The 57671-nt window shown below is 47.6% G+C and carries 56 protein-coding genes, 1 pseudogene and 2 other annotated features (1 of these 59 running past the window's edge); of the genes and pseudogenes, 4 read left to right on the top strand and 53 right to left on the bottom strand.

Features of this window, described 5'->3' with window-relative positions; all coding sequences use genetic code 11:
* The 4 genes from GBH70_RS01065 to safA form a co-directional block, all read right to left on the bottom strand.
* Positions 1–54, bottom strand: partial view of a BofC C-terminal domain-containing protein gene (locus tag GBH70_RS01065; protein ID WP_151679294.1) — the 5' end (the start) only. It extends 399 nt beyond the left edge of the window; only the first 54 of its 453 coding nucleotides appear in the window; its start codon is at positions 52–54; the stop codon falls past the left edge of the window.
* A gap of 132 nt (positions 55–186) precedes the next feature.
* A complete protein-coding gene (locus GBH70_RS01060; protein ID WP_151679293.1) occupies positions 187–909 on the bottom strand; it encodes a YebC/PmpR family DNA-binding transcriptional regulator in 723 nt (240 codons plus the stop codon).
* 94 nt (positions 910–1003) lie between these two features.
* The gene (locus GBH70_RS01055; protein ID WP_151679292.1) at positions 1004–1981 is read right to left on the bottom strand and encodes a phosphotransferase; all 978 of its coding nucleotides are present in this window, start codon (positions 1979–1981) and stop codon (positions 1004–1006) included.
* Positions 1982–3019 carry a SafA/ExsA family spore coat assembly protein gene (gene safA / locus GBH70_RS17575; RefSeq protein ID WP_151679291.1) on the bottom strand — a complete coding sequence of 346 codons (1038 nt, stop codon included), beginning with the start codon at positions 3017–3019 and terminating at the stop codon, positions 1982–1984.
* Positions 3020–3206: 187 nt separating this feature from the next.
* On the opposite strand from safA, the gene GBH70_RS01045 reads away from it, so the two are divergent.
* Positions 3207–3764, top strand: a complete 558-nt coding sequence (locus tag GBH70_RS01045; RefSeq protein WP_151679290.1) for a transcription repressor NadR — start codon at positions 3207–3209, stop codon at positions 3762–3764.
* A gap of 229 nt (positions 3765–3993) precedes the next feature.
* Here GBH70_RS01045 and pheA read toward each other — a convergent pair whose 3' ends face one another.
* From pheA to GBH70_RS00875, 34 genes are all read right to left on the bottom strand, one after another.
* Positions 3994–4836 (bottom strand): prephenate dehydratase, encoded by an 843-nt coding sequence (pheA, locus tag GBH70_RS01040; protein ID WP_151679289.1) that lies wholly within the window; start codon positions 4834–4836, stop codon positions 3994–3996.
* A gap of 27 nt (positions 4837–4863) precedes the next feature.
* Positions 4864–5316 (bottom strand): transcriptional regulator ThrR, encoded by a 453-nt coding sequence (gene thrR, locus GBH70_RS01035; RefSeq protein ID WP_151679288.1) that lies wholly within the window; start codon positions 5314–5316, stop codon positions 4864–4866.
* 71 nt (positions 5317–5387) lie between these two features.
* Positions 5388–6680: a GTPase ObgE gene (obgE, locus tag GBH70_RS01030; protein ID WP_151679287.1), complete on the bottom strand. Its 1293-nt coding sequence runs from the start codon at positions 6678–6680 to the stop codon at positions 5388–5390.
* 40 nt (positions 6681–6720) lie between these two features.
* Positions 6721–7275 (bottom strand): Spo0B C-terminal domain-containing protein, encoded by a 555-nt coding sequence (locus tag GBH70_RS01025; RefSeq protein WP_151679286.1) that lies wholly within the window; start codon positions 7273–7275, stop codon positions 6721–6723.
* A gap of 147 nt (positions 7276–7422) precedes the next feature.
* The gene (rpmA, locus tag GBH70_RS01020; RefSeq protein ID WP_151679285.1) at positions 7423–7713 is read right to left on the bottom strand and encodes a 50S ribosomal protein L27; all 291 of its coding nucleotides are present in this window, start codon (positions 7711–7713) and stop codon (positions 7423–7425) included.
* A 12-nt stretch (positions 7714–7725) separates the two neighbouring features.
* Positions 7726–8055, bottom strand: coding sequence for a ribosomal-processing cysteine protease Prp (locus GBH70_RS01015; protein ID WP_151679284.1), 330 nt, complete (start codon positions 8053–8055; stop codon positions 7726–7728).
* Between the two features lie 12 nt (positions 8056–8067).
* Positions 8068–8376 carry a 50S ribosomal protein L21 gene (rplU, locus tag GBH70_RS01010; protein ID WP_151679283.1) on the bottom strand — a complete coding sequence of 103 codons (309 nt, stop codon included), beginning with the start codon at positions 8374–8376 and terminating at the stop codon, positions 8068–8070.
* An 11-nt stretch (positions 8377–8387) separates the two neighbouring features.
* Positions 8388–8470 (bottom strand) — a sequence feature (ribosomal protein L21 leader region).
* A 46-nt stretch (positions 8471–8516) separates the two neighbouring features.
* Entirely contained in the window at positions 8517–9998 is a 1482-nt protein-coding gene (locus GBH70_RS01005) for an Rne/Rng family ribonuclease (RefSeq protein ID WP_151679282.1), read from the bottom strand.
* 61 nt (positions 9999–10059) lie between these two features.
* A complete protein-coding gene (locus tag GBH70_RS01000; protein WP_151679281.1) occupies positions 10060–10926 on the bottom strand; it encodes a M50 family metallopeptidase in 867 nt (288 codons plus the stop codon).
* Positions 10919–11674 (bottom strand): M23 family metallopeptidase, encoded by a 756-nt coding sequence (locus tag GBH70_RS00995; protein ID WP_151679280.1) that lies wholly within the window; start codon positions 11672–11674, stop codon positions 10919–10921. The genes GBH70_RS01000 and GBH70_RS00995 overlap by 8 nt, the downstream gene beginning before the upstream one ends.
* Before the next feature lie 122 nt (positions 11675–11796).
* Positions 11797–12606: a septum site-determining protein MinD gene (gene minD, locus GBH70_RS00990; RefSeq protein ID WP_151679279.1), complete on the bottom strand. Its 810-nt coding sequence runs from the start codon at positions 12604–12606 to the stop codon at positions 11797–11799.
* 1 nt (position 12607) lies between these two features.
* The gene (minC, locus tag GBH70_RS00985; protein ID WP_151679278.1) at positions 12608–13291 is read right to left on the bottom strand and encodes a septum site-determining protein MinC; all 684 of its coding nucleotides are present in this window, start codon (positions 13289–13291) and stop codon (positions 12608–12610) included.
* A 252-nt stretch (positions 13292–13543) separates the two neighbouring features.
* Positions 13544–14062, bottom strand: coding sequence for a rod shape-determining protein MreD (gene mreD, locus GBH70_RS00980; RefSeq protein ID WP_151679277.1), 519 nt, complete (start codon positions 14060–14062; stop codon positions 13544–13546).
* On the bottom strand, positions 14062–14934 hold the full coding sequence (gene mreC / locus GBH70_RS00975) for a rod shape-determining protein MreC (protein ID WP_151679276.1): 873 nt from the start codon (positions 14932–14934) through the stop codon (positions 14062–14064). Before mreC ends, mreD begins: the two co-directional genes overlap by 1 nt.
* Positions 14935–15324: 390 nt before the next feature.
* Entirely contained in the window at positions 15325–16341 is a 1017-nt protein-coding gene (locus GBH70_RS00970; RefSeq protein WP_151679275.1) for a rod shape-determining protein, read from the bottom strand.
* A 172-nt stretch (positions 16342–16513) separates the two neighbouring features.
* Positions 16514–17197 (bottom strand): RadC family protein, encoded by a 684-nt coding sequence (gene radC, locus GBH70_RS00965; protein WP_151679274.1) that lies wholly within the window; start codon positions 17195–17197, stop codon positions 16514–16516.
* Positions 17198–17218: 21 nt separating this feature from the next.
* The gene (locus GBH70_RS00960) at positions 17219–17806 is read right to left on the bottom strand and encodes a Maf family protein (RefSeq protein WP_151679273.1); all 588 of its coding nucleotides are present in this window, start codon (positions 17804–17806) and stop codon (positions 17219–17221) included.
* 119 nt (positions 17807–17925) lie between these two features.
* Positions 17926–18924, bottom strand: a complete 999-nt coding sequence (locus tag GBH70_RS00955; RefSeq protein WP_253693301.1) for a hypothetical protein — start codon at positions 18922–18924, stop codon at positions 17926–17928.
* Between the two features lie 114 nt (positions 18925–19038).
* Entirely contained in the window at positions 19039–19800 is a 762-nt protein-coding gene (locus GBH70_RS00950; protein ID WP_151679271.1) for a prepilin peptidase, read from the bottom strand.
* 52 nt (positions 19801–19852) lie between these two features.
* Positions 19853–20533: a type 4a pilus biogenesis protein PilO gene (gene pilO / locus GBH70_RS00945; RefSeq protein WP_151679270.1), complete on the bottom strand. Its 681-nt coding sequence runs from the start codon at positions 20531–20533 to the stop codon at positions 19853–19855.
* Entirely contained in the window at positions 20530–21288 is a 759-nt protein-coding gene (locus tag GBH70_RS00940; RefSeq protein WP_151679269.1) for a PilN domain-containing protein, read from the bottom strand. Before GBH70_RS00940 ends, pilO begins: the two co-directional genes overlap by 4 nt.
* Positions 21289–22290 (bottom strand): type IV pilus biogenesis protein PilM, encoded by a 1002-nt coding sequence (pilM, locus tag GBH70_RS00935; RefSeq protein WP_151679268.1) that lies wholly within the window; start codon positions 22288–22290, stop codon positions 21289–21291. It abuts the gene before it with no gap.
* A gap of 141 nt (positions 22291–22431) precedes the next feature.
* Entirely contained in the window at positions 22432–22872 is a 441-nt protein-coding gene (locus GBH70_RS00930; RefSeq protein ID WP_151679267.1) for a type II secretion system protein, read from the bottom strand.
* A gap of 81 nt (positions 22873–22953) precedes the next feature.
* Positions 22954–24159 carry a type II secretion system F family protein gene (locus tag GBH70_RS00925; RefSeq protein ID WP_151679266.1) on the bottom strand — a complete coding sequence of 402 codons (1206 nt, stop codon included), beginning with the start codon at positions 24157–24159 and terminating at the stop codon, positions 22954–22956.
* Positions 24146–25198, bottom strand: coding sequence for a type IV pilus twitching motility protein PilT (locus GBH70_RS00920; RefSeq protein WP_151679265.1), 1053 nt, complete (start codon positions 25196–25198; stop codon positions 24146–24148). The genes GBH70_RS00925 and GBH70_RS00920 overlap by 14 nt, the downstream gene beginning before the upstream one ends.
* 9 nt (positions 25199–25207) lie before the next feature.
* On the bottom strand, positions 25208–26869 hold the full coding sequence (locus tag GBH70_RS00915; protein WP_151679264.1) for a GspE/PulE family protein: 1662 nt from the start codon (positions 26867–26869) through the stop codon (positions 25208–25210).
* Positions 26870–26953: 84 nt separating this feature from the next.
* Positions 26954–28324: a VanW family protein gene (locus GBH70_RS00910; RefSeq protein ID WP_151679263.1), complete on the bottom strand. Its 1371-nt coding sequence runs from the start codon at positions 28322–28324 to the stop codon at positions 26954–26956.
* Positions 28325–28343: 19 nt separating this feature from the next.
* Positions 28344–29075 (bottom strand): PRC-barrel domain-containing protein, encoded by a 732-nt coding sequence (locus GBH70_RS00905; protein ID WP_151679262.1) that lies wholly within the window; start codon positions 29073–29075, stop codon positions 28344–28346.
* A 31-nt stretch (positions 29076–29106) separates the two neighbouring features.
* Entirely contained in the window at positions 29107–30531 is a 1425-nt protein-coding gene (locus GBH70_RS00900) for a hypothetical protein (protein WP_151679261.1), read from the bottom strand.
* A 127-nt stretch (positions 30532–30658) separates the two neighbouring features.
* Entirely contained in the window at positions 30659–32326 is a 1668-nt protein-coding gene (locus tag GBH70_RS00895) for a polymer-forming cytoskeletal protein (protein WP_151679354.1), read from the bottom strand.
* Complete coding sequence (locus tag GBH70_RS00890; protein ID WP_151679260.1) at positions 32326–32835, bottom strand: prepilin-type N-terminal cleavage/methylation domain-containing protein; 510 nt, start codon at positions 32833–32835, stop codon at positions 32326–32328. Before GBH70_RS00890 ends, GBH70_RS00895 begins: the two co-directional genes overlap by 1 nt.
* Positions 32832–33248, bottom strand: coding sequence for a prepilin-type N-terminal cleavage/methylation domain-containing protein (locus GBH70_RS00885; protein WP_151679259.1), 417 nt, complete (start codon positions 33246–33248; stop codon positions 32832–32834). Before GBH70_RS00885 ends, GBH70_RS00890 begins: the two co-directional genes overlap by 4 nt.
* Before the next feature lie 144 nt (positions 33249–33392).
* Positions 33393–34700 carry a bifunctional folylpolyglutamate synthase/dihydrofolate synthase gene (locus GBH70_RS00880; RefSeq protein WP_151679258.1) on the bottom strand — a complete coding sequence of 436 codons (1308 nt, stop codon included), beginning with the start codon at positions 34698–34700 and terminating at the stop codon, positions 33393–33395.
* A gap of 83 nt (positions 34701–34783) precedes the next feature.
* Complete coding sequence (locus GBH70_RS00875) at positions 34784–37429, bottom strand: valine--tRNA ligase (RefSeq protein WP_151679257.1); 2646 nt, start codon at positions 37427–37429, stop codon at positions 34784–34786.
* 122 nt (positions 37430–37551) lie between these two features.
* Positions 37552–37781: a binding site (T-box leader), on the bottom strand.
* Between the two features lie 165 nt (positions 37782–37946).
* Between GBH70_RS00875 and GBH70_RS00870 the strand changes: the two genes are divergently transcribed.
* Positions 37947–38138 (top strand): YszA family small membrane protein, encoded by a 192-nt coding sequence (locus GBH70_RS00870; RefSeq protein ID WP_151679256.1) that lies wholly within the window; start codon positions 37947–37949, stop codon positions 38136–38138.
* Between the two features lie 27 nt (positions 38139–38165).
* On the opposite strand, the gene ysxE is transcribed toward GBH70_RS00870, so the two are convergent.
* The 8 genes from ysxE to hemA all read right to left on the bottom strand — a co-directional run bounded on the left by ysxE (position 38166) and on the right by hemA (position 46927).
* Positions 38166–39179, bottom strand: a complete 1014-nt coding sequence (ysxE, locus tag GBH70_RS00865; RefSeq protein WP_253693317.1) for a spore coat protein YsxE — start codon at positions 39177–39179, stop codon at positions 38166–38168.
* Between the two features lie 56 nt (positions 39180–39235).
* Positions 39236–40585, bottom strand: coding sequence for a LysM peptidoglycan-binding domain-containing protein (locus GBH70_RS00860; protein ID WP_151679255.1), 1350 nt, complete (start codon positions 40583–40585; stop codon positions 39236–39238).
* A gap of 140 nt (positions 40586–40725) precedes the next feature.
* Positions 40726–42015, bottom strand: a complete 1290-nt coding sequence (gene hemL / locus GBH70_RS00855) for a glutamate-1-semialdehyde 2,1-aminomutase (protein ID WP_151679254.1) — start codon at positions 42013–42015, stop codon at positions 40726–40728.
* A gap of 23 nt (positions 42016–42038) precedes the next feature.
* A complete protein-coding gene (hemB, locus tag GBH70_RS00850) occupies positions 42039–43016 on the bottom strand; it encodes a porphobilinogen synthase (protein ID WP_151679253.1) in 978 nt (325 codons plus the stop codon).
* A gap of 11 nt (positions 43017–43027) precedes the next feature.
* The gene (locus GBH70_RS00845; protein ID WP_151679252.1) at positions 43028–43810 is read right to left on the bottom strand and encodes a uroporphyrinogen-III synthase; all 783 of its coding nucleotides are present in this window, start codon (positions 43808–43810) and stop codon (positions 43028–43030) included.
* Positions 43807–44739 (bottom strand): hydroxymethylbilane synthase, encoded by a 933-nt coding sequence (gene hemC, locus GBH70_RS00840; protein WP_151679251.1) that lies wholly within the window; start codon positions 44737–44739, stop codon positions 43807–43809. The genes GBH70_RS00845 and hemC overlap by 4 nt, the downstream gene beginning before the upstream one ends.
* Positions 44740–44752: 13 nt before the next feature.
* Positions 44753–45580: a cytochrome c biogenesis protein gene (locus tag GBH70_RS00835; protein ID WP_151679250.1), complete on the bottom strand. Its 828-nt coding sequence runs from the start codon at positions 45578–45580 to the stop codon at positions 44753–44755.
* 15 nt (positions 45581–45595) lie between these two features.
* Positions 45596–46927 carry a glutamyl-tRNA reductase gene (hemA, locus tag GBH70_RS00830; RefSeq protein WP_151679249.1) on the bottom strand — a complete coding sequence of 444 codons (1332 nt, stop codon included), beginning with the start codon at positions 46925–46927 and terminating at the stop codon, positions 45596–45598.
* Between the two features lie 192 nt (positions 46928–47119).
* On the opposite strand from hemA, the gene GBH70_RS00825 reads away from it, so the two are divergent.
* Positions 47120–47614 (top strand): LiaI-LiaF-like domain-containing protein, encoded by a 495-nt coding sequence (locus tag GBH70_RS00825; RefSeq protein ID WP_151679248.1) that lies wholly within the window; start codon positions 47120–47122, stop codon positions 47612–47614.
* 67 nt (positions 47615–47681) lie between these two features.
* On the opposite strand, the gene yihA is transcribed toward GBH70_RS00825, so the two are convergent.
* The 7 genes from yihA to GBH70_RS00790 form a co-directional block, all read right to left on the bottom strand.
* Positions 47682–48275: a ribosome biogenesis GTP-binding protein YihA/YsxC gene (yihA, locus tag GBH70_RS00820; RefSeq protein ID WP_151679247.1), complete on the bottom strand. Its 594-nt coding sequence runs from the start codon at positions 48273–48275 to the stop codon at positions 47682–47684.
* A complete protein-coding gene (lon, locus tag GBH70_RS00815) occupies positions 48272–50596 on the bottom strand; it encodes an endopeptidase La (protein WP_151679246.1) in 2325 nt (774 codons plus the stop codon). Before lon ends, yihA begins: the two co-directional genes overlap by 4 nt.
* Positions 50597–50637: 41 nt before the next feature.
* Positions 50638–52275 (bottom strand): ATP-dependent protease LonB, encoded by a 1638-nt coding sequence (gene lonB, locus GBH70_RS00810; RefSeq protein WP_151679245.1) that lies wholly within the window; start codon positions 52273–52275, stop codon positions 50638–50640.
* Between the two features lie 343 nt (positions 52276–52618).
* The gene (clpX, locus tag GBH70_RS00805) at positions 52619–53887 is read right to left on the bottom strand and encodes an ATP-dependent protease ATP-binding subunit ClpX (RefSeq protein WP_151679244.1); all 1269 of its coding nucleotides are present in this window, start codon (positions 53885–53887) and stop codon (positions 52619–52621) included.
* A 312-nt stretch (positions 53888–54199) separates the two neighbouring features.
* Entirely contained in the window at positions 54200–55486 is a 1287-nt protein-coding gene (gene tig, locus GBH70_RS00800) for a trigger factor (RefSeq protein ID WP_151679243.1), read from the bottom strand.
* 162 nt (positions 55487–55648) lie between these two features.
* Positions 55649–56641 (bottom strand): tetratricopeptide repeat protein, encoded by a 993-nt coding sequence (locus GBH70_RS00795; protein ID WP_151679242.1) that lies wholly within the window; start codon positions 56639–56641, stop codon positions 55649–55651.
* A gap of 158 nt (positions 56642–56799) precedes the next feature.
* On the bottom strand, positions 56800–57246 hold the full coding sequence (locus GBH70_RS00790; RefSeq protein ID WP_151679241.1) for a YndM family protein: 447 nt from the start codon (positions 57244–57246) through the stop codon (positions 56800–56802).
* A 166-nt stretch (positions 57247–57412) separates the two neighbouring features.
* On the opposite strand from GBH70_RS00790, the pseudogene GBH70_RS00785 reads away from it, so the two are divergent.
* Positions 57413–57671: pseudogene (locus tag GBH70_RS00785) on the top strand (hypothetical protein); the annotation flags it as partial.

Raw genomic sequence — 57671 nt, 5'->3', positions numbered from 1 at the left:
ACCCGCCAATAAAAACGCGGCAATGGGCACGGCGCGCATCACCAAGGTATACATATTGATCACCTCCCGCCCAGATTTAAAACGTTACTGATAGTGTAGCCAGTTTTTGCACGCATATCCCGTCCTTCCGCAAAAAAAGCACTTTCCAGACCGGATAATTCCGGTCCGGAAAGTGCTTCATACCGATTACAATTCAGCATTATGATAGATTTCCTGGACGTCGTCATCGTCTTCCAGCCTGTCCAGCAATCTTTCCATCTTTGCTTTTTGCTCTTCATCCAAAGCAATCGTATTTTGCGGCACCATCGTGATCTCAGCCTGTGCAAACGTAAACCCGTTCTCCTCCAGGTTTTTCTTTACATCCATAAATTGCTCGGGATCCGTATAAATCTCAAACACTTCATCACTTGTTTCCATTTCCTCTGCCCCAGCTTCAATGACCTGAAGCAGCATTTCGTCTTCATCAATATCAAGCCCTTCACGCTCAATGGCAAGATACCCTTTCCGGTCAAAGAGGAATGAAACGCAGCCATTTTCGCCGAGGTTCCCTCCGTTCCGCGAAAAAGCAACGCGGACGTTCGAAGCGGTCCGGTTTTTGTTATCCGTTAACGCCGTTACCATGACCGCGACACCGCCCGGGCCGTACCCTTCATAAATCATTTCTTCGTAATGTTCGGCATTTTGGTTGCCGCTCGCTTTATCGATGGCACGCTTAATATTATCATTTGGCATATTGGCAGCCTTTGCCTTTTCTATGACTAGGCGGAGGGCTGAATTTGCATCTGGGTCAGGACCATTCTTTGCCGCAACATAAATCTCTTTTGCCAGTTTTTGAAATATTTTTCCGCGCTTTGCATCTTGCGCGCTTTTTCTGCCTTGGATATTTTTCCACTTGGAATGGCCAGACATGATCAATCTCTCCTTTCATTCGCGCTGATACAGTCCTATATTACTATACCATATCCGGAAGAAAGGGGGATGCAAAAAGAACAGCCGCGCCACACTATGCCCTTAATTGTTTCTCAACCTCTAACACAAACCGACCTCTTTCCTCAAATTGCCCGAATGTGATGGAAGACAAATGGGGCCAGAGCTGTTCTTTTTCATTTTCTCCGCACGTGATAAATTGGTTCCATTCCCGCAGCACATCCGCCGGGTAAAGGAGCGCTTCAAGAATTGTTTCGCGGTCGGGCGCATCCATCATTATCCCCAAATTGCACAGTTTAGAAAGCGACCAGGAGATGGAAGGCAAAATGCGGTTGCAAAACTGCAGGTCGTCCGTCCAGGCAGGGGCAAGACGGGCGAGGTCAAAATCGATCAAATACAGCTTTCCGTCTTTTCCACGCAAAAAATTATGGTGGGCGACATCGCCATGGGTAATGCAGTATGGGGGCCTGGTAAAAATGGGCTCCTTTTCCCCGAGCCTTTTTAACGACGCATGAGTCCAGGACTCGTAAGTTTTAAAATAAAACGCGGGCATATAATGCATAATTTCACCTTTGTTTTCCAAAAATTCACGGTAACGATTCCGCCATTTTCGCAGCTGGAAAAAACGGGGAAATTCAATTTTAGCAGAAAGTGGAAACCGCCCGGTTGCTCGGTGGTATGCTTTTAACAGGCGGAAAGCAGATAAAATGTCTTGTTCGGTATGATAGGCAAAAGCATCCGGATGCGGTTCAATATATTCCATGATTCCGAAACATGTTTGTTCAAATATGCAATCACCATCATCATCGGCCGGCAAAAACCGGCAAATATGCGAAAATCCAGATTCCAAAAGCGTTGTGGTCAGCAACATTTGCCGTTTCAGCCGCTCAATGCCGGGATATTCTTTCAAAATCCATTTCTTCGTTTTTGTTTCTACGAGCCATACTTTTCCGCGGAGCTTTGTAATCTTTTGAACCGGTTCTCCCAGCCGTTTTTCAGCATAAAGAAGGAGACGCTTGTTGCCGTCCCCTTCTTTGTCCCAGCCCCCGCCCATTTAATCCTCTTCACCGGAAGCATCCGGATTCCGGTCGTACTGCTGCGGCGCCGGCATGCCGTAGCTGTACGGCTGCGGCATCGCATAAGGCTGATACGGATACTGCGCATATCCCGGGAAGTTTTGTGGCTGCGGCGCATACTGCGGCATATATGCCGAGCTTTCAGGATTTGCGCCGTATACAGGACCCTGCATGCCCCAATACGGCTGGGCGGAAGGATTTTGCATCGTACTGCCCTGCATATGGTGGCCGTATGGATAAGATGACGATGAAGATTCTTCCTCCCATTCATGGCTCGGCGCAAGTGTTTGCGGCTGCTGCCAAACCGGTGCCTGCTGTGTTGGGTATCCCGGCATCGGGGCCATCACCGGCATTTGGTACGGAACCCCCTGGAAAGGCGCGGCATAACTGTACGGATAAGGGGCAAACCCATGTTGCATCACCGGCCCCCCGCAACCGCAATCCTGAATCGGCATCGGGCAAGGATAAATTGGTGCATACATTTCGTAACACTCCTCTTGTACCGGCATGGTATAATGTCCGCTTGAAGACGAAGATTCGCTTTCATGATGGTGATACACCGGCTGCGGCTGTGGCGGCGCCTGCGTATGGGTTTCAATTTCAGCCATATTCGTCACATAATAATTATGGATATCAATTTCCGGTACAACAGGCTGCGGCATGATAGGCTTATAGATGGTTTCCTTTTTTTCTACCACTTTCTCTTTTACCGGCATTTCTTTGTGCGGTACCGCTTTCGGCGCTTCTTTTTGGATCGGCATTTCTTTCTGCACCGGCAATTTCGGCTGCGGTATTTGCTGGTACGGGTGTACTGCAATCGGTGCTTCCTTCATACCCGTATGCATCTCTTTTTTTACCGTGCCCCCTGTTGTCGGAATTTTAATTTTCATTCCGGGCATGATCATTTCCGGATTGGATAATTGCGCGTTCATTTTTTTCAATTCGTCAAAATCGACGCCGTATTTTTTGGCAATTTTCCAGAGCGTATCGCCTTTTTGAACGATATGGATTTTCACACATTTTCCCTCCTCAAGCATAAGTCCATACATTCTATGTTGTTTTGGGCAAAATGCGAACGATTTACATAAAAATTTATGACCTTCAGCTCCGCATTATGCCATTTCCGGCAGGCGCGTTTCTTTCATTTGGCCGCCCCCGTATGGTAAAATCCGAAATAGGCAGAAACGAATGGAGGAAACGATGTTGGCAGTAAAGAAGAAAATTCCCGGGGATGAAAGGCGGAAATTGATCGTGAAGTGGCTGCAGGCAAGCCGGTCCCCGATTACAGGCGGGGAACTGGCAAAAAGGGCGAATGTGAGCCGCCAGATTATCGTGAATGACATTACGCTACTGAAGGCAAAAAACGAACCGATCCTTGCCACAAGCCAAGGTTATTTATATATGCACCCCGTCCGTCCGGAAACAACCGTTGAAAAAACGATCGCATGCTCCCATACCCCCGGTCAGGTGGAAGAAGAACTGAACGTGCTGGTCGATAACTGCGTGACCGTAAAGGACGTAAAGGTGGAACATCCTGTATACGGCGACTTAACCGCATCCATCATGGTGTCAACCCGTGAAGAAGTGGCGCAGTTTATCCGCCGCATTAAAGAAACGAATGCCAGCTACTTGTCTGAATTGACGGGCGGCATCCACCTGCATACGGTTGAAGCCGCAAACCACCAGCAGTTGGAAGCCGCAGAACGCGCATTGAAAGCATTAGGGATTCTGTTTACTGAAAATGAAAAAGAGCTGCCCTGAATGTGTTTGAGCAGCCGGTTTATGAAGGACATTTTTGAGAACGTTATGGCTTAAAGTGCCCCATGCCGCTTTTGAAGGGCAATTCGGGGATGAAAATTGCGAAAGTGTCGTTTATCCCTCCTTTGAAAGACATTTCATGGCGAAAAAATGTCTGAAGTGTCTTTCATGCATTAAAAAAGGCTGAACCAAAAGCAACAGCTTAAGCTTTAGGTTCAGCCTTTTCCCAATCCTATTCCGCCATATACCTGCAGTAGCTCCCAAGCTCCTTAACCGTGCAGCCGAGGGCGCGGATTTCCTCCAACGAAAAGCGGACAAGTTTCTCATCTAGGGAATGGTTCAAATCAATCATAAAAAAGTAGTTTCCGAGCCCCGTCTTTAACGGGCGCGACTCCAGTTTGCTCAAGTTAATTTCGCGCCATGCAAAAGCGGAAAGCACCTGATGCAGCGACCCGGCCTTGTCCGTAGGCAGCGTGATCATGATCGTCGATTTTTGGAACGACGGCGCTTTTTGGATTTCCAGTTTGTTATAAGCCAGGACAATAAACCTTGTATGGTTGAAAGGATAGTCATGGATACTCCGTTTTACAATTTCCAAACCGTACAGTTCCGCCGCCATTTCGTTGGCGATCGCCGCCCATTTCAGCTCCGGATGCTCGCTCACGTATTTCGCAGCGGCGGCGGTGGAACCCATTTGCTCCACGGCCGCATGTTTAAATTCCCGGTGCAAAAACTTGTGGCATTGCGCCAATGCATGCGAATGCGACACAATTTTCTCGGTTTTCCGCCATTCGGCAACATTCTCCGGATGGACCATAAAATGCTGCTCGATCGGTACAACGATTTCTGCCCGGATCGGCGGAAGATCCTCATGATATAAATAATCGACAGTTAAATTGACAGAGCCTTCAAGGGCGTTTTCCAAAGGGACAACCGCCATATCCACCTGTTTTTCCTTGACGGCTTCCAGGCATTCCGGAATCGTCCGGTAAGCAATCCGGCGGGCATCGGGAAAAACCGACTGAACCGCAATATCGGTAAAGGTTGCTTCCGGGCCAAAAAATGCTGCTCTCATTCGTTTCCTCTCCCGGCAGCCGGAGTATTACGCTCCGGACCCCAATATTTCTACTTTGTTGACAAACTCAAATGCATTCAGTTCTTCCAACAGATCATTTAAACTCGCCCGGATATCCGAAACATTCAAGGAAATGGTCACGTTCGCCCGCCCCTGGATCGGGATTGTCTGGTGGATCGTTAAAATATTGCACGAATATGAGGCGATGATCCTTAAAATTTCGGATAATGTCCCGGACCGGTCTTCAAGATAAAAAAACAACGTCACGATTTTTTCTTTTACAACCGAATGGAACGGAAATACGGTATCACGGTATTTATAAAAGGCGCTGCGGCTGAGGTCGACTTTTTGCGCCGCATCCCCGACCGACACCGCACTTCCCCTTTCGAGCAGTTCTTTCGCCTGAAGCGTCTTTTTCATCGCTTCCGGCAAAACATCTTCACGGACCAATATAAATTTATGTTCTGCTTTCTTTTCCAAAGTGCCCTTCCTCCACTAGATTCACCGTATCCGTGCCGGGGCCGGTTTTCCTTCTCTCCCGTCCCACACGGCTAGTCTACAAATTCAAATTCATAATCCAAGAGGCGGACCGTGTCGCCGTTTTTCGCCCCGCGTTCACGGAGCGCATCATCAATGCCCATCCCGCGGAGCTGGCGGGCAAACCGCCTGACCGACTCATCATGGTTAAAATTCGTCATTTTAAACAGCTTCTCGACTTTTTCCCCGTGTATCACAAAACTACCATCCGGATCCCTTGTAATCGTAAAATCCGCTTTTTCTTTTTCGTGCTTATACACGACCCGGCTTGACCCAGCACCCATTTCTTCGTCCATATACAGCGAAAAAGCGGGCGTTTTGTCAAGCAGATCGGCGATGGCAAAAAGCAAATCTCTTAAGCCTTTCCGCGTCAGCGCAGAAATCGGGAAAATCGGCGTGCCGCTTCCAATCTGTTCTTTGAAGTGCGCTAAATTCTCTTCCGCGCCCGGCATATCCATTTTATTCGCAACAATGATTTGCGGGCGTTCGGTAAGGTGCAGGTTATAGGCCTTCAATTCTTCGTTAATGGTTAAGTAATCCCCGTACGGGTCACGTCCTTCCACTGCCGCCATATCAATGACATGGACGATGACCCTTGTCCGCTCGATGTGACGCAAAAACTGGTGTCCGAGTCCGACGCCTTCGTGGGCGCCTTCAATCAGCCCCGGCAGATCGGCCATGACAAAACTTCTTCCGTCATCCGTCTCGACCACGCCTAAATTTGGCACGAGCGTCGTAAAATGATATTCCGCAATTTTCGGGCGCGCCGAAGAAACTACGGAAAGCAGTGTCGATTTCCCTACGCTCGGAAACCCGACAAGGCCGACATCGGCAAGCAGTTTTAATTCAAGGACAATATAGCGTTCCTGGCCCGGTTCCCCGTTTTCGGCGATTTCCGGCGCCGGATTGGCCGGCGTGGCAAAACGGATATTGCCCCTTCCGCCGCGACCACCTTTTGCGATCACCGCCCGTTCGCCATGGCGCGTCAAATCGGCAATCACCTGCTTCGTGTCATCATCAATGACAACCGTTCCCGGCGGTACCTTTACGACCAAATCTTCCGCCCCGCGGCCGTGTTTCCCTTTGCTCATGCCGTTTTCGCCACGGTTTGCCTTGAAATGCCGCTTGTAACGGAAATCCATCAGCGTTCTCAATCCTTCGTCCACTTCAAAGATAACATCGCCGCCGCGACCGCCGTCGCCGCCGGCAGGCCCGCCCATCGGCACATATTTTTCACGGCGGAATGCGACCATGCCGTTGCCGCCGTCCCCGCCTTTCACATAAATTTTTACTTGGTCGACAAACATAAAATATAGAACCACCTTTACAACATTTGTTGCTTAAGTTTTATGATAAAAGCTTTCCTCCGGCCGGAACTTCCGGAAATACAACTTCGACTGAGAAAACGGTTTCTGATTGTGCGTGCACAACATGACGCCCCCGGCATTCCGCTTCGAGCCAACCTGTTAAAAGCCCCGGCGTTTTTATTGTACCGCTAAATTCAAAAAAGAAACGGGCGGCTGATTGGGGAGTGCCAAACGTTAATGATAAAAGATTGTCGCCGTACGGATCCGCCATTTCCTCCACGCACGCCAAAAAGCTTTTCATCCAGCCATAAAGCCGTCCGTCTTCCGGCAGTAAACGCTTATCGGCGTCCAAAATTTCGTACTCCAGCCGGAAAGGGTGCCCTTCCCAATTATATGTAAGCAATAACTCGGCAAATTTCGGCAGATGCAAATTAGACAGTTTCGACTCCTGCTGTGCTTCCAGGATGATATCCTCTACGATGTCTTTGACTTTTTCCATATTATTTAAACTGGCATACCCATTAATTAATTGAAGTTTGTTCAGCCAATCGTGCCTTGCATGGCGGAGCACTTCAACAGTCGTCCAATTTTCCATCTTAAATAGCTCCCATTTGCAGAAATATGTTAGTTTTAAGTATAACAAAAATCTTTGCCATATGCACCGTTCTTTAAACGAAAAGCTCCACCGGCAATATGTAAAAAAAGCCCCGGGCCGCTTCATACGGCCGGGGCTCGTTTAAGCTTAGGCTTCTTTTGCCACCGGATATACGCTCACTTTTTTCTTGTCGCGGCCGAAACGTTCGAAACGCACGATGCCGTCAACTTTCGCAAACAAAGTGTCGTCGCCGCCGCGGCCGACATTCTCACCCGGAAAGATTTTCGTTCCGCGTTGGCGGTAGAGGATCGATCCGCCGGTTACGAATTGGCCGTCCGCGCGTTTTGCGCCAAGGCGTTTTGCGATCGAGTCACGGCCGTTTTTCGTGGAACCAACACCTTTTTTGGATGCGAAAAACTGAAGATCTAATTTTAACATAAGTTTCACCTCCTATTGAAAGGTAATATGGATAAATTCCCCGTATTCCCGTTCAATGGTCTGCAGGGATACAACCATGCCCTCAAGCAGAATCTGTGCTTTTTCGCTTGCCTCTTCAGGGAGACCCGCGGGAATTTTGCATTGCAGCAAGCCGCTTTTGGATTGGCGGATTTCGGGTTCAACCCCAGCCACTTCCATCATCGCGTTCACTGTCCCGAAAGAAACAGCCGATGCGCCGGCGCAGACAATGTCCTGTCCGTATTCCGCAAAGTTCGCATGGCCCTTCATTTGAAAAGACGAAATTCTTCCGTCTTCCGTGCGCTTGATACAGACCTCGATCATATCGCGGCCGCCTTACGCATTGATTTTTTCAATGACCACTTTCGTATATGGCTGACGGTGGCCTTGTTTTTTGTGGTAGTTTTTCTTCGCTTTATATTTGAACACAACGATTTTTTTCGCACGGCCGTGTTTTTCAACTTTTCCCGTAACCGTAGCGCCTTCAACAACAGGGCTGCCGACTTTCACGGAATCGCCGCCGACAAAAAGAACGCGGTCAAATGTAACGGTTTCGCCTTCAGCAGCATTCAGTTTTTCAACGTAAATGGCTTGGCCTTCTTCCACCTTGATTTGTTTTCCGCCGGTTTCAATAATTGCGTACATCACTGCACCTCCTTAAGACTAAGACTCGCCAAAGACAGGCGTTTTACATGACGTAAAAACTTGCATGCCTGTTCCTGAGCGGTTGTAGCACAGGCGCTACAAACATAACATATTGATCATACCACAGGACTGCTGCTTTGTCAACGGGAAGAACTGCTTTTCTCCCCGAGTTCCCGCACCGTCCCAAATTGGCGGATCGCATAATACGGATGGGCATCCCTAATGATACGGAAAAAAAGTTTGACGTGGAGGAGATGCTCCAGCCTGCCAAGATGCACAAGATTATCCCCGCAGAAACAGTCTTTTACATCTTCTGTACATTCGATCAGCACAGCCTCATGAAGTCCGGAAGGCATTTCCAACAGTTCCCGTTCCAAGCGGAAAGCAACGGTTTCCGGGCTTTCAATTTTTCCTTTCCCTTTGCAGACCGGGCATACTTTAAGCAATGTTTCCGGCAGCGATTTGCGCGTTTTTTTCCGCGTCATTTGCAAAATGCCGAGCTCGGTAAAACCGGTGATCCTTGTTTGCTTACCGTCGTTTGCCAGCTCTTTCTCCAGGGCCAGCCTGACTTTTTCACGCTCCTTTTCATCTTGCATGTCAATGAAATCAATCAGGATCATCCCGCCGTAATCACGCAGTTTCAATTGCCTTGCGATTTCTTTTGCCGCAAGCATATTCGTTTGCAGCACGGTTTCGTCCTGGTCCTGCCTGCCCGTGTATTTTCCGGTATTGACATCAATGCTGATCAACGCCTCTGTTTCATCGATCACAATATACGCGCCGTTTTCCAGCCAGACAATCCGTTTCAATGCATCTTCAAGTGCCCCATCAATCTTGTAGTATGTAAAAATATTCACCTGCCCGCTGTAAAACTCAAGCGACCAGTCCAGCTCCGGATGGTTTTCCAGCAATTTTTTCAGTCGCTTTAGTATCTCCGGATCATCCGAAATGACCGTTCCACTTTTCAGACGGACAAGTTCACGGTAAATCTCGGTTTCGACGTTATTTTTTTCATATAAAACCGCAGGGGCTTTTTCACGTGAGGCCTTGTCAACCATTGCCCGGTACTTCTTCCTCATTGTCTTGAGCTCATCAAGCCATTTTCCGTCCCCCGTCAAGGCGGCCGTTCGGAGGATGATCCCTTCACGCGGTTCGAGATGCGCACGCACCCTGCTCCGCCACAGCTTTCTTTCGGCTTCATCCGCTTTCTTGGATACGGCCGTATATTTTCCCTCCGGGAGATAGACAATTTGCTCACCAGCAAGCTCGATGATACCGGTTAAAAGCGGCCCTTTCAATGCGGTTCCGTCTTTTTTGACCTGGACGATGATCGGCTGCCCGGCCGCCAAAAATGACGAAATCGGGCGCTCTCTTATTTCATCGTTTCCGTGCAAAAAAGCGGGGAGCCGGCCGATGTGCAAATATCCGTGCCGGCCCCCGCCGATATCGATAAATGCAGCATTGATACCGGGTTTGACGGCCGCCACTTTTCCAAGATAAATATTCCCGACTTTTGTAACATCACCGGGCTGCCGGATCCGGATGGCGGCTACTTCCCCGTTTTCCAAGACCGCATACCGTTTTTCCCTCGTTTTAAAATTGATTACAATCGACTGGGACAACATGCATACACCACACAATTTTTTCTGCTGATGCCGCGTGAAGTCAAAAGCGCAGCTTCCATCAATAACTATACATGATATCTTTTACTTTCGCATGCGTTTGCTTTTCAGAAAAGAAGGCATGCAGCAGTTCATTTTCATCCAGTTTCCCGATTTCCACCCCGCCTTGCAAGACAATCAGCGGATGTTTGCGGCCCCGTTTAAAAGATTCCAATACTTCATATAAATAAGCACCTGCGTCTACACGGAGCGTTTCCAAATCATGAAGCGGATCCCTGTTTCCGTAATACCGTTCAAGCAGAAAACGGATGAAAACAAAATACAGCTGTTTCCATTCTTTCCAAAGCGAGGCATATAAATAAACAGCAACTGCCCAAATATTCAGATTCGCCGGTGTATTGAAAAGCGCCGTTGCATGGAAGATGAGAAGAACGGCGAGCGAACTGAAAATCGTTATGCGGAAAGCGCGCAAAAACGGGAAAAACCTTGAAAACGCCATATTGGCGATTTTACCGCCGTCAAGCGGCCAGATCGGGAGCAAATTGAAAAAAAGAATGGCCCGGTTCCATTCCTGGACTTGTATATACAATGATTCCGGCAAAATGTGAAAGTAAAACAGGGCGTACGCGCAAATGGCGATCCAGACGTGCTGGACGGGCCCGGCAAGCGTGACGGCCATTTCTTCTTTTAAAGGCCGATTTCCGTGCTCTTCCGTTTCGGCAACACCGCCAAACGGCAAAATCATAATTTTTTTGATCCGCCACGAAAAAAATTGCGCCGCACCCGCGTGGCCCATTTCATGGATCAAGATGATGGCAAACAGCAGAACAAGTTCCTGGAAGCGTGCGGTGGCAACGGCGATCGCCGCAACAATCCAAAAAAGGGGATGGATTTTGATTTTTTTCAGCACAAGAAACAGATCACTCAAATTTTATCACCTGAATCGGGTCAATAAAATCGCCACCTTTTTTGATCGCAAAGTAAAATTCCCCTTTTTCGCCGCTATTGGCTGCAGTGCCGACTTTTTCGCCGGCTTTGATCCGGTCGTACTCCCGGACATTCACTTTTCCGAGGTTGGCATACCAAGTTTCCGTTGAATCGACATGCTGGATAATGACGGTATTACCAAGCGATTTTTTCTTGCCGGCAAAAATAACGGTGCCGCTGCTCATCGCTTTCACGTTTGCGCCCGGTTTTGTTTCAATCATAACCCCTCTTCCGTCTGCTGAAAAATTGGTCAGGATTTTTCCTGATACCGGCATGGCATACTGCTGCTCCCCGTCCGAAGCCGCCGTCTCTGTATTTGACGCTTTGTCCGGAAACAGCGCGATCGGTTTTCCAAAATTGTCTTCGTACCATTTGGCCGCTTTCGCAAATTGGAATTCGGTTTCCATGACCCGTTCCACGGCTGTTTTTGGTTTGTCAAACACCGGATTGGCTGATTTGAACAGGATGGCTACGGCGAGCACAAGGCAGGCGGAAGCCAAAATTTTAAACAGGATGGCTTCTTTTTTAAATAGCGGATGGATGGGCCTCACGGATGGTTCATAAACATGCGTGCCTTCATCACGGATCAGGCTGGAATAAATCAAGTCTTTGCCTGGCCTGCGCGCTTGTTTCACCACTTTTCTCCGCTTTGCCATTTGCTTTCTGATTTCGTCTGCGCGGTTTCCCAAACAAACTCCCCCTCTTGTCCAGGCTTTCGTTTGTTATCAATGTATGACCTGTCCAACAGGGATAGAACCCGAATCAAAATAATCCGGTCCGAAAGCCATAAGGCTTTCCGGGCCGGCCCATCTCAAGATGTTTTTGAACTGAATAATCTTTTAAATCTTGCAAACATGCCGGTTTTCGGGTCTTCCAAAGGCATGAGCGGCACGGTTTCGCCTAATATTCTGCGGGCTATATTGCGGTATGCAAGCGATGCGCGGTTATTCGGGTGAAGGGCAATCGGCTCCCCCTGGTTTGATGCGCGGATGACTTCTTCATCATCCGCCACGATCCCGATCAGGTCGATCGATAAATGGCTTGTCACTTCATCAATATCCATCATGTCCCCGTTTTTCATCATATGGCTGCGGATCCGGTTAATGATGAGTTTCGGCGACTCAATATGGTCTTCTTTTTCAAGCAGCCCGATGATCCGGTCCGCATCCCGCACCGCGGAAATTTCAGGCGTTGTCACGACAATGGCCTGGTCAGCGCCCGCCACCGCATTTTTATACCCCTGTTCAATACCGGCCGGGCAATCGATCAGGATATAGTCATAATCTTGCTTTAATTCATGGATTAATTGTTTCATTTGCTCAGGCGTTACAGCCGATTTGTCGCTTGTCTGCGCCGCCGGCAGCAAAAAAAGCTTATCGTCGAAGCGTTTATCTTTTACGATTGCCTGATGCATTTTGCAGCGACCTTCTACGACATCCACCAAATCATAGATAATCCGGTTTTCAAGCCCCAATACCACATCAAGATTTCGAAGCCCGATGTCCGTATCTACAAGGCAGACTTTTTTCCCTTGAAGCGCCAGCGCCGTGCCGAGGTTTGCCGAAGTAGTCGTTTTGCCGACTCCGCCTTTTCCGGATGTAATGACAATCGCTTCACCCATGTTAGAACCCTCCTCGTAATCTCGTAATATTCGGCCGCAGATGTTTTAAAACTTGCAATCGATCAATGATAATATGGTTGGAAGAATCTATGTAAGCACATTCCATTTCGTGCCGGTCTTGTTTCGCATAATGGTCCGGCGCCCGATTTAAGCAGTCGGCAATCCGGATCTGAGAAGGGACCATGTTGGAAGCCACGACGACCGCATCCCTTCTCCCATTGTAGCCCGCATGCGCAATCCCACGCAAATTCCCCATGACAAAAATATTGCCGTTTGCAATGACGGTACCGCCCGGATTCACATCCCCGACAAGCAATAGGTCGCCTTCCACCTTCAATACTTGCCCGGATCTGACAATGACTGTGGCGGATACAATTTCATTTTCCAGTTTTGCCTTTGCTGCCGCTTCTTTCGTTATCACATTGCTAATGATTTCGTCTACAACCAGATTCCGCTGGGCGCGGACAAGGCTTTTGATTTCTTCCTCCTGTTCGGGTGTCAAATAACGGTTTCCAAGCTGGATCTTTACGGCAATAATCGGGCTCTCTTCATCTTCAAGGGAAGAATGCGCCAATAATTTATGTTTTAACTCCGCTTTTAAAGCATGGTAGGAGCATTGGTCGTTTAAATGCAGGACAATTCCTTCTTTTGTACCTTTAATCGTTACATTTTGCATTTTCTTCATTTCAAACTGCTCACCTCAACGGCTGATAAAAATGGGACAGCACCCGTCCGCCGGCGCTTTCTTTTCCGGGCGGGCTTTTTTGGGAAGCTGTTTTTAAACGACATCGTAAAACACCTGCGGGATAAGTGGATTTTCGCGGGAACGAATCGTAAAACCTTGAACTAATCGTAAAACCTTGAACTATGCGGATATATTCGACAAAAGGTTATGAAATTCCTCTTTTCCCATTTTAACAGTTTTGCGGTGCCGCGTTTACTCCTGCTCTTCTTCCCTCGCCCGCCGCACGAGAAAATTGCGCATCGGATACCAGGCCAAAATAAAAAAAGCGGCATTAAAAATAAGGGTGGGCCATAACCTTAAATTGAGAAAATCGCTGAAACCCATTAACTGCGAATTAATCAACGAATTGACGCCATAAACCAAAAACTCGACGACTGCCATATTAAAAGCTGCAACAACCGTTCCGGTAAAAATATTGGATTGGAGAATCCTCATCAGTTTGATCGTCAAGTAAACCGCAAGCGGATAAAAAAACAGGTAAATGCCCAAAACCCCTGTGTAAAAGGCATCAAAGAGCATACCAAACACAAAAGCGTAAATGATGGCACTCCTTTTCCGGTAGTACATCCCCATTAATATCAGCATCACCAATAAAAAATGGGGGACGATGATATATTTTCCGCCAAAATTCTGGGCGGAGAAAAACTGCGCAAATAAGCTCTCGGCGATATAGCAAACACTTAAAATGAGAGGGAGCACCGCACGTTTCATCACTGCCCCCCTCCCAGCACACTCGAGTTTAGTTTTTGCGCTTTCCGGTTGATGACCAAAACTTCCCTCACATCATAAAAATTGGCTTCCGGTTTGACATAAGCTGTTTGCGTCAGCCCGTTTTCATCCGGAACAATTTTTTCAACATCCCCGATCACCAGGCCGCTCGGGAACATGCCGCTTAAGCCGGATGTTACCACGTGGTCGCCTTTTTTGATTTTGATGTTGAAATCAAGCTGTTTCAACAGCAGCATTTTTGTTTTTTTGTCGTATCCTTCGATCAAACCGTAAGCATCTTTTTTCGCACTTTGCACCTTGGCAGAGATGCGGTTTGTTTCGTCAGGCGAGCTCAGCAGTTCAACAGTCGAATAAAATTTATCCACTTGCGTCACTTTTCCGATAAATCCCCCACTCGTCACCACCGCCATATTTTTTTCAACACCGTTCACTTCGCCTTTATCGATGACAACTTGTTCATACCAGCTGTCGGGATTGCGTGCGATGACCTGCGCCTGGATCGACTCGGAATCTCCAAGACTATTTTTTTCCTTAATAATGGATTTCAGTTCTTCGTTTTCTTTTTTCAATTCATGGTTTTGTGCTTCCAGGCTTGTCAGCTGTTCCAAATGAGATTTCAATTTTTTATTTTCGGTATATGTATTTTTCAAATCATTTATATTATCAAAAAAAACGGCCATAGCATTTGCAGGTTTTGCAATGATGGTCTGGCCGAAGCCGACAATATCACGCACAAATTGCTCGGGTTTTGAAATGCGGTCGCGCTCCCTTATGGAAAATCCGATCATGGCGACGAGCAGGATTACGCTGATGAGAAGTACAATCAATCGTTTATTAAGAAAAAACTGTGGCATGGAATCCACTCCTATAAAAAAACTCTGTTCCGGTAATTGCCGACTTGAATGCATTCTCCCGCCGGCATGATACCGGCAGGAGAATTTTGCCCGCAGAAGCGCCTATCCGGCCGGTAATCTTCTTAGCCCCTTCCTCTGGCATAAGCCAACACACGGCTCGTCCCTCGCCGTGTTTCCTTTATCTTAGACAGTGCCTAGAAAAATCCGTACGCTGATGAGCAAGGCGCCTCCGCTTTTCGTATTGTCCAGCTGCAGGCGTTATCGGCTGGTGAACTTCATGCCCCACCCTGCGATAAGTCCACATCGATTCGCCTTTTCGGCTCATCTTGTTTCCAGTTTGGGAGCATTGAAATTCATACGCCGATGGGAAAACGCCCTTCGCTTTTCTGTTTACTTACTGTCTTTTGCTTTGTTTTTGAACAGTTCGATGTTTTCCAAAGCGCTGCCTGTACCGATTGCGACGCAGTCAAGCGGATTTTCGGCAATGATGACAGGCATTTCCGTTTCCTTGCTGATGACATGGTCGAGATTGCGCAAAAGCGCGCCCCCGCCCGTCAGCACAATGCCGCGGTCCATAATATCCGCCGCTAGTTCAGGCGGCGTCTGTTCAAGCGTGTATTTCACAGCATCAACAATCGCATAAACCGTATCATGAAGCGCATCGGCAATTTCTTCCGCCGTGATCGTGATCGTCTTCGGCAAACCTGTTAACAAATCCCGGCCCCTGATATCCATTGGTTCAATCCCCTCCGGCTCTCCTGCTGAACCGATTTCCATTTTTATTTGTTCTGCGGTCCGGTCCCCAATTAAAAGGTTGTAATTTTTGCGGATATAACTGATGATCGCTTCGTCCATTTCATCCCCTGCCACGCGGATCGACTGGCTTGTCACAATTCCGCCCAGCGAAATAATGGCCACTTCCGTCGTCCCGCCGCCGATATCCACTACCATGCTTCCGGTCGGCTCCCAGACAGGCAACCCGGCGCCGATCGCTGCTGCAAAAGGCTCTTCAATCGTAAAAGCATCCCTTGCCCCGGCCTGGCGGGTTGCATCAATCACCGCGCGCTCTTCCACCGCCGTGATGCCGGACGGAACGCAGACCATGACATACGGATTTTTTGAAAAAAAGCCTTTTTTATTTGTGGCCTGCTGAATATAATATTTCATCATCGCAGCGGTCGTTTCATAATCCGCGATTACGCCGTCTTTCATCGGCCGTGTCGCCACAATATTTCCCGGCGTCCTTCCGATCATTTTTTTAGCGGCATCCCCAACCGCCACAATTTGTTTTGTATCTGTCTGGATTGCCACTACGGAAGGCTCCCGTACGACAATCCCCTTTCCTTTTATGAAAACCAATGTATTGGCTGTCCCAAGATCAATCCCCAGATCTTTACTTCCGAACATGGATGTATCTCCCTTTCTTCACTTTTAATTTTCGCGATTTGTGTCATACTTTTGCTTATATATGCAGATGCATTTTTTGGCCGCATCCGTTGTTTGGGCAAATTTGGTCAACAAAGCCAGCTGTAAAAATCATACGATTAATTATATCGTAACCATAAAAAAATTCAAAGCCTTACAAATATCCTTTTTCCTTCAGGCTCACGAATTTTTTCTCACCGATAATCAAATGGTCGAGAATTTCAATCCCCATTATTTTACCACATTCGGCAAGCCGTTTGGTAACTTCGATATCTTCTTTTGAAGGGGAAGGGTCTCCGGATGGGTGGTTATGGAAACAAATAATGGAGGCGGCAGAACGCCTTAATGCTTCTTTGAAAACTTCCCGCGGGTGGACAATTGAAGCATTTAAGCTGCCGATAAAAAGGGTTTGCCGGTGGATCACCTGGTTTTTAACGTTCAAATACAGGCAGACGAAATGTTCCTGGGCCAAAAAGCGCATGTCGTTCATGACATAATTGGCCCCATCCTGCGGGGTGCGGATCACAAAGCGTTCATCATGCTGTAAATTGTTGATTCTTCTCCCCAGTTCGATCGCAGCCAAAATCTGGACGGCTTTGGCCGTGCCGATGCCTTTGATGGCCGTCATTTCTTCAAGCGAGGCACCTTTTAAAAGCCGGAGACCCTCAAAATGGTGCAAAAGCCGGTTGGCAAGCTGGAGGACCGATTCTTCTTTTGTACCGGTACGAAGCAAAATGGCGAGAAGTTCCTGGTTGGAAAGGCTCTCCGCCCCGTGGTGGATTAACCGTTCACGCGGGCGGTCTTCTGCGGATAAGTCTTTGATCAGTAGTTTTTCCAATTGTATTCCTCCTTTTCCGGTTCAGGAGGCGGAGGGGCCGGACAGACCGGCATATTTCGGTCCGGAAAGCACACGGTACAGACGGGAAACCGGCAGCCCCACTACATTATAGTAATCGCCGCTGACACCCTTTACAAACAGCGCACCTAATCCCTGGATGCCGTATGCGCCGGCTTTGTCAAACGGTTCGCCGCTGTCCATGTACTGTTCGATTTCTTTTTCGGACAGATGCCAAAAAGTGACATCCGTTTTTTCGAAAAACACTTCTGTTTCCCCTTTGCAGCAAACCGCAACCCCGGTATAGACGGTATGCGTTTTGCCGGATAAACGATGAAGCATCCTACGCGCCTCATCGCGGCTGCCCGGTTTTCCAAGGATGCGGTCCTCAAGCGCCACGACTGTATCGGCGCCGACCACCACATCTTCAGGAAAATGTGCGGCAACACTTTCCGCTTTTCTGCATGCCAGCTCCTTGACAATTGCCTCGGGCGGACCGGTTAAATCGATTAGTTCATCCTCATCGCTTTTTTCAACAATAAACGGAATTTGCAATTTCTGGAGGAGTTCTTTTCTTCGTGGGGAGCCTGAAGCCAATATGAGGTCCATCATACACCAAACTTTCTTTTCTGGTTTAATATGGGAGATACACTTGTATCGTACCAAAAAAACCGCCGTTAAACAATAGGGCCCCCGGTAATGTAGGGAGCCCCCTTTTGGCGGGTTCGGCCTCAGTGCCCGCTGTACACCTTCACATAGTCAAGCAGGTTTTGCTCGGCTTTGGCCAAATCCTGTTTGTTTCCGCTTTTTTCATAGGAAAGCAGTGATTCATACGCGGCCGTTTCGTATTTCTTTAACTGTTGCAGCGTTTCCTGTTTTATCGTTTCGAGCCTGCTGATTGTTTCGGCGCTGCTTTTCATCGCCTGCATGCCGTCCGCAGAAACCGTCCCGGTCTGGAACGAATTGGAAGTTTCTTTCACCAATTTTTCAAAAAGGGGAACTGTATTTTGTGCGAAAATTTGATCATCGTTTGTCACAGTTTGTATTTTTTTGCTTGAAAAACTGATCTCTTTTGCATACAACTCGACACCTTTGTCCGCAAAAACGGTTTTCAAGTTTTTGACCACCAGCAGGCTTTCGGCGACGCCAGCAAAAATATAATGTTGGCCGTCCATGGTAAGCAGCATGGATGGCACACTTTTGGCAGCCAGCTCGTCCGAAACTTTGGCAGCGGCTTCTTTCGTGCTGAAAACCCCCGCCTGCAGGATACCGACCGTTAATGCCGGCAGCTGTTGTGCCTGGGCCTGCTTTTCTCCGCCTGCGGATCCTGCTGCAGGGGCAGAGGCGCTCTTTTTCGTTTGGCTGTCCCCGTATTCAATAAATTTCAGTACAACAAGCCCCAATAATGCGCCGATGACAACGGCGGACGCGATGGAAAAAATGATGGCCGGCATTGATTTTTTGTTCGGCAGTTTATTTTGGAAAAAACTTTTCTTTTTGGGGACGGGTGTATAATGGATCGGCCGGAATTCTTCAATTTTATCCGCATCCAGTTCGGGCAGCACCCACTCAAAAGATTCCTCTTCATTTGCACCGTCATGAGCAGCGGCAACCTCGTGTTCAGCTGTTTTCCAGTCGTGGACTTCGATTGTTTCTTTCGAATGCCCGCCCTTTCCGTTCATTTTGACCGTTATTTTCGCATGATTTTTCGCTTCGTCCAATTCCTTCACCTCTTTGCCCGATTTGCTTTATGCTAACACAAACGGCAAAAAAAAGAACAAGACTTTTGTCGCCTTGTCTGAAAAGGAATTCGCCGATTTCCGGCATTTTTTGTGAAAATCTGCCTAGGAGAGCCCGTACATTCGTAAATAAAAAGCGATCAAATCGTTTCCGAAAAAATAGGCAATAAGGGAACCGGCGGCAATAAACGGACCAAAGGGGATCGGCTTCCTTTTTTTAAATCTGCCGGCCGCCATCAAGCCGATACCAAAAAGTGCGCCGAACAGGCAGGCAAGAAAAAAGGACAAAAAAATTTTCTCCACACCCAATACAAGCCCGATGACAAAATACAGTTTGATATCTCCGCCGCCCATGGCCCCCTTTGTCACAAGCGCAATCAAATAGAGAAGGCAGAATCCGAGCACAGCCCCAAGCCAGGCGGACCACCAAGGCGCTGCCGGGGAGAGGAACCGTATGATGGCGATCGCGGCCGCAAAAGGCAGCAGCACTATATCAGGAATAAGCATATAAACCAAATCGGAAACGGTGATAATCACAAGTAGAGAAATGAACAAGCAAGCTAACAAAAGCTCCATGCTCCAGCCGAACCGGGAAAATGAATAGGCAAAAAGCAGTCCGGTCAGCGTTTCAAAAACCGGATAAATGGCGGAAATCGGCGACTTGCAGCTTTTGCATCTACCCCTTAAGGCCAGATAGGAAAACACTGGTATATTTTCATACCACTTTAATGGATGCCCGCATTTTGGGCAGTGCGAACCGGGAAAAGCGATGGATTCGTGTTTTGGCACCCGCAAACCGACGACATTGTAAAATGAGCCGAAAACCATTCCCATCACCGCAAAATAAACAATCCAGATTATATCCATGGTCCATCCCTCTAACATTCAGCTTGTTTATACTACCATGCATGCTAAAAACTTATTGTGCTGTCCCGGCAATCGGGTCACTTTTATGGCTTGGGGACGGCACTTCGATATCCGGCAAGTAATCGGCATACCGGCTCAATTCAGGATAATAAAAAGTTGAAACGGTCACCGTATATTCCAGATCCGCGGAATCAGCGGTTTGATTGGATTGTTGAAAATCGACCGATTCAATCATCGTAATGCGCGATAAATTTTCAATTGTTTTTAAAAAAGATTTCATGCTTTTATAATCCGGCGACTCCACGGTTAAAGTGTAAGTAATTTTTTTCATCCCGGAAGGCAAAGCAGCATTCGAACCAGTTGAAGACGATTGCGCAGCGGAGGCTGAATTGCTTGTATCCTTTTGCTGATTGTAATCCATTTCAGTAATCAGACTGCCGGAGAGCGACTCCGCCATTTGGAAATCAAGCAAAAATTGTTCTGTCAGCGGTTTTGTCGGCACTTTCTGCAAAAGGTCCACAACCGTTCCCAGCTGCACTTCCGGATTTATCTGCTGTTTCGAATGCAAAGCGTCAAGCACCTGCTGTTCCGACTTTAACGTTGATTTTTTCACGGCAATCTCCGCTTTTACCGGTTCCAGCACAAACCAGTACAAGGCTGCCGCCCCGGCAATGCAGACGGCCAGGAGAATAATCAGCAAGGAAAATTGCCTTTTATTTAATCGGAGGTTCATTGCTTTTCCTCCTTCTTCGCAGCTGCATTCAATGCACTTTTGTTTAATTGCACCGTATAACTGGCCAAATAAACAGGTAGATCGCTGCTTGTATCCGCAGCTGTACTCCCGGTATCCCCCGCTGCATTGGCATTCGTGCCAGAAGCCGCCTTCGTATTTGAGGTGTCCGTATTTTTCGTGTCCGTTTTAGCGTTAGACCCGGAATTGCCGCTGCCCGACGTTGACTCGGATCCGGACGTGGAAGCAGCCGTTAAAGCGGAACTTGCTATATCTGTATCTTTTTTATCCGTTTTGATGTTGTTCAGAACGGCACCGCTAAAATATTTGCTGTCATTTAACCGTTTCAGGTAATAAGCAACTTCATCGCCCGATTCAAATTGAACCGTCACGTCCGCGCTCGTTTCGGTGCAGGAAAAATCCGTAATGTAGCCGTATTTCGGAAGCAGTTTTGTGAGCTGGTCCAAAATCGGCACCGCTTTGACGGGATAATCTTTTGCCCATTTTACGGCGGACGCTAGTTTACGCAAATCTTGCGTGTCTGTATCGTTTTTCTGCTTCGCCTGTTCTCTAGCCTGCATCGCTTCCACCTGGTGGATTTTTTCGTTTATGGCGCCGAGGTCCTGTTTTGCATGATGCAGCATGAAAAAGAAGACGGTCAGGAAAATGATGAATGCGGCAGCCAATAAGCCGCCCCAAAAAAGCAAAGCCATATTTTTCGGTTCTTTTTTCGGCAGCAGATTAATCTCAACCGGCATCTATTTCACCTCTTTCAACGCAAGCCCCAGCAACGGAACGAAACGGGCGGGGAACGGGGCGCCGGCAGTGGATGAAACTTTTTCTATAAGGGCCGTCTCAACCGGCAGGCCGAATTGTTCCGAGAGTTTCCCGGTAATATCCTGCAAATACGGGTAATCGCCATTCAGCAGGATTTTATTGACAGCCGCCTTGCCCTGCCTCATGGAAAACTGGTAATAATTCATGATCCTGTCCAGTTCTTTATAGATGTTTTCGGTCTGGTACTGCAGCAATGGATCACCTTCCGGCCAGTGATACTTTTTTTCCCCGAAAGCATTGGTTTCCACTTCCCATTTTGAAAACGGAATATCCACCTCAAGCTCTCTCATGAGAAAAGGGAAGTGCTGGTGGAAAATGGTGGCGTTCACCATGGATAAATCAAACTGGAGAAGCAGAATGTGGTCCATCGGATTCAGCTGATTCAACTGGTAAAAAGACCGGTAGGCGCATAAAGGGGAGATATCGGCTGCGACAGGGCTGAGGCGGATGCCGTTAAAAAAGTCCACATAGTCCTGTACAATGTCTTTGGGCGAAGCAAATAAAAGGATTTGCTTTTCTTCATTGGCCTCGGTAAGGAGCGTATAATCAAACACCGGATCTTCAAACGGCAGATGGATGGTGGAGCCGAGTTCGATGTAAATATAGCCTTCGATTTCATCCACGGCGACTTCTTTCGGGACAGCCACTTTGCGCACGACAACTAAATGCTCGGGAACCGTAAACCGGATCAAGTGTTTTCCCCGCTTCAGTCCCCAATCATCGAGGCATTCTTCGGCAATCATGGAAAGCGTCTCAACATCTACGATTTTCCCGTCGCGGATCAGCCCTTCCGGAAGATAATGCTCGCCGAAAATTTGCACGATAGGGGGATTGGCCTGCTTCAATTCAAGATAGCGGATCACATGGTCCTTCATGATGAAATTGCCGATTTTCCTGGAACCCGGAAAAAATGAAAATGCCATAGAGATAACCCCTCAACAAATAATCCTAGCAAACTAGCAACCAAGGCCTGGCACAAGAAGCAGACCTTGGAGAGAAAGAAACAGCGGAATATCTCCGCTTGTAGATAGTCTTAACAAAAAACTTTCTTGAACAAAATAGAATTATTGACCTATTGTAACATTATCGCTGGTTCTTTTCGCAGAATTAATTTCATTTAAAGTAGCATTTTTAAATGTTATTGTAACACCACCATCAATGCCTGAACCATTAACTTCGTAATCAATTTTTCCATCTGAATCTGTTGTTAACGTAACCGAATATTTTTTTAATGTACTATCTTTGTCGTCGAGATATTTTGACAAATCTGTTTGTTTTATTGTATCACCTGATTTCACATCATTATCTGCTGCATAAAGTTTTGCTGCACTAATAACCTGGATCGCATCAGATTTAATCGCATTAAACCTCGAGTTTTTGATCACATTTCCGATCGCCGGGATGGCGATTGCCGCAATGATCCCTAAAATAACAATAACAGCAAGCAATTCAATTAAAGTAAAACCTTTTTGGCTTTTTAAAAGCCTGCGTTTCTTTCTCAACATGGCTTTTCCTCCTTTGGTGATAGAACATTTTACCTATATTATACATAGTTTTGTACAATAAGAATATATTTTTTGTTCACTTTACTGAACGTTGTTATAAATTTCAAACATTGGAATCATAATTGATGCGACAATCGTTCCAACTACTCCTGCCAATAGGACAATCATGAACGGTTCGATCAGCGCCTTCATCTGGTCGGTCGCAGCTTCGACTTCAGCTTCGTAAAAATCAGCAACTTTCGCAAGCATCCCGTCCAGCGCACCCGTTTCTTCCCCGATTGCGATCATCTGCGTCACAAGCGGTGGAAAAACCCAGTGGCGCCGCATCGGATCGGTCATCGACTCCCCTCTTTCCAAAGCATCCCGGGACTGGCGGATCACATTTGTCATCACTTCATTTTCCACGATTTTTTCAACGATCGTTAATGCCTGTAAAATCGGCACCGAGCTGGAGAATAGGGAACTTAATGTCCTTGTCATACGGGCAATGATTGATTTCTGGACAAGCTTGCCGAATACCGGAATTTTGAGCAAAGCATAATCGAGATAGTATTTGCTCACTTTATTTTGGCGCATAAAAACCAACAATACATATAACCCGACAGCAAGCAGTATGATCAGCCACCAAAATTGCTGCAAAAAGCCACTCATCGCCAAAACAAAGCGGGTTACCGCCGGCAGTTTCGCATTATAATCATTTAAAATAGAAACAAAAGTCGGGACGATTTTAACCAGCATAAAAATTACGACCACAATCGCCATCACACCGACAAAAATCGGGTACGTCAGAGCCGACCGCACTTTTTGCTGGGTACGGTGCTGTTTTTCGTAATAAGTGGCGAGCCTGTCCAATGTATCGTCAAGGCTTCCGCCCGCTTCACCGGCATACACCATATTGATAAACATCGGAGTAAACACTTTTTTATGTTTTGCGGCCGCCTGCGACAACGCAATTCCGCTGCGCAGGTCTTCCTCGACTTCCAACAGCGTCTTTTTCAGCGTTTTGCTGCTCGTCTGGTTCGCCAGTATTCTTGTCGAATCCACAACCGTGACGCCTGCTTTCAGGAGCGTGGAAAACTGGCGGAGGAATATGACAAAATCCTGTAGTTTCACACGGTTGCCGAGGCTGATTTCCATTGTCAACAGCGTTTCGGGCAATTCATTGATTTCAATCACCCGCACGCCTTGCTCCCTCAGCTTCAAGAGCGCGTCTCTTTTAGAGTCTGCGGTGATGGTACCGGTTTTCTTCCCGGTTTTCATTCTTCCCTGGTACTTAAATCGTGGCATTTTGACCGATCTCCTGTAAATAAGGTTCCGCTGCTTCCTTTGAAATGACGCCGCTTTGGAGCAATTCCTTCACATCGGTTTCAAGCGTGTGCATGCCGAGCGCGCGGCTCGTCTGCAGGACATTGACAATCTGGTGGATTTTTTCATTGCGGATCAGATTGGCGATGGCCGCATTGTTCACCAAAATTTCCGTCGCCGCCCTCCGCCCTTTGTTATCCGCTGTCGGGAAAAGCCGCTGCGCCACGATGCCGACCAAAACGTTGGCAAGCTGGATGCGGATTTGCGGCTGCTGGGAGGGCGGAAACACATCGATAATCCGGTCGATCGTAGACGGCGCGCTTGACGTATGGAGCGTCCCGAGCACGAGATGCCCGGTTTCAGCCGCCGTAATCGCCGTGTGGATCGTTTCCAAATCGCGCATTTCCCCGACGAGAATGACATCCGGATCCTGGCGCAGCGCCGCACGCAGGCCGTTCGCAAAATTTTGCGTATCAAATCCGATTTCGCGCTGGTCGATGATACAGTTTTGATGCTTATGTAAATATTCAATTGGATCTTCGAGCGTAATGATGTGCTTATGCAACGTTTTGTTCATATGGTCGATCATCGCGGCAAGCGTCGTCGATTTTCCGTTGCCGGTCGGGCCGGTCACAAGCACCAGCCCATTCGGCTTTTCCGTGAACGAATATAAAACCGGCGGAAGATGCAGTTCCTCGACTGTCGGTATTTTTGTCGGCACCACGCGGATCGCCAAAGAGACACAGTTCCGCTGCCGGTACGCGTTAATCCGAAAACGGGAAACGCCAGGGATCCCGTATGAAAAATCAATCTCACCGCGTTCCAAAAAGACCGGCCACATCGTATCGGAGATGATCGCTTTCGCCATTCCTTCCGTCAGCTGCGGGGTCATCGGCTCCTTGCCGTACCGTTTTAATTGGCCGTTTATGCGCATGATCGGCGGAACACCAACGGTCAAATGAAGATCCGAAGCTTTTAACTCAAAAGCTGAGCGAAGCAAATACTCAATTTTTTCCTTCATTTTCTTCACCTACTCCGGCAGGGCGACGCGCAAAATTTCTTCCGTCGTCGTCCAACCCTGTTTTACCTTTAGTAATCCGTCATCAAGCAGAAAAATCGTCTTATTCTGGATCGCATATTCCCTGAGTTTGGACAGCGGTTCCCCGTTCATAATGCCGCGCCTGATGTTTTCATTGACCACGAGCAGTTCCTGGATCGCCATCCGCCCTTTATAGCCGGTCATGTTACAGTTTCCGCAGCCGCGGCCGCGCACGATTTTATCAATTTTAATGCCGCGCTTGGCAAAAATTTCGATTTCGCGTTTGGTTGGCGCCTGTTCCTCCGCGCAGTCGCGGCACACCCTGCGCACAAGCCGCTGTGAAACGACACCACTTAACGAAGTAGCGACGAGAAAAGGCTCAACTCCCATATCTATTAATCTTGTAATCGTGCCGAGCGCATCATTCGTATGCAGGGTGCTTAAGACCAGGTGTCCTGTAAGTGATGCCCGGATGGCGATTTCTGCGGTTTCTTTGTCGCGGATTTCCCCGACCATGATGATATTCGGATCCTGCCGCAAAATCGCCCGTAAGCCTTTCCCAAATGTCATTCCTACCGCTGTGTTCACCTGAATTTGGTTCACACCTTCGATCTGGTATTCCACCGGGTCTTCAACCGTGATGATATTGACCTGTTCATTGTTCAGGTGGTTTAAGGCTGCATATAACGTGGATGATTTTCCTGATCCGGTCGGGCCCGTAATCAAAATGATACCGTTCGGGCGCTGAATAAGCTGCGAAAAGCGCTGAAAATTCAGCTTATTAAAGTCGAGTTGGCGGATATCATTGATCGCGCTGGAAAGGTCCAAAATCCGCAGCACGATTTTTTCACCATATATGGTCGGCAAGGTGGATACGCGAATATCAACCGGATGGAAATCCAAATCGATCTTGATCCGTCCGTCCTGTGGAACGCGGTGTTCGGTGATATCCAGATTCGCCATGATTTTAATGCGCGCCGTCAAGACGTTCTGCATCGTTTTTGGCAGAACCCTTTCCGTCCGTAAGATTCCGTCCACACGGTAACGGACAATAAATTTCGTTTCCTGCGGGTCCAGATGGATATCGCTTGCCCGCTGCTGGACGGCATTTTGAAGGATTTGGTTCACGAGTTGGACAACCGGTGAATCTTCTTCGCCGGCCTGGATTTCCGCCGACTCTTCATTTTCGATTATGCCGCTCAGCATTTCTTCCACGCCGTCATCAAATTCATAACACTTGGTGATGGCCCGCAAAATATCATCTTTAGACGCAATAACCGGTTCAATCCGGAACCCGGTCGACAGCCTCAGGTCATCAATCGCATTGAAATCCATCGGGTCCGCCATTGCGACATATAATTTATCCCCGTCTTTTTTAAGCGGAATGAGCAAATTCCGTTTTGCTATTTCTTTCGGTACGAGATTCATAATGCTCTGGTCGAAAGGATAGCGAAAAAGGCTGATATGAGGGATGCCCAGTTGGAATTCCAGCACTTCAATTAGCTGCTGTTCAGTGATGTATCCGCGCTGGAGAAGCGCATCGCCGAGTTTCTGGTTTTCGCCTTTTTCCTTCAGTGCCTGTTCCAATTGCTCCTCTGTGATTAAACCTGATTCAATTAACAAATCTCCAAGGCGTTTCCGTACTTGTTTCATCACGATTCCCCGCTTTTTTTCATGTCATAGGGCTATCAACCTAAGAAGCAGCAAAAAGAAAATTTTCAGTCTCCGTTTGGGACATTAGCTCTTGCTGTTCGTGCTGCCTGAGCGATTGTTGTCCGAAGTACTGTTTTTTTCCGCCTGCCCCGAATCTGAAGATGAATTGCCTGAACGAGCCGAACTGTTTAGATCATCTTTAGAAGTTTGGGCTGTTTCCGCAGCGCTTTTCTGGTCAGCCGAGGAAGAGGTACCTCCGCCTGTTGTGGTACCGCTTGTATTGCTTGTGCTGCCTTCTGCTTCTTCCGGATATCCTTTCGAAACAATTTTCGTGACGGGCGGATAGAAATCTTCCGACAGCAGGGTTGATTTCAGCAGGCTATTTTCCTGACTGTAAATATTCCGGTATATTTTTACGTAATGGCCTGCCCTTCCGGTTTGCTTCACAACGGATTGGTTGGCTTTTAAAGAAGAAGTGTAGCGCACCGCCGTTTTCGGTTCGATCGTTTTCGCATTTTTCTCGGCAATTTTATATTTTTCAGCAAAAGGTCGGCCAGTAACGGAAACAGTAAACGCGCCATTTCGATAAGCAAACTGCAGCTTATAAGCGGTTGTGTTCGGATTAACGAAAGAAAAGTCGAGCTTACCTTTTACAATTCTTGCTTCTTTTCCGAGCGCGGCATACCCCGGCAGTTCATTGCTCGTGTACCGTTCAATGATTTCAAAATCCGTCGGCAGAACCGCTTCATAAATGGCTGTTGCGATCATACTCATCGCAGTATTCGAAAAAGCAGAGCCGGTTTTCCCCGCTGTTTTTAATAAAGAAAATGCACTTTGCGCGGGGATGTCCAGTTTTGGAAACTGCTTGGCCCATGTTTCCAGCTCGTACGCCTCCGCTTCAGGTATGGCCGTTAATACGGCTTTCGAGACTGTTTTTTCGGATTGGTCCGCTTGAATTGCATAAGAAGCCAGATCAAAGGTGAGATTACCGGTTTCAAGGCGGGATGCCGCATTGCAAATGGCAGTATTTAATTGGCCGATATTCCAGTCTTCGAGGCTGATTTCCGGAAAAGATTCCGAAATCATCTTGACCAGTCCGCTGTTATTGACCGTTACGTATAGCTTCCCAGGCTTGCCATCCTGCGCCCGGTTTAAGCTTTCCGCAAGATCAAATCGCAGCTCGGCAGCCGGAAGTTTAATAGATTGGTTTAAATACAAAAGCGTAACAGGATGGGATGCCTTCCATTTTTGCACGGCATTTTCCAGTTTTTGCTGTGCTTCGTCTTTTGTTAACCCGGACAGATCGACACCTCCGGCAGATGTACCTTCAGAAAATTTTTCGGTATGGCCGAATCCTTTTTCTATGGCAAAAGCCCCGAAATGTGAGAAACCTAAAATAAAAGCCGTACTCGTAAACAAGATGATGAAAACTTTTAAAAACCGCTTGTTTCCCACACTTCAACCCTGCCTTTCCTTACTCTTCAACATTCATTGATAATTCAACAAAAACGCCCGGCCCTGCTTCCTGGGCGCGCACGATATCTTCTTCCGACAGGATCGTACCGGATGCAATGATGCGTTCACCGCTGCCCGTGTAGATGTCTTTGGATGCTTTTTTCCCTTTTAACAGCTCCACCTGTTTTGTCCGCAGCACATCCATCCCGCCTTCCGCTGAAATTTCTTCGGTTTCTTCCGCTTCCATTTTCTGAAGAAGCTTGTCGGCCGAGTCGAGGAAATGGCCGGGTGCTTCTTCTTTAACGATGATGATATCTTTTCCGTACGTCATGATAAAATCAGATGAAAGGATTTCTTCCGTTTCGCCCGCCAGCAAAACAATACCCGGAATGCAGCCTGTATCTTCATCGACATAAAATTCTTTCACTTCGCCGAGCAGCTCGCCTTTCCGGGTCATCACCTTTGCCGCAATGATCCTGATTTTTTTGTTTACAAGCTGGTCCGCGACCGGGATTTCTTTTAAATCTATGACAGCCCTGTCGCTTTCAACCGTGACGGCATATTCCCCGATCCCGATGACTTTTTTAAACGGGATCGCTTTTACGCTTACTTGCCAGTCTTCATGCTCTATTGTTAAAAAATCAACGGATCCTTTATCCGGATTAATCACAAACGATTTCACTTTTCCGATTTCGGCACCGTCAGAAATGCTGATAATCGGCTGCCCCAAAATTTGCGTACTCTTTTTCATCCTGTTCACCACACCTGTTTCTTCAATTTTTCTATTGGCAGTATTGATGTTTTAAAAATAGGATTTCATCCCGGATCACCGGGTACTGCGCGTATTTTTCCGACAAATCTTCAAGAAGGGCTCCCAGCTTATCAAAATCGTGCTCCGCTATGTAATGTTCAATCAAAAGACCCGCAAATGCAAAGTAATCTTCCTTAGGCAGGCTTGGCTGCAAATGTTCCTTGACAAGCTGCTCATACTCTTCAGCCGGACGGGTGAGGCGGGCCAGATGAAGCTGTTCAATTAAAATATCCAGCAATTGTTTCCGCAATAGATTTACCTTCTCTGAAGCAGTGTTTGTTTCAACTACTGGTTCTATTTCTTTTTCATCCAGGCTAAAAGGTTCGCTTACCGCCGCGGCTTCTACTTCAGCTTTTTCAACGTGCTCCTCCGCACCGGCTGTTACCGCTTCAAGATCATCATGCTCAGCTTTCACAGGGCTTTCGCCACACCCTTCGCTTCTTTCCCGAACAAGCTGCGGCGGAACTTCTGTTTCTTCAAGAGCAAGCGGCTGGATCTCTTCCCCGCTGCCTGCCCCAGGAATGTTTCCTTCAGCTTCCTTTTCTGCGAAAACTTCATCGGGGGAGAGGAGCGGGATTTCTTCTTGTTCAAAATATTGAACATTTTCCGGCGGCGAAACCTGACCGCTTTTTTCTTCCTCTTCCACACCGGAAACAGCATCAGCAATTAATAGGACTTGCAGGTCGGCTTCTTCGTCAATAGTATGTGTGCCGGAAGAAGTATCCGGGTTTTCCAATTCCGTAATCCAGTCTTCAACCGGGTACATTTCCAGCGCATCTTCCGTTTCGGCAGGGCTTTCCTCCGTGCCCTGTTCAAGCATTGCCAGGCGGTTATCGAGGAAATCCGTTTCTTCATCATCCCCGTCTTGGGAAACTTCCTGAACACCTGTGCCGGTTTCAATGACCGGTACTTCCGCCGGCCTTTCTACAGTTTCGGCTGCAGGATTTTCAAGTTCTTCCCATGCAGACCCAACCTTTTCCTGCCGGTCCGCTAAAGAAGGTTCCCGTTCCGGCTCAGCTGCATCTTCCGCAGTTTGCGCTGCATCAATGTTTTCGGGATATGTAACAGACAATTCTGCTGCACCCGGTTTCCCGTTAAAAGCCTCCTGCTCCCCCCAACCCGGAAAGGCATCAGCATGATTGCCCCCTTCCACAAACAGAAACGCCAGCCTTTTCTCAAAAAGATAGGAAACGCAAAGCACAAGCAGGAAGGTGATCAAATAGCTTTCCCATAAAGGGAAAACACTGCTTGCCAAAATGCCGAAAAGCGCCAGCAGAAAAGCAGTTGAAATCAGGACGATAATGCCTTTTTTAGAAAAACCGAAGGAAAAAACAATAAAAAAGGCAAATACGCATAAAAACGAGATAACGGCAACAGCAGCAGTGAGGAAATCCACCGGCCCCACCTCTTTCACGATTGGTCTAAAAAACGCTATTGTTAAACAATGAAACGATTAAACTATAAGTAATTTTAGTACAAATCGGCGCGAATGGGAAGAATGTACTGCGCCTTTTTCCCGATGTTCATTTATAAGAAGTGTCGATTTCTTTCAATGTCATTTTATCAACTGTCGGAATACCTTTCGGAGGATTTAAAATCAGGTCTTTTTTGAAGACGACTGTTAATCTTGACTTTGCCGGATCGGTAGGCTGAGGATTTTGAAAATCCAGTTCGTAACCGACAAAGATAAAACCCAGCAAATATACCGGCACTTGTTTCGTTGTTCCTCTAGAAGCGCTCAAGCTGATGGTGTCCCCGTAAATGCCACCGTTGATTTTCAGATTCGAGCCGATACCGTAAATAAACAAGTCGCTGTTTGAATAAAGATAAGCATCAATTTCTTTCGGGTTATCCTGGTACAGGTTATTATTGGCCAGTTCAATATTTCCGCCGCAAAGCAATATGAGTGTGCCTGCGCTGTTTGAAAAATTCCTGACATCGGCATCGCCGCGCACATAAATGCTGCCGTTCGTGTTGATATCCCCGGAACTCGCAACAGAACCGTTAACGTACATCACCCCGTTTAAATTCAGTGCGGAAACATCACTCAATGTTGCACTTCCGGCTACATAAATATACTTGTCTGCTCCAGTTACCGACAGCGTCCCGTTTAAATCTGCGCTGCCGCCTACATATATATTGCCTTTGACCGTTAAACTTCCTTTTACCGTCAAGTCATCATATACATATAAATTTCCGTTTACGGTTAGGCTGCCGTTTTGCCCTACCGTTAAGTCGTCGCGTATATATAAATTACCGTTTACGGTTGGGTTGCTGTTCTGGCCAACCGTTAAATCATAGGCATAACCATTGCCGCTGCTGTCTGAGGAATAGGGGCTGTTTGAATTTATTTTCACACCGCTTGGCCATGACAGCGCCTTGCTTGTGATGATTCCCGCTACATCTATTTTATCGACCGTTAAATTACGGTTTTTTAGTGTTGGCGCAACAGAAAAATACTTATTGATGTTGGAAACATCAAATGCCTTCCAATTGTAATTCTGATTTACGGGAGAGCTCGTCTGGGGGCTCGACGGCCTCTGGTCCGCTTCGTAATAATTTCCTTTAACGGTTAATGTCCCGTTGATTGCCGGATAATATGTTTGAACATATTTCGTGTTCCCTTCAATGTAATTCCCATAATCGGAAACATACATATTCCCGCCGACATTTACGTCCCCAATGATATAAGATGCCCCGTACAAATACATATTGGACGGCGTCACCGCAGTATATTGGAACACTTCCGATACAGTTGAAAGCGTCATGACTTTTGTCAAAACTTTTCCGGAATCGCCGGCCGGAACGGTAATCGTGATCTTTTCCATGACAATTCCGTCTTCGCCAGTTCCATCTTTCAACGTTTTATAATCGATCGAGCACTCGTTTTTTTTCTCCTCGGCAATGGCGGCAAGCTTCGTTTGCAGCATGCCCAGCAGCTGGCTTGGCAGCACATTGCCACTTGCGATCGTGTTGTTGATGCTGTCCACCTCGTTTTCAATGAGCGCAGTGGCTTCATCTGCAACCATTTCGGCTTTTAACCTATCCTGCGTGCCGGATTCGGATACTTTTACGGTTTTGTATGTGCCGATAGAAGCAGAAAAGAGTGAAATGATGATGATGGCGACAACTGCCGAAATGAGCAGCACGGTCACAAGCGTGTAGCCTTTTTCATCTTTTAAAACTTTCATCACTGGTTTCCCTCCCCGCCCAGTTTATAAGACACATACATTTTTTTCTCCAAATTATTTTGCGTATCTTTGATGACAAAATTGCATTTCAGGCTGCCGTTTGCAATTGAAAAAGTTGTTCCGGTAAGGGAGATCCCGTCGCTGTTGGCAATTGTTCCCCCAATCGACAAATTGCCATCCGAAACAGCAATCAATGTGCTTGTTTGATTTTCGTGATAAGACCCGTTATCCCCTACATCCGTCTCAATGTCAACTGCATTAAAGCTCGTGAATGTCCCGTCATCGTTTTCGTCCTCCGGCTCCAAGGAATCCACATTTTCCATCGCCCTGTTCATAGACTGCAAAATGGCCGTTTGTTCTTTTACGAAATTTTTGCGGGCCATATCATTTTTGGACTGGGCAATGACCGATTGAAATACGGCATAAATAACGCCAATGATCAAAAAGGAAATCGTAACGGCTGCCAATAGTTCAACTAAAGTAAACCCTTTTTCACTCCGAAACCTCATTTTTTCACATACCCTTCCACTTCAACCGGCCGGGGGTTCCCGTCCGTTTCCACCTTCACTTTGACAAGCAGCAGGCGCCCGGATAATCTGGAGTCCGTTGGTTCCGAAACGGTCACATACGCGTTATACTGGGAAATCCCGTCGCTGGTATCCAATCCTAAAACAGACTGGATGTCGGCCTGCCTAGTACCTTCAAGCTGCTGGACTTCAGTGAAATCTTTTTTCTGGTAAGCTCTTAGCATACCGTTTGCAATTTGAAGGGCGGACAATGAATCGCCGGCTTTTTTTGTAATGCCTGCATTATTGGCCAGCACCGAGCCGACGGTAATGCCAATGATGCCGAGGATCGTGATGGAAGCCAGCACTTCAACAAGCGTAAATCCAAGCTTATTTCGGAAAAGGGATGTTTTCATGGCAACCTCCGATAAGTAAAAAGTCCTAAAATCTGCCTCTATGATTCTCATTTTACCAAAAAGTCAAAAGAAAGTATTCACTAAAAAGAACAAAAAAGCAGGACAGAACCATTTAGCCCTGCCCGCTTCCCGCTGTCTGGACGCTCAAGCGTAATATTCAAGAATATATTTCCGTACCTGTGAAATAAAATACAAGGATCCGGTAATGACCAAAGCTTCATCCGTGCCGCATATTTCCGCCATTGTGCCCGAGATCGCCTCTTTCCAATCTTCCATACACGTTTTATTCCGGTGATGGCTTATATTATATAATGCTTTTGCCGGAATCGCCCTTGGAAAATCAAAAGTTGTAAATAAAATTTGGTCGGCTTTATGGTCAAGCTTCGGGATCATGTGCTCCAGATCTTTATCGCCGAGCGCTGAAAAAATAATCCGGATTTTTTTCCCACGCAAATGTGTTTCCATCGTTTCAATTAAGCTGTCAATGCCTTCCGGGTTGTGCGCGCCGTCAACGATCACGATTGGATCGGAAAGCAGCTGCTCAAAACGGCCGATCCACTTGCTTTCCATTAATCCTTTTTCCAAATCACACTGCCCGATTGCGAACTGATGGGCGTGCTTTAACAGTTCGGCCCCCATCACCGCAAGCGACGCATTGTAAACTTGATGGCGCCCTTTCATCGAAATCGATAAGTGTTTGTACGAGCCGTACGGGGAAGTAAAATTGAAATGTTCGCCGGACGCATCGCCACCTGTATAAGCAAAAGAGAAATCCTGCCCGGCTCGGAACAGCGATGCCCCTTCTTTTTCCGCTTTTTCTTCAATCACCTTCAGTGCTTCCGGCAGCACGGCTGTTGTGGCAACCGGAACCCCCGGCTTGATGATGCCAGCTTTTTCATATGCGATTTCTGCTATCGTATTGCCGAGTACATTCATATGGTCATGGCCGATATTTGTAATCAGGCTGGCAAGCGGCGTGATCACATTTGTCGAATCGAACCTACCGCCGAGCCCGACTTCGTATATCACAATATCAACCGGATGGATGTCGGCAAAATAATAAAGCGACATCGCCGTAATCACTTCAAACTCTGTCGGCGGACCAAATTCCGTTTTCTCCAGCTCCTCCGTTAACGGCCGGATATGGTTGACAAGCCGCACGAGATCCGCATCCGCTACCGGAGCGCCGTTGACGCTGATCCTTTCGTTGAACTGTTCAATATAGGGGGAAGTAAACGTCCCGACTTTGAAGCCTGCCTGCTGCAAAATATTACGCAGGTAAGTAACCGTTGACCCTTTCCCGTTCGTGCCAGCGACATGGACGGTTTTCACTCTCCGCTCCGGGTGATTCATTTGTTCCATAAACCACTGCATCCTTTCAAGGCCCGGCTTCATTCCGAATTTCAAACGGGATTCGATCCAGCTGACCGCTTCTTCATATGTTCCAAACATGATGTCCAAACCTCCTGATATGTAAGGAAGACGAATCCACGATGAGATTCGCCTTCAAAACAGCCCTTCCTGATTCGCTGGCATTATTGGTTTTGCAGTTCTTTGATGCGTGCTTCCACAACGCTCCGTTTTTCGAGATAATCTTTTTCTTTTGCCCTTTCTTCAGCAATGATTTTTTCCGGCGCTTTTTTCAAGAATCCTTCATTGCTGAGTTTTTTCTGCACACGTTCGACTTCTTTGTTCCATTTCTCCAGCTCTTTTTTGAGCCGTGCCATTTCTTCCTCAAAGTTGATCAGGCCTTCAAGCGGCAGGAACAGTTCTACCCCCGAAACTACCGCAGTCATCGCTTTATCCGGCGCTTCAAGGTCAAGCCCCATTTTCAGCTCATCCGGGTTGCAGAAGCGGGTAATGTACGCTTCATTCCGTTCCAACGCCGCCAGCACTTTTTCATCTTTCGCTTTCAAATGCAGCTTGATTTTTTTGCTTAGCGGCGTGTTCACTTCCGAACGGATGTTCCGTACCGAACGGATGATTTCAACAAGCAGCTTCATTTCCTCACTCGCTTCCGGATCACTTAGCGCTTCGTTGACGGTCGGCCAGGCCGCCGTTGTGATCGATTCCCCTTCATGCGGCAGGTTTTGCCAAATTTCCTCGGTAATAAACGGCATGAACGGATGCAAGAGCCGCATCGTATTGTCAAGCACATAAGCGAGGATTGAGCGGGTCGTTTTTTTTGCCGCTTCCTCATCGCCGTACAGCGGCAGTTTCGCCATTTCAATGTACCAGTCGCAGAAATCGTCCCAAATGAAGTTGTAAAGCACCCTTCCGACTTCGCCAAATTCATATTTATCAGCAAGCTTCGTAACCGTTTCGATCGTTTCATTCAGCCTTGTTAAAATCCATTTGTCGGCCACCGATTTTTCGCCAGACAGATCAATTTCCTCAAATTTCAGCCCGTTCATGTTCATGAGTGCAAAACGGGATGCATTCCAAATTTTATTGGCAAAATTCCAAACCGATTCGACTTTTTCATAGCTGAAACGCAAATCCTGCCCCGGGGAGCTGCCTGTTGCAAGGAAGTATCGCAAAGAGTCAGCACCGTATTGGTCGATGACATCCATCGGGTCAACACCGTTGCCAAGCGACTTGCTCATTTTCCGGCCCTGCTCGTCGCGCACGAGTCCGTGGATGAGCACGTCTTTGAACGGGCGTTTCCCGGTGAATTCTAGCCCTTGGAAAATCATCCTCGATACCCAGAAGAAAATGATGTCATAGCCGGTAACAAGCGCGTCCGTCGGATAATAGCGCTGATAGTCTTTCGCATTTTTAACCGGCCAGCCCATCGTCGAGAACGGCCAGAGCGCGGAACTGAACCATGTGTCCAAAACATCCGGATCCTGTTCCCAGTTTTCGATGTCTTTCGGTGGTTCCACATCTACGTAAACTTCGCCGGTTTCTTTATGGTACCAGGCCGGAATCCGGTGACCCCACCAAAGCTGGCGCGAAATACACCAGTCGCGGATATTTTCCATCCAGTGCAAATATGTTTTTTCGAATCGTTCCGGCACAAAATGCACTTTGCCTTCCGACTGCTGCAGTTTAATGGCGGCTTCGGCGAGCGGCTGCATTTTGACAAACCATTGCGTCGATAAATACGGTTCGACTACCGCGCCGCTCCGCTCGGAATGGCCGACCGAATGCATATGGTCTTCGATTTTAACCAATACGCCGAGTTCTTTTAAATCCCGGACAATCTGTTTACGGCATTCGAAACGGTCCATGCCTTCGTATTTCCCGGCATTTTCGTTCATCGTGCCGTCTTCGTTCATGATAAGAATGCGCGGCAGATGATGGCGGTTGCCGACTTCGAAATCGTTCGGGTCATGGGCAGGCGTAATTTTTACCGCGCCGGTCCCGAATTCCATATCGACATATTCATCGGCAATGATCGGGATTTTGCGCCCGACAATCGGCAGAGTAATCGTTTTGCCTATCAAATGCTGGTAACGTTCATCTTTCGGGTGAACCGCCACCGCAGTATCGCCGAGCATCGTTTCCGGCCGTGTTGTCGCAATCTCAATAGTGCCGGAACCGTCGCTTAACGGGTAAGCGAAATGGTAAAAAGCGCCCGGTACATCTTTGTAAACCACTTCAATATCGGATAACGCCGTTTTCGTTTCCGGATCCCAGTTGATAATGTATTCGCCGCGGTAAATCAAGCCTTTTTTGTAAAGCGAAACGAACACTTCCTTAACAGCTTTGGATAAGCCTTCATCCAGGGTGAATCGTTCACGCGAGTAGTCAAGGCCTAGGCCGAGCTTTGCCCACTGTTTGCGGATAAAAGCAGCGTATTCTTCTTTCCATTTCCACGTTTCTTCCACGAATTTTTCGCGTCCAAGATCGTATCGGGACTTGCCTTCACTGCGCAGTTTCGCTTCAACTTTCGCCTGCGTGGCAATCCCGGCGTGGTCCATGCCCGGCAGCCAGAGCACATCATAGCCCTGCATCCGTTTCATTCTCGTTAATATATCCTGTAAAGTCGTGTCCCAGGCGTGGCCCAAATGGAGTTTCCCGGTCACGTTCGGTGGCGGGATCACGATTGTGTACGGCTGCTTATCCGGAGCATCTTTCGCTTCGAAAAATTTCCCGTTCACCCACCATTCATAACGTCCTTTTTCAACAGCTTTCGGATCATATTTTGTCGGCATGCTGATTTCCTGCTGTCCCATTCAAATCATTCCTTTCTTGTCTGGTTAGGGAAGACTTTATTCATCCCACACGCCCATCATGCAGCCCGGACATTTTGCGGCGGCCGCATAAGCCCCCTGAAAAGCAAAAGCTCCCTTCGCCGTAAAAGGACGAAGGGAGCTAGTTTCGCGGTACCACCTTTTTTCACGGGCAAAAAAATTCGCCCGGCACTCGGGGTCGATAACGGCACTTCGCCGGCTTTTGCTACTCAAAGTTCACAAAAGCTACTCTTGGGCGACCTTCTAACCGGTTTGCACATAGGAAATCTTTCAGCAAATGATTTCCCTCTCTAAATGGAAACGCGGTTATACTCTTCCCATTCCTTGTATTTCCGCTTTAGAAATTGGCTTTATTTAATAGTATCGATTTTTTTGGAAATCGTCAATATAATTGCCCAATTTCATGGAAAATATTCATGTTGGCAAGGATTCATATGTATTCACCTATCCGGCCGGTTTTTCATACATTATCCATAATCGAAGGATAGGTGGTGAGCCGATGAAAAAGAATTTTAATAAATATACTTTCCGCTCGTGGGGACGGAATGCCATAAACGCCTGCAAACAGCTGATTCTTCCGTTTGCCGTCTTCCAGGCCATCCGCACAATCATTTTCCCGACCACGTTTGATGTCCTTCTCCTCGCCATTTTTATTCTCATTTATCTCGGTTTTCAGTATGAATGGTTTTAATGGCCTGCCCCGCTTTTGGATACAGTTTTAAGCGGGGGCAGCCCCCTGTGATAGCTGCATGACGACATATTCCGTATTTTTCAAAAGCCAGTACTTTTCCTGCAGTTTCGCGACAGTTTTTGCTTCATGGCGGTTTGCCCCGTCCGCAAAATAAGATTCGACAATTTGGATGATCGGCGCGGGATGGGCAAGGTAGCTGAAAAATAAACATTTCTCGTCTTCGCGCAGCGGAAAATAGCTGAAATACGTCTTTACCCATTCGACGCATTCGTCAAAACGTTTCGGATAAGCATGGAGCGTCCGCGACAAAAAAGGGAGCAAATCATAAAAAGGCGCCGCCGTTTCGGCCTGTTCAAAGTTGGCGAAATAGCCCAAACCGCGTTCGTCGTAAAGGAAATGCTCCGTTGATATTTTCCCGTGTACAGTAACCGTCCTTGCCTTTGCCGCTTCTTTCGTTTGGTCATACCATTCTTCCAGCTGCCGTACCGAAAATTTGAGCGCCTGGCTGATTTCTTTATAGAACGTGCAGTACAGCAATGCAAACGGGGACATATAGGTTTGTTCCTCACACCGTTCCAGAAATTCCTCCAAAAAATCCTGCTGCTGTTCCCAGCGAGCAAGCGTTTCCTCATAATGTTTTCGGCGCGTGTCTTTTGAAATTTCCACTTCCTTAACGGATAAGCCGTGCAGGCGCGCCAATTCCCGGAACATTTTTTTATGCTTTTCGCCGCGTTCTTCCTTTTCTTCATTGGGGAGCCACGGCATCAAATAAAAGAGCGTTCCGTTGTACAGCACGCCATAGCGGCCGTCCAAAGCCGGATAAACCGGGATAATCCGGTTGTACCCCCGCTGGTACAGGAACTGGATATGGCGGATGAACCCCATCCCGGTTTGAGGAGGAATCTTTTTCAAGGCAAAAACGCCCTGGTCGGCATAAATTTTATAAGCTTTTCCGTACCGCTCCATGAAATTCGCCTTCAGCCCATACAGCTGCATGATATTTTTCATATCCTGCTGCGAAAGGTCAGCCAACAATCTCACCTTCTTAAACAGCGGAAGCGTTCTGCCCCGCAATTGGAAGAACCCCGGAGTCCGCTTTAGTTTTTCTTTTCGGGACGGGCATTGGCGGGAACGTATAACACCTGCCCTTCATGCACATCCTGGTTAATATCCAAATGGTTCATCCGCAAAATTTGCTGTACATTGATATTATATTTTTGAGCAAGCTGATCCAGCGTTTCTCCGTTCTGCACAATGCATACTTTTAACTTGGCCGGTTTTTCCTCCGCTTTGCGCGCGAAAAAGTCGGTGAGTGAAATCGATTCGTATTTTGATTTCTTCTTCTTTTTCTTTTTGGCCACTTCCTCCTTTTCTTCCGATTCTTCTTCCTCTGCTTCCGCATGCTCAATGGCAGATGAAGACGATTCTTCCGCTGCCGGTTCCATTGAGTGCGCTGCCTCTTCTGATTCCGATTCTGTTGAAGACGAAGATGATTCTCCCCGGATCAGTTCTTCCTCTGCCGTTTCAGCTGAAGACGAAGATAATTCTTCCCGGGCCGGTTCTTCCCCTGCCGATTCCGCCTGGCTTAGTACAAGTTCCTGTTCTTCCCGGCCCGTTGCCACTTCTTCTTTCTCCGGCAGCTCTACCGGATCAAGCAAATTCAGTTCCTTTAAAACGGGCTCTTGCTGGACAACGGGGGCGGTTTCTTCTTCCGGATCCATATGCGCCTCTATCATAAAAGGTTCATAAAGATCCGATTCGGCGGCGCCGTCTTCCTCTGCTTCCTCCCTTTCCGATGCCTCTTCTACGGGGACTACTTCATAACTTTCTGCGCTTTCTTCTTCCTGCAAGTTTTCCGGTTCACGCTTAAAAGTTATTTCACTTTCTTTCTCCTTTTCCTCTTCTTCCTGCCAATACTGCCATTCCGGCTGCGCGAAGACATCCTCCTCTTTTTCTGCAAATCCATCAGCAAATCCCTCTTCAGTACGGGCAGGATAAGAAGCGGTTTCCTCTTCATCTTCCTCTTCTCGTTCAAGGATGCCTTCAATTGCCAAATCTGCATTAATTTTCAAACAATCCGTCCCGTGAAATTGGTAATCAAATCCCTCAATATTCACATCAAGCACATCTAAACTGGCGATTCTTGCAATCGGGACCGTGATGTCCACCGGAAACGACTGGTAAAATTCGAATACCCCGTCCTCTTCCCGGTATTGCACCGTCTGCACATATTTTCGGAATAGGACATCTTCCCCCTCTTCTTTCCCGTTGCCGATATACTCCCCCGACAAATGCAGATTGCCTTTGATGACGACGAACTGGTCGCGTTCCTGGATGGTAATATGGGGATCCAATGATATCGATAAAAGTTCTTCAACTTCCTGTCCTTTTTTAAACCAAATCAATTCTTCTAAAGAAAATCGTATCGAAGATTGATTTTGCGGCAAATTGGGTTCCTCCCTTCGATTCCTCCATAACCGTCTTGCAATATGTCATTTACACTGTATGAAAGAAAAAGGAAAATTATGATTGTAAAAAAACCGGCAAATCCAAGACTTTGGATTTGCCGGTTTCTGGAAACGGAGATCTACCCGCGGATCGCCTTAAATGTTTTTTCCACCGCTTCAATAGTGCGGTCGATGTCTTCATCCGAATGCGCCGCGGAAAGGAAGATCCCTTCAAACTGGGAAGGCGGCAAAAAGACGCCGTTTTCTGCCATGCCGCGGTAATATTTTGCAAACAAATCAAGATCTGATGTTCTTGCCGTTTCAAAGTTATACACTTCTTCATTTGTAAAAAAGACGCCGATCATGGAACCTGCACGATTGAATGTATGCGGAATTTCATATTTCAATGCAGCCTCATGGAAACCCGCTTCAAGCCGGTCCGCCTTGCGGATGAATTCCTTATAGGTTTCAGGCGTCAATTGCCGCAATGTTTCATAGCCCGCCGTCATCGCAAGCGGGTTCCCGGAAAGCGTTCCAGCCTGGTAAACAGGACCTGTCGGGGCGATTTTTTCCATAATGTCCGCCCTGCCGCCGAACGCACCGACCGGGAGACCGCCGCCGATGACTTTTCCAAGGCATGTCAAATCTGGCGTGACATCAAAATACCCTTGCGCGCAGTTGTAATCCACACGGAAGCCGGTCATCACTTCATCAAAAATCAAAAGGGCGCCGTATTCCTTTGTTACTTCACGCAGACCTTTCAAAAAGCCCTTTTTCGGCGGAACAACGCCCATATTGCCGGCAACCGGCTCGACAATGACGCATGCGATGTCTTCGCCGTATTGTTCGAATGCCGCCCGAACAGCTTCCAGGTCGTTATAGGCGACCGCAATCGTATTTTGCGCGATGCCGAGCGGGACGCCCGGGCTGTCCGGCAGACCCAATGTCGCAACACCCGATCCCGCTTTGATCAAAAGCGAGTCGCCGTGGCCGTGGTAACTGCCCTCGAATTTTAAAATTTTATTGCGCCCCGTATATCCCCTTGCCAGACGCAGCGCACTCATCGTCGCTTCCGTACCGGATGACACCATGCGGACGATTTCAATAGACGGCACGCGTTCCTTCACAAGCGCTGCCAGCTTATTTTCCATCAGGGTTGGCGTACCGAAACTCGTCCCTTTTTCAGCCGTTTTTTTCAATGCATCCACAACCCGGTCATTTGCATGGCCAAGGATGAGCGGCCCCCACGACAAAACGTAATCGATATATTCGTTTCCGTCAATATCGTAAATTTTCGAGCCCTTGCCATAGTCCATAAAAATCGGGTTCATGCCAACCGCTTTAAATGCGCGCACAGGGCTATTGACCCCGCCCGGCATCAATGTGACCGCTTCTTTATATGCTTCGATTGATTTTTCATAAGAGCGCATGCTTTAACCTCCAATCATTCGGCTTATTCCGCCAGCCAGCGGGCAATGTCCAATGCAAAATAAGTAATAATGAGATCGCAGCCGGCACGTTTCATGCTTGTGATCATTTCCAGGACGACCGCTTTTTCGTCAATCCATCCGTTCAGCGCAGCGCCTTTCACCATGGAATATTCCCCGCTGACATTATACCCGACGACCGGCAGGCGGAATTCATTGCGGACATCGCGGACAATGTCCAGATAGGAGAGGGTCGGCTTCACGATCAGGAAATCTGCGCCTTCTTCCACATCGGACTGGGCTTCGCGCAATGCTTCGAGGCGGTTGGCCGGGTCCATCTGGTACGTTTTCCGGTCCCCGAATGCAGGCGCGCTGTCTGCAGCTTCACGGAACGGCCCGTAAAAAGCGGAAGCATATTTGACTGCATAGCTCATGATCGGCACATCTTCATATCCTGCTTCATCCAGGCCTTTTCGGATCGCGGCGACAAACCCGTCCATCATATTGGACGGCGCGATGATATCGGCTCCGGCTTTTGCCTGGCTGACCGCCGTTTTTGCCAAGAGGTCAAGGCTCGGATCGTTTAAAATTTTTCCGCCTTCGACGACCCCGCAGTGGCCGTGGTCAGTGTATTCGCACAGACATGTATCTGCGATGACAATGATATCCGGATAATTTTTCTTAATCAAACGGATGGCTTCCTGGACGATCCCGTGGTCATGGTAAGCTTCCGAACCGGTAGCATCTTTATGAGCCGGAACACCGAACAAAATAACGGACTTAATGCCGAGGGACACGACTTCATCCATGACTTCGTGCAGGCGGTCCAATGACCAATGGTACGCGCCCGGCATCGATGAAATTTCATTTTTAATATTTTCGCCTTCCACCGCAAAAATCGGATAAATCAAATCATTTACCGTAATATTTGTTTCGCGCACCATTGCCCGCATATTTGCACTTTGGCGAAGCCTCCGGTGGCGTGCAAATTGTAAATCTGACATGTTTTTTCCTCCTAAACTCTCGTAACATATTGGCATAATGCAGAAAGCATCGCCGGCATCGTATATTCATCCGGGCTGACCTGCACCGTAAAACCAGCTTCTTCGACCGCGCTTTTCGTCACGGGCCCGATCGCAGCCATTTTGATCCTTTGGGCAGCGTGGTCAATGCCTGAAGCATCAATCACCGCTTTAAAATGGCGGAAAGCGGACGGGCTTGCAAAAAGCGCAAAATCAATATTTTCCCACTTCAGCACCTCAAGAAGCTTCTCCCTGCTTTCCGGCGGCAGATAAGTCTCGTAAACGATCCATTCATCTACTATTATACCGCTTTTCTTGAGCGAATCTGCAATTTCGGAACTTGCCAAATTTCCTTTTGGGAGCAGCACGCGCTTTAAGGAATGCCCGCTGCTTAAAAACGCGGCAGCAAAGTCTTTCGCAGTATACTTTGAAGGTGTAAAAGATGCTTTCAATCCGCATTTGTCCATATAAGCGGCTGTCTTTTTCCCGACAGCCGCCCAGTTTATGTACAGGCGGTCACATGAAATGCCGGATTTGCTGCATTGCTCCAAAAAGTATTGGACGCCGTTTTTGCTCGTAAACACCGCCCAGTCGTATTCCGGCAGCTTCTTTAAATATTCGTGCGCATTCGGGTCTTCGTAAGCGCGGAAAGCGATCATCGGGACGACAAAGGCTTTTCCCCCGAGCGCTTCAATTTGTGCAGCCAGCCTTTCGCCTTCTTTTCCGCCCCTTGTAATGAGAATCCTTTTTCCGCTCAAAGGGCCGTTCGTGTTCATGATTCTTCAAGCTCCGTTTTCACACGCTCAATTAATGCCTTTGCACCCCGCCTGCTTAAAATTTCCGCCGCCTGCTCCCCGGCTGTAACCGGGTCGCCGGCCGTGACAGTCTCTTTGTAAACTGTTTTTCCGTCAGGGGACGCAACAAGTGCAGTAAGGGAAATGCCGCCTTCCGTTTTCTTGGCCAGCCCCGCAATCGGCACTTGGCATCCGCCTTCCATCTTATCAAGGAATACACGCTCGGCCCGAACCGTTTCTTCCGTCTCTTCGCTGTTCAATTTTGCCAGCGCATCAAGCAGCTCTTTGTCATCGGCGCGGCACTCCACCGCCAAAGCCCCCTGCCCGATTGCAGGCAGGCAAGTTTCCGGCTCAAGGAATTCAGTGACAACATCACTGCTCCAGCCCATCCGTTTTAAGCCTGCTGCGGCAAGAATAATCGCATCATAATCTCCGTTTTTTAATTTTTCAAGCCTTGTGTCGATGTTGCCGCGGATCCATTTGATTTCAATGTCGTTTCTTGCAGCAAGCAGCTGGGCGCCGCGGCGCAGGCTGCTTGTCCCCACTTTCGCACCTTTGGGCAGATCAGCAAATTTTACACCATTTTTTGAAACAAAAGCGTCCCGGTAATCTTCGCGCTCCGGTATACAGCCGACCACAAGCCCGTCCGGCAGCACAGCCGGCACATCTTTCATGCTATGTACAGCCATATCAATTTCTTTTTTCAGCATGGCTTCTTCAATTTCTTTGACAAAAAGGCCCTTTCCACCGACTTTCGATAGCGTGACATCAAGCACTTTATCGCCTTTTGTCACGATTTCTCTGATTTCGAAGCGGAAAGGGAGCCCGAGCCGCTCAAGCTGCGCCACCACCCATTTTGTCTGCGTCAGGGCAAGCTTACTCCGGCGTGACCCTACCACAATTGTTCTCATCCAGCGATGCCTCCTAAAAATACAAATGAAAATCCGATAATCCCGTGATGAGGAAAAAGTTAATCAATACGATCAAAAAAGCCGCAGTATTCCAGTAAGCGAGCTTTTTCCCGAAAATGCGGCGGCTTTCCCCGGCGTACAAAAGAATACTGTAAACGATCAGTACGGCAAATGAACCGACAATTTTCGGATCAAACCAATGGATGCCCGGGAGTTTTAAATAAGCCCATTGCAGCCCTAATATTAGCCCGAGCAAAAGCATCGGCACCGCGATTGCATTCATCATTTTCGCCAGTTTCTCCAGTTTCGGAAGATCCTGCAGCCGCCATAAACGGTGCCCCCACTTTTTTTCTTTCAGCCACTTATATTGTAATAAATACAACACGGAAAAAACAAAAGATAAGGAAAAAAGCACATAGGAGATAATGGCCATCGTAATATGCATCAACAAAAGCTCCGACACCATCCTCTCCCCCGTGCCCGACGCCACCTGTTCAGGAGCAAAGGCATGGACCGTCATGACAAAAAATCCGATCACGTTCGTAAAAAATACTGTAAAATCGATGCGAAGCAGGCGGTTCAAGGCCAGTGACAGTGATAACAGCACCCATGCATAAAAATAAAGCCCTTCCGACAATGTCAACACCGGAAACCGGCCGGTGTGGGCCACGTACAACCATAAAAAGACGGTTTGCAGTGCCCAGACAATCGAAAGGAAGCGGAAGGCGATGTGATTGGCCTTCCGGTTTTGATGGAGAAAATCCAAAAAATATAATAAAATGCTGGCTGCATAGAGCAGAATCATACCTTCATGCAGCCTTGCCATCCAAACGGCATACATTGCAGGCTGCTCCGGTTAATTAGAAAAGGAAGGGCGGAAAGCTTGCTGCATTGGTTTTTCGGGCGAAGCATCCGCTGTTTCCTTTTCTTCCAGGTTAAAGATTTTTTTGAACAGTTCGAGGTTCCGTGCCGCATCAGGCCCACCCGCCATTTCTTTCGCCTGCAGGATCGGGTCTTTCAGCATTTGGTTAATGATGCTCTTCGTATGTTTGCTGATCAACTTCCGTTCGCGCTCCGATAAATCCGGCAGTTTCCGTTCAATGCTTTTCATCGTTTCCGCCTGGATGGTGAGCGCTTTTTCGCGGAGCGCTGTTATAATTGGCACGACACCCAGCATATTCACCCATTCATTAAAGGCTACAACAGTATCTGAGATCATGCCCATAATCTGCCGGGCGGCTTTTTCCCGTTCTTTTAAGTTCGCCTCGACAATGCCTTCCAAATCGTCGATGTCGTACAGAAAGACCGATTCAAGCCGGCCTGCCTGCGGGTCAATATCGCGCGGCACGGCAATATCAACCAAAAGGAGCGGGCGGCCGTTCCGTTTCATTTCCGCACTTCTCAGCATTTCTGCGGTAAGAACATAATCTTTTGCCGAAGTGGACGTAATGACTATATCAGCAGAGACAAGCTCCGTATCGAGGGCGGACAATCCAAACGCTTTGCCGTGGAAACGTTGGGCAAGTTTTTCCGCTTTTTCGTACGTGCGGTTGATAACCGTAATATTGGTTGCGCCGCTCCCAAGGATGTTTTCAGCGGCAAGTTCACCCATTTTTCCTGCGCCGATGATCAAAACCTGCTTATCGGACATGCTGCCAAAAATTTTTTTTGCGAGCTCCACAGCCGCATAGCTCACCGAAACGGCATTGGAAGCAATTTCGGTTTCGGTGTGCGCTTTTTTTGCAAGTGTTACCGCATCTTTAAATAAACGGTTAAAGATCGTCCCCGTTGTTTTCGACTGCTGAGCAAGTAGAAAGCTGTCCCTTACCTGCCCGAGGATCTGCGTTTCGCCGAGCACCATCGAATCAAGCCCGCAGATCACTTTGCACAAATGTTCGATGGCTTCATTGTCTTCGTAAACAAACAAATAAGGTGCAAATTCTTCTTTTTCTATTTGGAACCATTGTGAAAGAAAATCTTTTATATAATAACGGCCGGTATGCGCCTGGTCTGCTACTGCGTATATTTCCGTACGGTTGCAGGTTGAAACGATGACATTTTCCAAGATGCTTTTCTTCTTCTGCAGCGCGAGCATGGCCTCCGCCAGATCCGCTTCATAGAAAGAGAGGCGTTCGCGGATTTCTACAGGCGCTGATTTATAATTTAAGCCGACTGTAAGTATTCTCATTTCTACCCTTAGGCACCCCCAATTTCATTCTAGCGAAATGCATAGGATTCACGTTCGGTCTATGGTATCATTAGAAAAGATAAACACGATTTTTTCCCTTTTTACATAGGAAAAACGTCTGCCCACTTGTAAAATTATCAGAAATAAGCCTTGATATCAAGCAACTAGATTTAAGGAAAGAAGTGTGGTCCATTGAAGAGCCGTAAAATTTTTCCCGCCATTATTTTGATCGGATTTGGTTTGTATTTTTATTTGCAACGCTTTGATATTAGCGGATTGAAAGATTTTTTTACATGGCCGACTTTGCTGATCATTGTCGGGCTTGCCTTTTTGGGCGAAGGGTACTGGGGCCGTGACGGCGAATCGATTTTGCCGGGCGTCATTTTGGTCGGGTTCGGCCTCCAATTCCATCTGGCCGGAAAAATCTCCATCTGGCCGGACAATATCGGCGTCTTTATTTTGGTAATCGCCCTCGGCTTTTTGCTGCGCTCCCAAAAAACCGGCGACGGCATTTTTTACGGGCTGCTGTTTCTTACCCTTTCCATCGTGCTGTTGTTTTCCAATAAAGTGATGGGCTGGTTCGGGCTAGTGGAAAACAATGTTTCCTCGCTTGTTAATTTTTGGCCCGCCGTGCTTGTTGTGATCGGCATTTACCTTTTGTTTGTGAAAAAAAGAGGCAGGCGCTAGCCTATACAAAAATATATGCAGCGGATGGTGTAAAAAGCCCGGCCCGGAAAAATCCGGAGCCGGGCTTTTATTCGGGCCGGTCCATTCTTTTCATTAAGGAAGCCCAGACTTTGTCTTTGCCTTCCCCTGTTTCGGATGAAAATAAAATGATTTCGTCCTCTTTTTCCATTTCCAATGTTTCCCTGGCCGTTTTTAAGTGGCTTGCCCATTTTCCTTTCGGGATTTTATCGGCTTTCGTCGCAACAACAAGGCAAGGCACCTTGTAATATTTTAAAAAATCGTACATCATGCGGTCGGCTTTCGTCGGGGGATGCCTGAGGTCGACAATTAAAATGACCGCTTTGAGCTGCTTTCTTGTCGTGATATACGTTTCGATCATATTTCCCCATTTTTCCCGCTCTTTTTTCGAAACTTTAGCAAATCCATAACCCGGAACATCAACAAAATATAAGCTGTTTTCGATTTTATAAAAATTGAGCGTCTGCGTCTTCCCCGGCTTTGAAGATGTGCGGGCCAATGCTTTACGGTTGATCATTTTATTGATAAAAGAAGATTTTCCCACATTTGACCGGCCCGCAAGCGCGAATTCCGGCAAATGTCCATCCGGATACTGTTCCTGCCGCACCGCGCTGATGACAAGTTCTGCCTCGTTTACTTTCATTGTTCCTCACCCACTATGGCGATTTTGATCACTTCATCCATATGCGTGACGGGATAAAACGCCAATTCCCCGCGCACGCTTTCCGGAATGTCATCCAAATCTTTTTCGTTTTCTTTCGGGATAATAATTTTTTTCAGCCCCGCCCTGTGCGCGCCGAGCGATTTTTCTTTCAGGCCGCCGATCGGCAAAACCCGTCCGCGCAGCGTAATTTCCCCGGTCATCCCGACTTCTTTATGGACGGCATGTTTCGTGAGCGCAGAAATCAGCGCTGTCGCGATCGTAATGCCGGCTGATGGCCCGTCCTTCGGCACTGCGCCTTCCGGGACATGAATATGGATATCGTATTTTTCATGGAAATCGTCCGGAAGCCCGAGCTCCTCCGCTTTTGAACGCACAAAGCTGAAGGCAGTCTGGGCCGATTCTTTCATGACATCCCCGAGTTTTCCGGTCAGCATAAGCTTTCCTTTCCCCGGGGAAAGCGAAACTTCGATCTGCAGCGTATCCCCGCCAGCCGCTGTGTACGCAAGCCCGGTTGCCACACCGATCTGGTCTTCCATTTCCGCCTGCCCATAATGGAAAATCGGTTTGCCGAGGAAGTCTTCCAAATTTTTGGCCGTGACCGTCACCCGTTTTCTTTTGCCGGACACGATCATTTTCGCCGTTTTCCTGCATATTGCCGCAAGTTTCCGTTCAAGACTGCGGACCCCCGCCTCGCGTGTATAGCGGCGCACAATCAGCTGGAGCGCATCCGCATTTACACGCAACTGGTTGCGGTTCAGGCCGTTTTCCTTAATTTGTTTCGGCAGCAGATGGTTTTTCGCGATTTCGATTTTTTCCATTTCCGTATAGCCCGAAATTGAAATGATTTCCATCCGGTCGCGCAACGGCCCCGGGATCGTAGATAAATCATTGGCAGTGGCGATAAACATTACTTTGGATAAATCATATGGTTCTTCAATATAATGGTCGCTGAATGAATGGTTCTGCTCCGGGTCGAGCACCTCCAGCAATGCTGACGACGGGTCGCCGCGGAAGTCGCTGGACATTTTATCGATTTCATCCAGCAAAAAAACCGGATTGATGGTGCCGGCTTTTTTCATCCCCTGGATCATCCGCCCCGGCATCGCGCCAACATATGTCCTGCGGTGGCCGCGGATTTCCGACTCATCCTTCACGCCGCCGAGCGAAACACGGACAAATTTCCGGCCTAAAGACTTCGCAATCGACCGCGCAAGGCTTGTTTTCCCGACCCCCGGAGGCCCTGCAAGACAAAGGATCGGCCCTTTCATAGACTGGGTGATCTGCTGCACCGCCAAATATTCCAAAACGCGTTCCTTCACTTTTTCGAGGCCGTAATGGTCTTCATTCAAAATTTTCTCGGCCTTGGCTATATCAAGGTCATCGACCGTGGCATTCGACCATGGCAGGGAAATAAGCCAATCCAGATAATTGCGGATCACTCCGCTTTCAGAAGAAGTTGCCGATATTTTTTCGTAACGATCCAGTTCTTTAAAAGCCATATTTGCCACATGCTCGGGCATATTGGCATTTAATATTTTCTCGCGCAGTTCATGCACTTCCGCCGTTTTACCTTCCTTATCGCCCAGTTCTTTTTGGATGGCTTTCATTTGTTCGCGCAAGTAATATTCTTTTTGTGTTCTTTCCATTGATTTTTTTACCTGCTTGCTGATCGCTCTTTCAAGGCTCAGAATTTCCTGCTCATTTTTAATCAGCTCGATCAATTTCCGCATTCTTTGTTTTACATCAATGGTTTCAAGAATTTCCTGTTTTTGCGGGAGGCGGAGCGGCAGGTGGGAAGCGATGATATCGGCGGCCTTGCCCCCATCTTCCATATCCGAAACAGTTGCGAACGTCTCGTTCGAAATTTTTTTCGATTGGTTAATATATTGGCTGAAAAGATCGAGCATCGTCCGCATGAGCGCTTCCGTTTCCGCGTCAGGCTCAAAATTTTTATCAAACGTCTCAATAAAGACGGAATAATAGGTTCCGGTATCTTGGAACTTTACAATCTTCGCGCGTCGCATGCCTTCGACAAGCACACGGATCGTCCCGTTCTGCAGTTTCATCATTTGGTTTACTTTTGTAAGCGTTCCGACTTGATACAGGTCTTCCTGCTTCGGTTCTTCGATGGAAACATCTTTTTGGGTCGTCATGAAAATTTCACTGCTGTTCATCATGGCTTTTTCGAGAGCCTGGACAGAGTAGTCCCTTCCGACGTCCAAATGCAAAACCATCGACGGATACACCAGTATGCCCCTTAAAGGAAGCAAAGGAACCGTGTATTCGGATTGTGTTTTCATAAAAGCACCCCTATCTTTTTTCTGCAGGGGGGCCGGTCCTTTTATCCCCCTATCAGAGCGTTGTCATTAAAATGTTTGATAAGCGCGATACCCAGTACTTCTTCCAGTTGATGAACGGGAACAACGGAAATCCCGCCAATTTCCTTTAAGGATGCCTGCATGTTTTCGGCAGGGATGATCACGGTTTTGGCCCCGGCCTGTTTTGCCGCTTTCACTTTCGCAAAAATGCCGTCAACCGGTTTGACATGGCCGTGGATACTGATTTCCCCCGTCATGGCAACTGTATGGTCGGCAGGAATTTTATAAATAGCGGAATAAATGCCGCAAGCCATCGCGATCCCGGCGGAAGGGCCGTCAACCGGAATGCCGCCCGGAAAATTGACATGGATATCATACTGGTCGGCCGGAACGCCCATCATCCTTAATACGGTAATAACATTTTCAACCGAACCTCTTGCCATGCTTTTTCTGCGTACAGACTTCCCCTCGCCGCCGATGCTTTCTTCTTCCACAATCCCGGTAATGTTAATGGTCCCTTTTTCCTTTGCCGGAATCGCCGCCACTTCAATCTCCAAAAGCATGCCGGTGTTCGGCCCGGACACTGCCAGCCCGTTTACGAGCCCGACTGTCGGCTTGTCGGCTACCGTTTTTTCATAGCGGGGCGACAACTGGCTGGAGCGGATCACCCATTCCAAATCTTCGTCCAGAATAAAGTCCCGTTCCGCCTGGATGGAAAGCCCGACGGCAATTTGCACCATGTTGACGGCTTCTCTTCCGTTCCGGGCATATTGAGATAATATGTCCAAGCCGTACTCGCTGATGGATATATTCATTTTATCGGCTGCTTTTTTGGCAACTTGAGCGATTTCATCCCGGCCAAGTTCGCGGAAAAACACTTCCATGCAGCGCGAACGGATAGCAGGCGGGATTTCGTTCGGTGTTCTTGTCGTTGCCCCGATCAGGCGGAAATCAGCAGGAAGCCCGTTTTGGAAAATATCATGGATATGGTTTGGAATATCACGGTTTTCAGAGCTGTAATACGCGCTTTCCAGATAAACTTTCCTGTCTTCCAATACTTTCAATAATTTATTCATTTGGATCGGGTGCAATTCCCCGATTTCATCAATAAATAAAACACCACCATGCGCATGGGTGACCGCCCCCTGTTTCGGCTGCGGGATGCCTGCCTGGCCCATGGCGCCAGCCCCCTGATAAATCGGGTCATGGACGGAACCGATTAACGGGTCCGCAATTCCCCTTTCGTCAAAGCGGGCCGTTGTCGCGTCGAGTTCGACAAAAACAGAATCTTTTTTAAAAGGGGATTTCGGGTTTTTTTTCGCTTCTTCCAAAACGAGACGCGCTGCCGCCGTTTTTCCGACGCCGGGCGGCCCGTAGATGATGACATGTTGCGGATTCGGCCCGCAAAGCGCAGCCCGAAGCGCTTTTATACCGTCTTCCTGGCCCACAATATCGCTGAACTGCGTCGGGCGCACGCGTTCAGACAGCGGCTCCGACAGGGAAATTCCCCTTAACTTCCGCAATTGTTCCATCTCTTTTTTAGACTCACGGTCAATTGTAATTTTTTGTGTCTTTTGGCCTTTTAACAAGTTCAAAAAATATAACCCGATAATCACCCCAAAAAATAATTGGATCAGCAAAGCAATCCCGGTCCAACTCATCCTGTTCCCTCCAAGCGTTTCAGCCGAAAGCCGTCATTCGGCCCATTTTCCATACTTGTAGTATCCCCGGCCTCTGGAGGGAATAAACGTGGCTTTGAAAAATTGGGAACTTACAGGAAGAAAAAAAGAGGCAAGCAAATTGCTGCCCCCATTTTTAAAATTCGAATTTGGCCGAATGTCCATTGCATCTACGCTATCCAGCTTGTCCAGCTGGGCGTCCAATCTGCCAGCGAACTTTTTGGCCTCTTCCCCGATAAGCGGCATCCGCTCATCGTGTTTCCTTTATCCCGTTCGGGGTCCTCAAAGTCCGTGCGCCAACAAGCACCGTCTCCGCTTTTCGGATTTAAGCCGACTTTGTTTGGTCGCTGCCTTCAACCACGGTGCCGTCTTTCATGATGAGTCTCGGGAACTCTTTATTTAAGACGGATTCTTTTGTGACAACGCATTTTACAATATCTTCGCGGGACGGCAGGTCAAACATCACATCGAGCATGATGCCTTCGATAATGGAACGCAGGCCGCGCGCGCCCGTTTTCCTTTCGATTGCCTTTTTTGCGATTTCTTTGAGCGCATCCTGTTCAAACTCGAGTTCCACATGGTCGAGTTCGAGCATTTTTTTATACTGCTTGACCAATGCGTTTTTCGGCTCGGTCAAAATCCGGATCAACGCTTCTTCGTCCAATTGTTCCAAAGTTGCAATGACAGGAAGGCGGCCGATAAACTCCGGAATCAGCCCGAATTGGAGCAGGTCTTCCGGCAGCACGTGTTTCAAAAGCGTTTTTTCATCCAAGTCATCATGCTCCAAGTCGGTGCCGAAGCCGATTACTTTTTTCCCAAGGCGGCGTTTAATGATTTGGTCGATTCCGTCAAACGCACCGCCGCAAATGAAAAGGATATTGGTTGTATCAATTTGGATAAATTCCTGGTGCGGGTGTTTGCGCCCTCCTTGAGGCGGCACGCTTGCCACAGTGCCTTCAAGAATTTTGAGCAGCGCCTGCTGCACGCCTTCACCGGAAACATCACGCGTAATCGACGGATTTTCCGATTTGCGGGCGATTTTATCGATTTCATCAATGTAGATAATGCCCTTCTCAGCTTTTTCCACATCATAATCGGCTGCTTGGATCAGTTTCAACAAGATATTTTCCACATCTTCCCCGACATAGCCGGCTTCCGTCAATGATGTGGCATCAGCGATCGCAAACGGGACATTCAAAATCCGTGCCAGCGTTTGCGCAAGCAATGTTTTTCCGCTTCCGGTCGGCCCTATTAGGCAGATATTGCTTTTTGCCAGTTCCACTTCATCAATCTTACTGTTGGAATTGATCCGTTTGTAATGGTTGTAAACGGCAACGGCAAGTGCTTTTTTCGCATCTTCCTGGCCGATGACATACTCCGCCAAAATTTCGCGGATTTCTTGCGGTTTCGGTATGTCTTTGAACTCAACTTCTTCTTCCGTACCAAATTCCTCTTCGACAATTTCCGTGCACAGCTCGATGCACTCATCACATATATAGACGCCAGGACCAGCGACTAATTTGCGCACTTGGTCCTGCGATTTCCCACAGAAAGAACATTTTAACTGCTGCTTTTCATCGCTGAATTTAAACATTCCATTCACCCCTTAGTTTTAACTAAATGAATTGACAGCACCCGCGGAATAACGGGCTCCGCTTCATGCTCCCGCTCACCATAACGCTAACCCCACACAATCAATATGTATAAGGATTGTAACACAAAACCATGACGGCAGGAAATAAACTGCTTATCTCATTTTCATACTTATGTAAAAATCCTACCTACTCCAGATTTTCCCCAAAACCTGATGAATATTCTTCTCTATGTATGATTTTTGGCTGCGACCTGCCCAAAGTTTAGAAAACAAGACACGAACCTGCGTCGTGCCTTGCATTTCTATATTATATTATGCAACAGTTTTGCTGTTTTGTACAAGAAAATCGATCGCTTTGCGCGCTTTCAGATCGGCTTTGATGCCTTCCACAGAACCAAGGGCGCGTTTGATGTCTTCAACGGACATGCCGTACATTTCGGACATGCGTTTCAATTCTTCTTCCACTTCTTCGTCGGACGCCTCGAGGTTTTCCGCATTGGCGATTGCTTCAAGTGTTAAATTGTAGCGCACTCGTTTTTCGGCATCTTCTTTCATCTGCCCGCGCAGCGCTGCTTCGTCCTGACCGGAGAATTGGTAATAAAGCTGTAAATTCAAACCCTGTGCAGCCAAGTTTTGTTCAAACTCCTGCAGCATACGGTTTACTTCAGTTTCGATCATTGCCTCAGGAATATCCATTTCCGCATTTTCGGCGGCTTTTTCTACAACCGCGTCTTCCACCGCATGTTTCGCCGCATGTTCTTTCGATTCCTTCAGGTCTTTTTTGATCTTTTCTTTCAATGCATCCAAAGTTTCCACTTCATCGTCGGCATCCTGCGCGAACTCGTCATTCAGTTCAGGCAGGTGTTTTGCCTTAATTTCATGGACTTTTACTTTGAAAGTTGCAGGTTTCCCGGCAAGTTCGGCCGCATGGTATTCTTCAGGGAATGTAACATTGATTTCTTTTTCATCTCCTGTCTTTGCGCCGACCAACTGCTCTTCAAAGCCAGGGATAAAGCTGCCGGAACCGAGCTCAAGCGAATAATTTTCGGCAGAGCCGCCTTCAAATGCTTCGCCATCAACAAAGCCTTCAAAGTCGATGACAACCGTATCGCCCATTTCCAATTCGCCGTCTTCTTTGACAACAAGTTCAGCAAGGCGTTCCTGCATTTTTTTCAGTTCGTTTTCCACGTCTTCATCTGTTACTTCCGTATCCGGTTTTTCCACTTCCAAGCCTTTATATTCGCCGAGTTTCACTTCCGGTTTGACAGTAACGGTAGCTTTGAAAATGAGAGATTTTCCTTTTTCCATTTGTTCGATGTCAATGCTTGGTGTGTCAACCGGTTCAATGCCCGTTTCGTCGACAGCTTTTGCATATTCTGCTGGCACAAGCATATCAAGTGCGTCCTGATAAAGGGATTCTACGCCGAAACGTTTTTCAAAAATGGCACGCGGCACTTTCCCTTTACGGAAACCCGGTACATTGATTCTTTTTACAATTTTTTTGAAGGCTTTGTCCAGGCTTTCATCAACAGCTGCAGCGTCTACTTCAACTGTAAGGATGCCCTGGTTCCTTTCAGTTTTTTCCCATTTTGCTGACATACCTTTCCCTCCAACAATCTATAAATAATAATGTAAACATAATAAATAGACAGGCCATGTAAAAGGTTTCCTGATCTATTGCTTTTTTCCAACTTCCGTTTGAAAAAAGACAGTATACAACCATTTAATTATAACATAGGTTTTTTGTCTTTCAATAATGAGCTACAGATTCGGCAAAGAAATTTCTTCGAGGCTTTCAAGATAGCGGACGGCATCCGCAAGCTCTTCGGGATTAACCGAGTAATACATGGCAATTTTTTCGTTGCATTCATCCTGCCCGTAAATCTTTAGGCCCATACTGTAGTAAGCCGCCGTCCATAGGCCCGTATCAAGCGGCTCGGGTTCAAACGGATACAGCAAAAAGAAATGCCGGTCCACCATTGTCTTAATATGGGCATACAACGTCGGATTTTTTTGTTCGACATCCCTTGAAAGGCGGGTGATTAAAAGATTGTACAGCTGCGTTTCAAATATCGGCAGAAGTTCTGCGGGATTCACCGTATCGTGCCGGTTGAGTTTTTGAATTTCAAAAGTATCGGATATGCCCTGTTCTTTTAACACGTTAATGAGAAGCGTCTGGATAAACGGATGCTCGTCCGGATTCCGGATAAAACCGCGGATTTCCCCAATATACGGGCGGATGTTTTCATGTACAAGCCGGGACACCCGCAAAATCTGCTCCTGCAGATCATCCGATTCAAAGAGTTTTTGCCCCTTTTGGTCCGGATCAAGTTCCGGTTTGGGCAACTGCACCCGCTTTTCGCTAAACGCCAGCAGCTTTTCATAATGGTCCAGCTTCTCAAGAGGCGCCTCTTTTTCTTCAAGGAGGGCGCTGATCGTACGTACAATTTCTTCATGTTCGCCGAGCTGCACAAGAATCATCAGGAATAAATCCATGACTTCAAAATAATTGCCGATCCCTTCGTGCAGCATTTGCCTGCCCTGTTCTTTTGCCCCTTCATAATCACCTGATTGGTAAAGGGCGATCATCAAGGCGGTTCCGACATCCGCATCTTCCCGGTCAAGGGTTCGGGCCTGGCGAAGCAGCGCAGCAGCCTCTTTATACTCTTTTTGGCTGATGGATTCCAGCCCACGTTCAAGCAGGCGCTCTTTCAGCCGGGGAAACGGCACCACATTGCTTTTTTCGTTTTTCATTGTCCATTCCGCCTTTTTTATTATCGTCAATAGTGTAGCATGAACCTTTTTTTTTGCAAAGGCTTTGCGCGCGATCTTATCTTTCGGGCCCATTCTCCAATACGAAAAAAGCCGGTCACAGAAAGCAAAGAAATTCTGCTTCCGTTTCCGGCTTTAGCTTATTTCTTTTTAGGATTGAGATCGTGGATATTGTCTTCTTCTGCCATTTCCGTACCGTATGCAAAGCTTTGCCTATTCGCATGCACGCCTTTTCTCCCCCTGCTTTCCGCATCGTTCAGAAGATAACGGTGCACAAAAATTTCCGCGACTAAAATGATGAAGGCGGCAATGATGCTTCCCCAGGCAATCTGCATATAATTGTCCAGCACAACATTGCCAAAAATCCAGACGCTTGCATAAACAAGCAAAAAATCTACGGCAACGGCTTTCCAATTGCCTATGCGCGGCAAAAGCATCAACTCGCCGACAACATAGGAGACAATCGTTACTAGCAGACTGAACGAAAGAATATCCGTTATGGTCGCGTCGAAAAACAAATCGAGCGCCACAGCAAAGGCGACAATACATGTAATAAACTTTGCCAGCAAAACAATCGCATTCCGCATATAAATCCTCCCTTGTATGGGCAGTTTTAATGTTAGTGTGTCCAAATTTGGAGATATTGAAACATAGGAGGGGAATTGCAGTTATTTCTCTATATCAAAGATGAAAAAATCGACGATAAATCTCATTTCAGGAACCCTGCTTTCTGCCGGGGAAACAGTACTGGCAATGAACTTAAAACAAAATGCAATAAGAGATGCTGAAACACTTGAAGATACAAACATGAAAAACAGCACAAAGATAGACCAAATTGAAAGTGTCGATGCGGATAAAGTTCCGAAAGAAAAAGGGCTGACACAGCTTGATTCCACTTGTAGATCAGAATGGATAGCAAACGGCTTCCTGCACACACAAAGAAATGGAAGAGTTGGAAAAGGAAGGTCAGAATTCGTGATTGGCACTTTTTCTGTGAAAATAAATCTCCCCT

Origin of the sequence: Weizmannia acidilactici (assembly GCF_008974225.1) — a bacterium.
GTDB lineage: Bacteria > Bacillota > Bacilli > Bacillales > Bacillaceae_C > Weizmannia > Weizmannia acidilactici.
Note: the sequence above shows the minus strand (reverse complement) of the source record. Positions and strands in the feature narration are given on the sequence as shown.

Bases quoted from the DNA above. Each gene is read 5' to 3' on its own strand.
- GBH70_RS01015 (WP_151679284.1), bottom strand. From the start codon at position 8,055: ATGATCGAGGTCTGTATCAAGCGCACGGAAGACGGAAGAATTTCGTCT.
- GBH70_RS00925 (WP_151679266.1), bottom strand. From the start codon at position 24,159: ATGCCACGATTTAAGTACCAGGGAAGAATGAAAACCGGGAAGAAAACC.
- GBH70_RS00895 (WP_151679354.1), bottom strand. From the start codon at position 32,326: ATGAAAGTTTTAAAAGATGAAAAAGGCTACACGCTTGTGACCGTGCTG.
- minD (WP_151679279.1), bottom strand. From the start codon at position 12,606: ATGGGTGAAGCGATTGTCATTACATCCGGAAAAGGCGGAGTCGGCAAA.
- pilO (WP_151679270.1), bottom strand. From the start codon at position 20,533: ATGAACCTCCGATTAAATAAAAGGCAATTTTCCTTGCTGATTATTCTC.
- rplU (WP_151679283.1), bottom strand. From the start codon at position 8,376: ATGTACGCAATTATTGAAACCGGCGGAAAACAAATCAAGGTGGAAGAA.
- GBH70_RS00940 (WP_151679269.1), bottom strand. From the start codon at position 21,288: ATGCCGGTTGAGATTAATCTGCTGCCGAAAAAAGAACCGAAAAATATG.
- GBH70_RS00795 (WP_151679242.1), bottom strand. From the start codon at position 56,641: ATGAAAAACGAAAAAAGCAATGTGGTGCCGTTTCCCCGGCTGAAAGAG.
- GBH70_RS00950 (WP_151679271.1), bottom strand. From the start codon at position 19,800: ATGGATATAATCTGGATTGTTTATTTTGCGGTGATGGGAATGGTTTTC.
- GBH70_RS00845 (WP_151679252.1), bottom strand. From the start codon at position 43,810: ATGAACACGAACGGCCCTTTGAGCGGAAAAAGGATTCTCATTACAAGG.
- clpX (WP_151679244.1), bottom strand. From the start codon at position 53,887: ATGTTTAAATTCAGCGATGAAAAGCAGCAGTTAAAATGTTCTTTCTGT.
- mreD (WP_151679277.1), bottom strand. From the start codon at position 14,062: ATGAAACGTGCGGTGCTCCCTCTCATTTTAAGTGTTTGCTATATCGCC.
- GBH70_RS00970 (WP_151679275.1), bottom strand. From the start codon at position 16,341: ATGTTCGGAAGTAAAGATCTGGGGATTGATCTTGGGACAGCCAATACA.
- GBH70_RS01055 (WP_151679292.1), bottom strand. From the start codon at position 1,981: ATGGGCGGGGGCTGGGACAAAGAAGGGGACGGCAACAAGCGTCTCCTT.
- rpmA (WP_151679285.1), bottom strand. From the start codon at position 7,713: ATGTTAAAATTAGATCTTCAGTTTTTCGCATCCAAAAAAGGTGTTGGT.
- GBH70_RS00835 (WP_151679250.1), bottom strand. From the start codon at position 45,580: ATGTATGCCGTTTGGATGGCAAGGCTGCATGAAGGTATGATTCTGCTC.
- GBH70_RS01060 (WP_151679293.1), bottom strand. From the start codon at position 909: ATGTCTGGCCATTCCAAGTGGAAAAATATCCAAGGCAGAAAAAGCGCG.
- tig (WP_151679243.1), bottom strand. From the start codon at position 55,486: ATGTCAGCAAAATGGGAAAAAACTGAAAGGAACCAGGGCATCCTTACA.
- lon (WP_151679246.1), bottom strand. From the start codon at position 50,596: ATGAAAACACAATCCGAATACACGGTTCCTTTGCTTCCTTTAAGGGGC.
- GBH70_RS00870 (WP_151679256.1), top strand. From the start codon at position 37,947: ATGAAAAAGAATTTTAATAAATATACTTTCCGCTCGTGGGGACGGAAT.
- GBH70_RS00905 (WP_151679262.1), bottom strand. From the start codon at position 29,075: ATGAAAAAGAGTACGCAAATTTTGGGGCAGCCGATTATCAGCATTTCT.
- GBH70_RS00875 (WP_151679257.1), bottom strand. From the start codon at position 37,429: ATGGGACAGCAGGAAATCAGCATGCCGACAAAATATGATCCGAAAGCT.
- GBH70_RS00885 (WP_151679259.1), bottom strand. From the start codon at position 33,248: ATGAAAACATCCCTTTTCCGAAATAAGCTTGGATTTACGCTTGTTGAA.
- hemB (WP_151679253.1), bottom strand. From the start codon at position 43,016: ATGTCAGATTTACAATTTGCACGCCACCGGAGGCTTCGCCAAAGTGCA.
- GBH70_RS01025 (WP_151679286.1), bottom strand. From the start codon at position 7,275: ATGGAAAATTGGACGACTGTTGAAGTGCTCCGCCATGCAAGGCACGAT.
- hemA (WP_151679249.1), bottom strand. From the start codon at position 46,927: ATGAGAATACTTACAGTCGGCTTAAATTATAAATCAGCGCCTGTAGAA.
- GBH70_RS00930 (WP_151679267.1), bottom strand. From the start codon at position 22,872: ATGTTGAGAAAGAAACGCAGGCTTTTAAAAAGCCAAAAAGGTTTTACT.
- obgE (WP_151679287.1), bottom strand. From the start codon at position 6,680: ATGTTTGTCGACCAAGTAAAAATTTATGTGAAAGGCGGGGACGGCGGC.
- lonB (WP_151679245.1), bottom strand. From the start codon at position 52,275: ATGAGTTGGACCGGGATTGCTTTGCTGATCCAATTATTTTTTGGGGTG.
- pilM (WP_151679268.1), bottom strand. From the start codon at position 22,290: ATGGCATTTTCATTTTTTCCGGGTTCCAGGAAAATCGGCAATTTCATC.
- hemL (WP_151679254.1), bottom strand. From the start codon at position 42,015: ATGCGCTCTTATGAAAAATCAATCGAAGCATATAAAGAAGCGGTCACA.
- mreC (WP_151679276.1), bottom strand. From the start codon at position 14,934: ATGCCACAGTTTTTTCTTAATAAACGATTGATTGTACTTCTCATCAGC.
- GBH70_RS00890 (WP_151679260.1), bottom strand. From the start codon at position 32,835: ATGAGGTTTCGGAGTGAAAAAGGGTTTACTTTAGTTGAACTATTGGCA.
- GBH70_RS00960 (WP_151679273.1), bottom strand. From the start codon at position 17,806: ATGATGGACCTCATATTGGCTTCAGGCTCCCCACGAAGAAAAGAACTC.
- minC (WP_151679278.1), bottom strand. From the start codon at position 13,291: ATGAAGAAAATGCAAAATGTAACGATTAAAGGTACAAAAGAAGGAATT.
- GBH70_RS00915 (WP_151679264.1), bottom strand. From the start codon at position 26,869: ATGAAACAAGTACGGAAACGCCTTGGAGATTTGTTAATTGAATCAGGT.
- GBH70_RS00790 (WP_151679241.1), bottom strand. From the start codon at position 57,246: ATGCGGAATGCGATTGTTTTGCTGGCAAAGTTTATTACATGTATTGTC.
- pheA (WP_151679289.1), bottom strand. From the start codon at position 4,836: ATGAGAGCAGCATTTTTTGGCCCGGAAGCAACCTTTACCGATATTGCG.
- GBH70_RS00920 (WP_151679265.1), bottom strand. From the start codon at position 25,198: ATGAAGGAAAAAATTGAGTATTTGCTTCGCTCAGCTTTTGAGTTAAAA.
- yihA (WP_151679247.1), bottom strand. From the start codon at position 48,275: ATGAAAGTAAACGAGGCAGAACTTGTCATCAGCGCGGTGCGGCAGGAA.
- GBH70_RS00880 (WP_151679258.1), bottom strand. From the start codon at position 34,700: ATGTTTGGAACATATGAAGAAGCGGTCAGCTGGATCGAATCCCGTTTG.
- hemC (WP_151679251.1), bottom strand. From the start codon at position 44,739: ATGAGAACAATTGTGGTAGGGTCACGCCGGAGTAAGCTTGCCCTGACG.